This window comes from uncultured Pontibacter sp., assembly GCF_947499215.1.
In the GTDB taxonomy this organism is placed as follows: Bacteria; Bacteroidota; Bacteroidia; order Cytophagales; family Hymenobacteraceae; genus Pontibacter.
The window spans coordinates 1-57,671 of sequence record NZ_CANMNI010000005.1 but is presented as its reverse complement, the minus strand read 5'-3'; the positions used below and the strand labels follow the sequence as shown (position 1 = coordinate 57,671).

45 protein-coding genes and 1 tRNA gene (1 of these 46 running past the window's edge) are annotated in these 57,671 nt (G+C 48.4%); 33 read left to right on the top strand and 13 right to left on the bottom strand.

Translation table 11 applies throughout. The annotated features are described in order from the left end of the window. On the top strand, positions 1-2,110 hold the 3' end of the coding sequence (locus Q1A04_RS18980; RefSeq protein ID WP_299709412.1) for a T9SS type A sorting domain-containing protein. Its footprint begins 3,881 nt before the window's first position; only the last 2,110 of its 5,991 coding nucleotides appear in the window; its start codon lies beyond the left edge, outside the window; the stop codon is at positions 2,108-2,110. A gap of 90 nt (positions 2,111-2,200) precedes the next feature. On the opposite strand, the gene Q1A04_RS18975 is transcribed toward Q1A04_RS18980, so the two are convergent. Beyond that, positions 2,201-4,090 (bottom strand): CocE/NonD family hydrolase, encoded by a 1,890-nt coding sequence (locus Q1A04_RS18975; protein WP_299709409.1) that lies wholly within the window; start codon positions 4,088-4,090, stop codon positions 2,201-2,203. Positions 4,091-4,231: 141 nt separating this feature from the next. On the opposite strand from Q1A04_RS18975, the gene Q1A04_RS18970 reads away from it, so the two are divergent. After that, on the top strand, positions 4,232-4,849 hold the full coding sequence (locus Q1A04_RS18970; protein WP_299709406.1) for a hypothetical protein: 618 nt from the start codon (positions 4,232-4,234) through the stop codon (positions 4,847-4,849). 5 nt (positions 4,850-4,854) lie between these two features. On the opposite strand, the gene Q1A04_RS18965 is transcribed toward Q1A04_RS18970, so the two are convergent. Then, a complete protein-coding gene (locus Q1A04_RS18965) occupies positions 4,855-5,565 on the bottom strand; it encodes a TIGR02117 family protein (RefSeq protein ID WP_299709403.1) in 711 nt (236 codons plus the stop codon). Between the two features lie 203 nt (positions 5,566-5,768). Between Q1A04_RS18965 and Q1A04_RS18960 the strand changes: the two genes are divergently transcribed. The 4 genes from Q1A04_RS18960 (at position 5,769) to Q1A04_RS18945 (ending at position 10,751) form a co-directional block, all read left to right on the top strand. Further along, entirely contained in the window at positions 5,769-8,312 is a 2,544-nt protein-coding gene (locus Q1A04_RS18960) for a M14 family metallopeptidase (RefSeq protein WP_299709400.1), read from the top strand. Positions 8,313-8,464: 152 nt separating this feature from the next. Next, entirely contained in the window at positions 8,465-8,989 is a 525-nt protein-coding gene (locus tag Q1A04_RS18955) for a DinB family protein (protein WP_299709398.1), read from the top strand. 104 nt (positions 8,990-9,093) lie between these two features. Beyond that, entirely contained in the window at positions 9,094-10,533 is a 1,440-nt protein-coding gene (locus tag Q1A04_RS18950) for a DASS family sodium-coupled anion symporter (protein WP_299709396.1), read from the top strand. A 35-nt stretch (positions 10,534-10,568) separates the two neighbouring features. Then, on the top strand, positions 10,569-10,751 hold the full coding sequence (locus tag Q1A04_RS18945; protein ID WP_299709393.1) for a hypothetical protein: 183 nt from the start codon (positions 10,569-10,571) through the stop codon (positions 10,749-10,751). 557 nt (positions 10,752-11,308) lie between these two features. Here Q1A04_RS18945 and priA read toward each other — a convergent pair. From priA to rpsF, 6 genes are all read right to left on the bottom strand, one after another. Continuing rightward, positions 11,309-13,840 (bottom strand): primosomal protein N', encoded by a 2,532-nt coding sequence (gene priA / locus Q1A04_RS18940; protein WP_299709390.1) that lies wholly within the window; start codon positions 13,838-13,840, stop codon positions 11,309-11,311. A gap of 81 nt (positions 13,841-13,921) precedes the next feature. Next, positions 13,922-15,985, bottom strand: coding sequence for a thioredoxin domain-containing protein (locus Q1A04_RS18935; RefSeq protein WP_299709387.1), 2,064 nt, complete (start codon positions 15,983-15,985; stop codon positions 13,922-13,924). Positions 15,986-16,121: 136 nt separating this feature from the next. Beyond that, positions 16,122-17,102, bottom strand: a complete 981-nt coding sequence (locus Q1A04_RS18930) for a GSCFA domain-containing protein (RefSeq protein WP_299709384.1) — start codon at positions 17,100-17,102, stop codon at positions 16,122-16,124. Positions 17,103-17,338: 236 nt separating this feature from the next. Further along, the gene (gene rplI / locus Q1A04_RS18925) at positions 17,339-17,782 is read right to left on the bottom strand and encodes a 50S ribosomal protein L9 (protein WP_299709381.1); all 444 of its coding nucleotides are present in this window, start codon (positions 17,780-17,782) and stop codon (positions 17,339-17,341) included. Positions 17,783-17,795: 13 nt separating this feature from the next. Beyond that, a complete protein-coding gene (gene rpsR, locus Q1A04_RS18920; RefSeq protein WP_068838643.1) occupies positions 17,796-18,047 on the bottom strand; it encodes a 30S ribosomal protein S18 in 252 nt (83 codons plus the stop codon). Beyond that, positions 18,047-18,415: a 30S ribosomal protein S6 gene (gene rpsF, locus Q1A04_RS18915; protein WP_299709362.1), complete on the bottom strand. Its 369-nt coding sequence runs from the start codon at positions 18,413-18,415 to the stop codon at positions 18,047-18,049. The genes rpsR and rpsF overlap by 1 nt, the downstream gene beginning before the upstream one ends. Positions 18,416-19,019: 604 nt before the next feature. Between rpsF and Q1A04_RS18910 the strand changes: the two genes are divergently transcribed. The 19 genes from Q1A04_RS18910 (at position 19,020) to Q1A04_RS18820 (ending at position 43,578) form a co-directional block, all read left to right on the top strand. After that, positions 19,020-20,252 (top strand): c-type cytochrome, encoded by a 1,233-nt coding sequence (locus Q1A04_RS18910; RefSeq protein WP_299709359.1) that lies wholly within the window; start codon positions 19,020-19,022, stop codon positions 20,250-20,252. Positions 20,253-20,291: 39 nt separating this feature from the next. After that, a complete protein-coding gene (locus Q1A04_RS18905; protein WP_299709355.1) occupies positions 20,292-23,294 on the top strand; it encodes a TAT-variant-translocated molybdopterin oxidoreductase in 3,003 nt (1,000 codons plus the stop codon). A 21-nt stretch (positions 23,295-23,315) separates the two neighbouring features. Beyond that, positions 23,316-24,743, top strand: coding sequence for an NrfD/PsrC family molybdoenzyme membrane anchor subunit (gene nrfD / locus Q1A04_RS18900; RefSeq protein ID WP_299709352.1), 1,428 nt, complete (start codon positions 23,316-23,318; stop codon positions 24,741-24,743). Continuing rightward, entirely contained in the window at positions 24,736-25,260 is a 525-nt protein-coding gene (locus Q1A04_RS18895) for a DUF3341 domain-containing protein (RefSeq protein ID WP_299709349.1), read from the top strand. Before nrfD ends, Q1A04_RS18895 begins: the two co-directional genes overlap by 8 nt. Beyond that, positions 25,260-25,880 (top strand): cytochrome c, encoded by a 621-nt coding sequence (locus Q1A04_RS18890; RefSeq protein WP_299709346.1) that lies wholly within the window; start codon positions 25,260-25,262, stop codon positions 25,878-25,880. Before Q1A04_RS18895 ends, Q1A04_RS18890 begins: the two co-directional genes overlap by 1 nt. A 26-nt stretch (positions 25,881-25,906) precedes the next feature. Continuing rightward, positions 25,907-27,172, top strand: a complete 1,266-nt coding sequence (locus tag Q1A04_RS18885; protein WP_299709343.1) for a quinol:cytochrome C oxidoreductase — start codon at positions 25,907-25,909, stop codon at positions 27,170-27,172. Positions 27,173-27,196: 24 nt separating this feature from the next. Continuing rightward, entirely contained in the window at positions 27,197-28,255 is a 1,059-nt protein-coding gene (locus tag Q1A04_RS18880) for a cytochrome c oxidase subunit II (protein WP_299709340.1), read from the top strand. Between the two features lie 18 nt (positions 28,256-28,273). Beyond that, positions 28,274-30,100 (top strand): cbb3-type cytochrome c oxidase subunit I, encoded by a 1,827-nt coding sequence (locus tag Q1A04_RS18875; RefSeq protein WP_299709337.1) that lies wholly within the window; start codon positions 28,274-28,276, stop codon positions 30,098-30,100. A gap of 3 nt (positions 30,101-30,103) precedes the next feature. Continuing rightward, positions 30,104-31,180: a heme A synthase gene (locus Q1A04_RS18870; RefSeq protein WP_299709334.1), complete on the top strand. Its 1,077-nt coding sequence runs from the start codon at positions 30,104-30,106 to the stop codon at positions 31,178-31,180. Next, positions 31,180-32,076 (top strand): heme o synthase, encoded by an 897-nt coding sequence (gene cyoE, locus Q1A04_RS18865; RefSeq protein ID WP_299709331.1) that lies wholly within the window; start codon positions 31,180-31,182, stop codon positions 32,074-32,076. The genes Q1A04_RS18870 and cyoE overlap by 1 nt, the downstream gene beginning before the upstream one ends. 3 nt (positions 32,077-32,079) lie before the next feature. Then, complete coding sequence (locus Q1A04_RS18860; protein WP_299709329.1) at positions 32,080-32,670, top strand: cytochrome c oxidase subunit 3; 591 nt, start codon at positions 32,080-32,082, stop codon at positions 32,668-32,670. Between the two features lie 24 nt (positions 32,671-32,694). Further along, positions 32,695-33,441 (top strand): cytochrome c oxidase subunit 3, encoded by a 747-nt coding sequence (locus tag Q1A04_RS18855; protein ID WP_299709326.1) that lies wholly within the window; start codon positions 32,695-32,697, stop codon positions 33,439-33,441. A 70-nt stretch (positions 33,442-33,511) separates the two neighbouring features. Beyond that, complete coding sequence (locus Q1A04_RS18850; protein ID WP_299709323.1) at positions 33,512-33,859, top strand: cytochrome C oxidase subunit IV family protein; 348 nt, start codon at positions 33,512-33,514, stop codon at positions 33,857-33,859. A gap of 11 nt (positions 33,860-33,870) precedes the next feature. Then, entirely contained in the window at positions 33,871-34,539 is a 669-nt protein-coding gene (locus tag Q1A04_RS18845; RefSeq protein WP_299709320.1) for an SCO family protein, read from the top strand. Beyond that, entirely contained in the window at positions 34,517-35,071 is a 555-nt protein-coding gene (locus Q1A04_RS18840; protein ID WP_299709317.1) for a DUF420 domain-containing protein, read from the top strand. The genes Q1A04_RS18845 and Q1A04_RS18840 overlap by 23 nt, the downstream gene beginning before the upstream one ends. 32 nt (positions 35,072-35,103) lie before the next feature. Next, on the top strand, positions 35,104-35,376 hold the full coding sequence (locus Q1A04_RS18835; RefSeq protein WP_299709314.1) for a hypothetical protein: 273 nt from the start codon (positions 35,104-35,106) through the stop codon (positions 35,374-35,376). 281 nt (positions 35,377-35,657) lie between these two features. Next, positions 35,658-39,365, top strand: a complete 3,708-nt coding sequence (locus tag Q1A04_RS18830) for a HAMP domain-containing sensor histidine kinase (RefSeq protein ID WP_299709311.1) — start codon at positions 35,658-35,660, stop codon at positions 39,363-39,365. Further along, entirely contained in the window at positions 39,362-42,844 is a 3,483-nt protein-coding gene (locus Q1A04_RS18825; RefSeq protein WP_299709308.1) for a hypothetical protein, read from the top strand. Before Q1A04_RS18830 ends, Q1A04_RS18825 begins: the two co-directional genes overlap by 4 nt. Positions 42,845-43,098: 254 nt before the next feature. Beyond that, positions 43,099-43,578, top strand: coding sequence for a hypothetical protein (locus Q1A04_RS18820; protein WP_299709305.1), 480 nt, complete (start codon positions 43,099-43,101; stop codon positions 43,576-43,578). A 163-nt stretch (positions 43,579-43,741) separates the two neighbouring features. Here the strand turns inward: Q1A04_RS18820 and rfaD are convergent, their stop codons facing one another. Beyond that, positions 43,742-44,707 (bottom strand): ADP-glyceromanno-heptose 6-epimerase, encoded by a 966-nt coding sequence (gene rfaD / locus Q1A04_RS18815; protein WP_299709302.1) that lies wholly within the window; start codon positions 44,705-44,707, stop codon positions 43,742-43,744. Between the two features lie 158 nt (positions 44,708-44,865). Here rfaD and Q1A04_RS18810 point away from each other — a divergent pair, with 158 nt between their 5' ends. The 4 genes from Q1A04_RS18810 (at position 44,866) to lpxB (ending at position 48,328) form a co-directional block, all read left to right on the top strand. Next, complete coding sequence (locus tag Q1A04_RS18810; protein WP_299709298.1) at positions 44,866-45,711, top strand: ABC transporter substrate-binding protein; 846 nt, start codon at positions 44,866-44,868, stop codon at positions 45,709-45,711. Then, positions 45,708-46,715, top strand: a complete 1,008-nt coding sequence (locus Q1A04_RS18805) for an iron ABC transporter permease (RefSeq protein WP_299709295.1) — start codon at positions 45,708-45,710, stop codon at positions 46,713-46,715. Before Q1A04_RS18810 ends, Q1A04_RS18805 begins: the two co-directional genes overlap by 4 nt. Further along, complete coding sequence (locus Q1A04_RS18800; protein WP_299709292.1) at positions 46,716-47,132, top strand: 6-carboxytetrahydropterin synthase; 417 nt, start codon at positions 46,716-46,718, stop codon at positions 47,130-47,132. Between the two features lie 83 nt (positions 47,133-47,215). Further along, on the top strand, positions 47,216-48,328 hold the full coding sequence (lpxB, locus tag Q1A04_RS18795; protein ID WP_299709290.1) for a lipid-A-disaccharide synthase: 1,113 nt from the start codon (positions 47,216-47,218) through the stop codon (positions 48,326-48,328). Between the two features lie 130 nt (positions 48,329-48,458). Here the strand turns inward: lpxB and clpX are convergent, their stop codons facing one another. The 4 genes from clpX to Q1A04_RS18775 all read right to left on the bottom strand — a co-directional run bounded on the left by clpX (position 48,459) and on the right by Q1A04_RS18775 (position 52,300). Continuing rightward, entirely contained in the window at positions 48,459-49,682 is a 1,224-nt protein-coding gene (clpX, locus tag Q1A04_RS18790; protein WP_299709288.1) for an ATP-dependent Clp protease ATP-binding subunit ClpX, read from the bottom strand. A gap of 349 nt (positions 49,683-50,031) precedes the next feature. Next, positions 50,032-50,730 (bottom strand): ClpP family protease, encoded by a 699-nt coding sequence (locus tag Q1A04_RS18785; protein WP_299709418.1) that lies wholly within the window; start codon positions 50,728-50,730, stop codon positions 50,032-50,034. Positions 50,731-50,818: 88 nt separating this feature from the next. Next, entirely contained in the window at positions 50,819-52,141 is a 1,323-nt protein-coding gene (tig, locus tag Q1A04_RS18780) for a trigger factor (RefSeq protein ID WP_299709285.1), read from the bottom strand. 77 nt (positions 52,142-52,218) lie between these two features. Continuing rightward, positions 52,219-52,300 (bottom strand) — tRNA-Leu (locus tag Q1A04_RS18775). A gap of 300 nt (positions 52,301-52,600) precedes the next feature. Here Q1A04_RS18775 and Q1A04_RS18770 point away from each other — a divergent pair. Genes Q1A04_RS18770 through Q1A04_RS18755 form a run of 4 tightly spaced genes read left to right on the top strand, consistent with a single transcriptional unit; the run spans position 52,601 to position 56,947 of the window. Further along, complete coding sequence (locus Q1A04_RS18770; RefSeq protein ID WP_299709282.1) at positions 52,601-54,796, top strand: bifunctional (p)ppGpp synthetase/guanosine-3',5'-bis(diphosphate) 3'-pyrophosphohydrolase; 2,196 nt, start codon at positions 52,601-52,603, stop codon at positions 54,794-54,796. A 31-nt stretch (positions 54,797-54,827) separates the two neighbouring features. Next, on the top strand, positions 54,828-55,331 hold the full coding sequence (locus Q1A04_RS18765) for a Fur family transcriptional regulator (RefSeq protein ID WP_299709279.1): 504 nt from the start codon (positions 54,828-54,830) through the stop codon (positions 55,329-55,331). Further along, positions 55,303-55,653: an STAS domain-containing protein gene (locus Q1A04_RS18760; RefSeq protein WP_299709276.1), complete on the top strand. Its 351-nt coding sequence runs from the start codon at positions 55,303-55,305 to the stop codon at positions 55,651-55,653. The genes Q1A04_RS18765 and Q1A04_RS18760 overlap by 29 nt, the downstream gene beginning before the upstream one ends. Positions 55,654-55,660: 7 nt before the next feature. Then, the gene (locus Q1A04_RS18755; protein WP_299709273.1) at positions 55,661-56,947 is read left to right on the top strand and encodes an adenylosuccinate synthase; all 1,287 of its coding nucleotides are present in this window, start codon (positions 55,661-55,663) and stop codon (positions 56,945-56,947) included. The last annotated feature ends 724 nt before the right edge of the window (positions 56,948-57,671 follow it).

The window sequence follows — 57,671 nt, the reverse complement described above, 5'->3', positions numbered from 1 at the left end:
CGTAGGTAGCCCAGTTACAGGAACAGGAAATGCAATCAGCTTCGGCAACCAAACGGTAGGTGGCGCCTATACTGTTGAGGCCATCGCAAGAACGGGCACAGATGCCTGTCTGGAGTTCGGTCCTGTTAATGTTAATGTAACTGAACTGCCTGTAGTACAAAACCTTGCTATTACAGATAATGGTCAGTACTGCGCCGGAGGAGTCGGTGTGGCTATTACATTGGCCAACTCTCAAGACAATGTCAGCTATCAGTTGCAAAGGACTTATAATAACCAGACAACAAGTGTCGGTCTTGCCAGATTAGGCTCTGATGGGCAGCCAATACCATTTGGCAACCAGACTGAACCGGGAGTTTACTCAGTGCTTGCCACTACACTTCCAACTGCTGGAACTATAGCAGCATGTCCTCAGACAATGGGCAATGTCACCGTAACAGTCAATCCATTGCCTGTAGCGCAGACCATGACTGGAGGGGGCAGCTACTGCGCAGAGAGTGGAGGTATGCCTGTGGGCTTGCAGAATTCTGAGTCAGGGGTAACGTACCGGCTACTAAACAGCGTAGGTGAGGAAGTAAGTGAAGTAATAGGAACAGGTGGTGCTATATCATTTGGAGACCTCACAGCCGGAACTTATACGGTTGAAGCTCAGAACTCCACCACCAGCTGCTCACTCGATATGCCCGGTAGTATTACTGTAACTGAGATTGCGCTCCCAACTGCATTCAACATGACGGGTGGGGGAAGCTTCTGCGCAGATGAAGGAGGTGCTGCTATCGGCTTGGATGGTTCTCAAACAGGTATAAACTACCAGCTTCGCCGCACGGTAGGCACTAATACTGAAGATGTAGGCAACCCTGTCGCCGGTACTGGCAGTGCCATCAGTTTTGGCGATCAAACTGAATCAGGAACCTATAGCATTGTAGCCACTACTGCCACTACGCCAAGCTGTCCTCAGGAAATGGGAAGCATGGTTGTTACGATTAATCCAATGCCACTTGCTAATAGAATATTCAATAATCCATCATACTGCTCATTAACCAGTAATGGAGCAAGGGTGGTGATTGACAATCCTGAAGCAGGCGTGACATATGAACTAGTAGGAAGTGATCCTCTTAGAAGCTTTAGTACAGATGCAAATGGAGACCTCAGTATAGACGAAGTACCTACGGGCACTTACACCATCCAAGGCGTAAATAGCGCTACCGGTTGTACGACTCCATCAGTGGGTACAGTAACCGTAACGGATACAAGGATAACCGATGCTCTCGGGGATATGACCTATAAATGGGTTGGAACAGATAAATGGGAGCTTACAGTCGACCCTGCTACTGTCATTGACGACAACGGGAATAGCGTGTCAGTTCCTTCAAATGCCATTTACACATGGTATGTTACTGAACCAAATGCTACCCGCAGAGTGTACACACAGGGACCAGCTACCACAATTGTGGTGCAGGATCTCCCTCAAGGTACTGAGATAGTTACTGAGGTTTTACCTACAAATGGAATATGCCAACTGATAGTATTTGTGCCTAATGAGATCGTTCCACTCCCAGTAGAACTCCTCTACTTCAACGCCACCAAGCGCGGCAACGATGCGGTGTTGGATTGGGCTACCGCTTCGGAGCAGGACAACCTAGGCTTTGAGGTGCAGGTCTCTTCTGACGCGAAGAACTTCCGCAAGCTAGGATTTGTGAAGTCACGTGTCGGAACAACTAGCTTGAAGCAGGCTTACAGCTTTGTGGATGAGGAGAACGGCAAGCACGGTACACGCTACTACCGTCTGAAGCAGATTGACCTAGACGGTAAGTTTGAGTACTTCAGTATCAAAGCGGTACAGTTCGGCGAAGTAACCATGAACAAAGTGAAGGCCTATCCTAACCCGTTCCATTCAGAGGTGGAGCTGAGCATAGATGCCGAACTGGAAGGCGAACTGCAGATTACGGTTACTACCGCGACTGGCCAGCAACTGCTCCAGCGCACCGTGCAGGTAGCTCGCGGAACAAACACCGAGAAACTGGTGCTGGATCCGAATCTGCCGAGAGGAGTCTACATTATCTCGACCCGTATGGGCGACTTCAACAGTCATTTCAAATTACTCAAACAATAGACTATTAGGGTTTAAATTGAAAACCCCGGGTATCTTACCCGGGGTTTTTTGCTTTTATACCTGTCTGTAATACTAAGAAAGCTATACCTGTTAAAGTACTTTTATTTTCAGGCTGGTAGGGTGTTGCGGGGAGTGGTATACCTTGTGCATCGCCTTAATGAAGTCCTCCTCATCAGCCTCAAAGATATTGTCCACATACTTTTGTGGGTTGCGGTCAACGAGCGGGAACCAAGTACTCTGGATTTGCACCATGATGCGGTGGCCCTTTTTGAAGGTATAGAGTACATCTTGCAGCTCCACATTTACTTGAGCGACTTGGTTAGGCACGAATGGCTCCGGTTTTTCGAAGCTGTTGCGGAAGCGGCCACGGAACACCTCACTGCGCACCATCTGCTGGTAGCCACCCATCGCTTTGTTAGCTTGGTGTGGGTATTTTTGGTGATCATCCGGGTATACATCGATCAGTTTAACAACCCAATCAGCGTCGGTGCCGGTGGTGGCTACCAGCAGCTGGGCCAGTATCTCACCCGCCATGGTCACATCCTCTGTCAGCACATCGGTCTGGAAAGTCAGTACGTCGGGGCGGCGGCTGGCAAAGCGCTGGTCGTCGGTCATGTACTCGCGGGTCATGCCAGTAGCAACGGCTTCTGTGAAAGGCACCGGCTTGGCCGGATCGCTGATGTACTCGCTGGCTTCAGCAACTCCTCCTTTCGGGACCTCAAAACTCATTTTGCCATTGGCATGCAGGTATAGGGTTTTCTCCTGTACGGCTTTTGGAGGCCACGTCTCAAACTCACGCCACTGGTTGGTGCCGCCCTCAAACATGATGGCCTCCGGCAGTTTCACTGGGTTTTTCGTGTCATCTTTCAAGTAGTGCGCAAAGAACTTGGCCTCTACGTTTTGCTGATACCAAGGCGAGTGGGCCTGCCCGAAGTGCACGTTACCGATGCTGCTGCCTTCGCCGCGTGCCCAGCCGCCGTGCACCCAAGGCCCCATCACCAGCATGTTGGTGAGCTTCGGGTTATTCTTTTCAATGTGTTGGTAAATCTTAAGCGGACCATATAGGTCTTCGGCATCGTACCAACCCCCAACAGTCATCACGGCGGTACCTTTCAGGTTTTTTAGGTGCGGCAGTATGTTGCGATCCTGCCAGAACTTATCGTAGTTGGGGTGTGCAGCCATCTCATTCCAAAAGGGCACTTTGTCTTTGTAGTATACCTCATTGGCATTCTTCAACGGGCCCATGCGCATGAAAAACTCATAGCCATCGGGTGTGCCGTGGTCGAAACGTGGGTTGCGGTTAGGGGTTGGCTCTGGCCGTGGCAGACCGAAGCTGGCTAAGAAGTTGAAGGCGTGCGGCAGGAAGAAAGCCCCGTTGTGATGGAAATCATCCCAGAACCAGTCGGCAATGGGGGCCTGCGGCGAAACCGCTTTGAGGGCAGGGTGGTTGCTCATCAGGCCGGCAGCCGCATAGAAACCGGGATAGGAGATACCCCACTGGCCTACCCGCTTGTTGCTGTTTTTCAGGTTCTTCACCAGCCAGTCCACCGTGTCGTAGGTATCGGTGCTCTCGTCAATGTCTTTTTTGCCTTTCTTGTTCGCCACATGCGGCGTCATATTTACAAATGTGCCCTCCGACATATAGGTGCCGCGCACATCTTGGTATACAAATATGTAGCCTTCACGCAGCATGGTCGGGCTAGGCCCGAGAGAAGTTTTGTAGCCCTCTCCGTATGGACCAACCGAATAAGGCGTACGGTTCAGCATGATGGGGTACTTTTTGCTCTGGTCTTTTGGGGCGTAAACTACAGTGTGCAGCTTTTTCCCATCGCGCATAGGCACTTTGTACTCCTGCTTGGTATAGTTTTCACGAATAAAAAGGGAGTCTTGGTTGATTTTTTGTGCCAGTGCCTCGCCAGCATACAGCCAGACAGCGAGCAACACGACAAATGAACGGATAAGAGGGTGTATCTTATGCATTTGAAGATTTTGGGATTAATTACAAATTGACTGCCTAAATATAGGAATACCAGCGTATAATTAAATAACTCCCGTTGTTCTTTAGGCTAGGACCCGTATTTACAAGACTGGGGGAAAAATCATAATCAAATTCTTGTTGCTATGGAAAACAATTTACATCCTACCGATTACGAGGAGGGTAGACCTCCAAAAAATCCACACCGGGAAAACAGCCCGCTAGGTATGATCCGGAAGCCGGTGATCTATATCCCGCTACTGCTTGTTGCTGCTTTTCTGATCACGTTGATTATAATCAATAATTCAAAAAACTCCCAGATAAGAGACGCGCAGGAAAAGTCCGCACAGGACCGGGAAGCTTTGGTGACACGCGCCAATCAGCGAATAACCGACAATACTACTTATCTCCTGAGAACACTCATGATGCCCTTTGCTTGGTCAGTGCGCACCGCCCTGCTGTCGGGCAATGTGGAGCAGGTGGATCAGTACCTCTACCAATTCGTGCAGGAGCCAAGCTTTGAACTGCTGCTGGTAGCCGATGCTAAAGGGAAAATTATCAGCACCACCAATCAGAAGTATAAAGGAGAGGCATTTGAGAGCCATTTCGATCCGGCCCTGCTCAGATCGGAAGACATCACCATGGATACCTCCGATTCTGCCAGCATAAAAGTGGCCACACCCATTATGGGGCTCAACTCAAAACTAGGGACATTGTATGCCGTGTATAATCCAGAAGAGCCACTGACGGTTGATAGGAGGTAAAGGGCCTAATCCCGCACCTGCCGCATGACCGAAAACGAGAAAGGCGCCCAGAAAGCGGCTCGGTGCCCCATGGCTTTGAGTCCGCCGTTTACCCAGCTGTTGCAGGTTTTGAAGAGGTGGAACTTACCGTGCGCTTCATAAAAGTTATCGCGGCTATGGTAACCCATACCTTCGATCAGCATAAACTCTCCGTCCGGCTGTTGTTGGAAACTGTCTAGAATGTACTGCACCAAGTCTTTGTACTGGTCCTCGCTGATGATAACTGGCTGCTGGTATTTGTTCTGCCGCAGTGGCTTGGCTATGTACTCGACGTGCATAGCGGTGCGGGTTGGCCAGAAGAGTGAGGTGATGGCGGTGGTAAAGGTGAGGTCGGTCCACTCAGGCGTCTCCATGTAGAACTGCCGGTCGCCCCAGCCGAAGCCCAAGTGGGTGAAGGAGCTGTCGGCCCCGGCATAGTCCTGCACGTGCAACTTTTCACGCCAATCGATTATATCCGTCTTAACAGGCAGCACCAAGTCGGTGTGCACACCATTGTCGGTCACAAAGATCTCTACACCCTTTGCGGCCTGTGCATAACTGCTGTTGACAGGTATACTGCCCAGCACTAGACCGGCCAGCACGTAAAGCACGGTCATCAGGAGCAGACCCGAGAGAAATGCCAATAGGCCTTTGCCGGTTTTTCGCCAATAGAGGAACATAGCTATAGGTACGTGCATGGCAGGTATAGTTTCTATGTATAGAGTAGAAACCGCATATGCTATTCTTAAATTCCACTTCAATCTTATCTTCAAGCTCTGATATTCTTGTATAGACAGGCTTTGCAGGTATAAAATTGTCTATTTCAGCTTTTTTGCGCAGATTGTAACATTATTTGATTTCCCCTAACACCTTTTTTCTAAAATAAATCATGCAAAACGCAATGAAGCGATTTTTCGCTTTCGCCCTCGTGTTGCTGAGTTTGCAGACGGCCATCGCACAGCAGGCCCTGCAAACCCCAGCGCAGTTCTTGGGCTATACCTTGGGCGAGGAGTTTACAACCCACGCCCGTGTAATAGATTACGTGAATTACCTCGCCCAGCAGGCTCCTAACCGCATAAAAGTGGAGGAGTACGGCAGAACCTATGAGGGTAGACCCCTGCTGCTGGCCTATGTGGCCAACGAACAGAACCTGCCGCGCCTCGAACAAATCCGCGAAAACAACCTCCGTCAGGCAGGTATAGCCAGCGGGCAGGTACAGGGCAAGCAGCCAGCCATTCTCTGGATGAGCTACAACATTCACGGCAACGAATCGGTAAGCACGGAAGCGGTGTTGCAGGTGCTTTACGACCTTGTGGACCCGAACAACCAGCAAACCAAAAAGTGGCTAGAGAATACGGTCGTGATTCTGGACCCTTGTGTGAACCCGGATGGGCGCGAGCGTTACGTGCAGTGGTATAAGCAGACGCAGAACCGTGGTGGCAATGCCTCGCCTTATGCTTGGGAGCACTACGAGCCTTGGCCGGGCGGCAGACCTAACCATTACTACTTTGACCTGAACCGCGACTGGGCGTGGCAGACACAGATTGAATCGAAACAGCGTATGGCCAAGTACAACAACTGGCTGCCGCAGGTGCACGCCGACTTCCACGAAATGGGGCCGGAGTCGCCTTACTATTTCTCGCCGGCCGCCAAACCGCTCCACGAGAGTATTACGCCATGGCAGCGCGATTTTCAGTACACGATCGGCGACTACAACCGCCAGTATTTTGACCAGAACAACTGGCTATATTTCACACGCGAGAACTTTGACCTGTTCTACCCAAGCTACGGTGATACATGGCCAACCTTTAACGGTGCCATCGGCATGACCTACGAGCAGGGCGGTTCCGGCCGCGCCGGTCTGGCCTACAAGAAACAGGACGGTGATACACTCACGCTGACTGACAGGATTGCCCACCACCACATTGCCAGCTTGGCCACGTTGCAGGCAACAGCCGAGAAAGCTGACCAACTGACGCAGGAGTTCCGCAAGTACTACGACAACAACCTGAAGAAACCGGGCGGTGATTATAAGACATTTGTTTTTAAAGCGGATGATCGCAGCGCGGGCAATCTCAAAGCTTTGACCGATTATCTTGACCGCCAGCAGATTCAGTATGGCTACGCTGGAAAGAATAGCTCCGGCAGAGGTTTTAATTACGCTACCGGTAAGGAAGAAAGCGTGCGTGTAAACCAGAATGATTTGGTAGTGAGCATGTATCAGCCAAAGTCCACATTGGTGAAAGTGCTGTTTGAACCATCGTCAAACTTGGAAGACTCCCTGACATACGACATTACCTCTTGGGCCATGCCTTATGCATTCGGTTTGCAGGCCTACGCTCTTAAAAACCGATTGGAGCCGAGCAGCCAAAAGCCAGCCAAAGCAGCAACTGCCATTACAGTGGAGCGTCCTTTTGCCTATCTGGCCCGCTGGAATAGCTTACAGGACGTGAAGTTCCTGACCGAGCTGATGGCGCAGAAAGTAAAAGTGCGCATGTCCGAAAAGCCTTTTGAAATGGAAGGTAAGCAATATGACGCCGGCACGCTCATCATTACCCGCAGCGGTAACGAAGGTATGGGCAATAAACTTGACGCTACCGTGCGTGCCGTTGCGGAGAAACACGGCATAACGCTGCAGGCCGCTACCACTGGTTTTGTGAGCAGCGGTGCCGACTTCGGTTCTGGCAGCGTGCGTTTTCTCAAAATGCCGAAAGTGGCGGTGATGTCCGGTGAGGGCGTATCGCCTTATGCCTTTGGTGAGATCTGGCACTACTTTGAGCAGCAGATTGGCTACCCGGTCACGGTGTTAGGCACCAGTTACTTCGCTAACGTGCCATTACACGAGTTCGATGTGCTCATTCTGCCGGCCGGTTCTTATACCCGTGTGCTGAACGAGCAGACATTAGAGCAGGTGAAAAACTGGGTGCGCGGTGGCGGAAAGTTAATCGCCATGGAAAGCGCGGCTGGGTTCTTAGCTGGAAAAAAAGACTTCAACCTGCAAAAGAAAGGCACCGACGAAGCTGCTGAGAAAGAGAAAGCCAAAGACGAAAAAGCCGATCCATATCGTTTGTTGCGTGCCTATGGCGACCGTGAGCGTGACGCCATCTCCGAAGATGTGCAAGGCAGTGTGTTCCGCGTGAACCTCGACAAAACGCACCCGCTTGCCTTCGGCTACGGCGACACCTATTATGCCTTAGTGCGTACCTCTGACACCTTCAGCTTTATGAAAGATGGCTGGAACGTGGGCGTGCTCAAGAAAGACAACTACGCCACCGGTTTTGTGGGAGCTAAGGCGAAGGAAAAGTTGAAGGACGCCTTAATTCTGGGTGCTCAACCGCTTGGCCGTGGGCAAGTGGTATACCTAGCTGACAATCCGCTGTTCCGCGGTTTCTGGCACAACGGTAAACTGCTTTTCGGAAATGCTGTGTTCTTGGTAGGCCAGTAAAAGATTCGCTTTATCAGTATAAAAACAGCTTCGCCCTTGTTAAACCAAACAAGGGCGAAGCTGTTTTTATATCTACCACTATCCGCCATACACATATAATTTGTACCTTCACGTTATACCTAAAATACTATTACCAAAACCCACCAGAAACTATGGATAGAATCATTTCAGCCCCGCAGCCGTCTGAGTACGATGAGTTTTTCAACAGCTACATCGGCAATGCCAATACTGATGACTTACTTAGCGCGCTGGCAGCAAGCGAAGAATATATTGTCAACTTTATGCTCTCTCTGAAAGAGCAGCAACTCAAGTACCGCTACCAGCCCGAAAAGTGGTCTATTAAGGAAATGCTGGTGCACATGGCTGACACCGAGCGCATATTCGCCTACCGTGCCCTGCGCTTTGCCCGCAACGACAAGACCGATCTGCCCGGTTTTGATGAGAATACCTACGCTGAGGAAAGCAAAGCGGACACACGTCCCATCACCTCTATACTGGCTGAGTACGCCGCTGCCCGACAAGCTACCTTGGAGTTATACAAAGGCTTCGATGATGAAATGCTGGACCGTACAGGTACAGCGAGTGGCCGAAGCGTATCGGTAAGAGCGCTTGGTTTTGCCATTCTGGGTCATGAGATTCATCACCTCAATATCATCAAGCAACGCTACCTCGTTTAGAAACAAATTAGGTTCGGCTGATCTAGTTTATCCGCACCGATATTTTCTTTACTTATACTTTAAAACCAGCCAATTGTGCTGGTTTTATTGCTATATTTAAATCTATGAGTCTAACCAGAAGAAACATCGGTTTGATAGTGGCCCCCCTGCTAGCCATAGCGATGTGGTGGCTAACAGCAGGACTAGAGCCGCAAGCCCGAAAAGTGGCTATGATTATGGTTTTCTGCCTCGCCTTCTGGATGACCGAGGTAATTCCGCTTTCCATGACAGCTTTTTTGGGTGTACTCATGGCCGTGATGACAGGTATAGCCGATATCAGCACCGCTTTCCAAAACCTCGGTCACCCGATCATCCTGCTCTTTATTGGCAGCTTTCTGCTGGCCCGCTCCATGACCCGCCATGGCCTTGATAAGCGGTTGGCGCTGTTTATTCTTTCCCGAAAAATTTTCCAGAAAAGCCTCTTTAGTATGTTTCTAGGCTTCTCGCTGGTGTCCTATGTGCTGTCGATGTGGGTAAGCAATTCGGTGACGGTGGCCATGTTGCTGCCGCTCACAATAGGGGTGTTGCAACTGATACATGAACCTGAATCCCGCAAAAGCCCAGCAGCCTTTTTCCTCTTAGGTATAGCGTATAGCGCCTCGATTGGGGGCATTAGTACCATTATTGGCTCGCCACCCAATCTCATTGGGGTGAACTACTTGTCTAAAGAAGGTATAAGCATTGACTTTTTGCAGTGGATGATCATGGCCTTGCCTATCTCACTGAGCATGTATGCCTTTATGCTGCTCTATGTGCGTTGGTTTCTGAAGAAATTTAACTTTAGTCCGGAAGGTATAAAAGCTTACGTGGCAGAGCAGACCATAACCCAGCCACCGATCTCGAAGGGCGAACGAATCACCATGAGCGTTTTTACACTGGCCGTTATACTCTGGTTGAGTCCGGGCGTGTTTAACTTGTTGGGTATGGAAGCAGCCTATACCTTCATGAGCACTTACTTTGCCGAGAGCACCGTGGCCGTGCTGGCCGCCCTGCTGCTGTTCCTGATTCCGCCGGGGCAGGAGAACGGGGGAGAAGGCACTCTCACAGCCAGCGATCTGGTAAAAATCGACTGGGACACGATTCTGCTGTTCGGGGGAGGTATGGCGCTGGGCCAATTGGTGGTGACATCGGGTTTGGCTGACGTGATCGGAGCCAGCATAACTTCTGTCGTTGACCCGGATCAGCTGATTATTCTGGTGTTTGTATTGGTAGGAGGGGTGCTTATGCTGACAGAGGTTAGCTCGAACACAGCCATTGCCATCACCTTCGTGCCGATCATCATAGGTATACTTAACCAGCTCGAGTTGCCAGAGTTATACCCGGTACTAGGTGTTGTGGTAGCTTGTAGCATGGCCTTTATGCTGCCTGTAGCCACGCCGCCCAATGCGATTGTGTACGGCAGCAAACAAGTGCCCATCAGTACGATGGTGCGCACAGGTCTGCTACTTAATGTAGTGGGGACTGTGGTAATTACCTTATGGGTGATTTTCTATATGTCACTCTGATTTTATACCTTGTTGTTCACATTGACACAACGCTTATGCCTAACCAGAGAATGTTCAGAATACTGCTTGCCATCGCCTGCTTTGTTTTCGCGGGCGTAAAAGGCTGGCAGATTATACAGGGAAACTATGAGTGGATGGATATCTTCTTTTTGATTGCTTTCCTCGGCTTCGGAATTATGTACGTGGTGTTGCTGAACAGGAGTAAGAACCAGCAATAGGAGGGGGTATAAAGGAGAAAAACCTGAAAGTTAAAGATTATCTTGGTAGATATTCCCAACTTTCAGGCTTTCAACTTTTAGCCAAAGGTACTCTTTATACGCCGCCATTTTTGGCAGGGTTGCAGGTGATTAAGAAAAATAAAATATTTTTTCAAGGGATTCGTTAGTGGGGATTTCATTGACTGAATCAGGATTGGGAGGATTTGCAGGATTTTCGCAGATACCGGATCCAACCACCCCTAACCCCTCCTTTTCTAAGGCGGGGAATTTACAGCCGCTACCCACACACAAGTATAAGCCTTGTCACTCGCTATACCGGCACGCATTGAGAGACTAACTTGCACGCTGGCAATGAAATAAATAGCTAAAGTCAAGTGCACGAAAACGACGCTCCACTGTTTGAGCGTTCAGCAAGTGGGGGTAGGGGCCCTCGATTTTTTCATCAAGGAAAAAAGTGAGTGCCCGCCGCACAGGCGAAGCAATGAAAAAGATAATGTTGAGGAAGCAATAACTACTACTACGCTAGCAAAGGTCGGATCAAGCGATAGTTAAATACGTTACGCCGGATCCACATCCGCAACAATCCTGATGCCCTTAAAATCTGGCAGCTGATATAATTGCTGAATCACCTTCGAAATTGCCTGTTTCGCAGCCCGCAAGTTTACATTCTCACGCGGCAGTTTCACATGAATCTCATTCAAAAACAGATTCCGGATTTTGAAAATGTACGGTACTTCCGGCCCCAGCACCAGCTGATTCCCTAACTGATCCGTCAGGTCCTTGGCCAGTACGATGGCGGCATTCTCCGAGATTTTCTCATCTGCGTGCTTCACCGTAATGCGGATCATGCGGGCGAAAGGGGGATAGCCGAAGCGCATGCGCTCCTCGATCTCGTGCTCGTACAGCGAAGCATAGTCGTTGCTGTGCACTTTGCGGAAGATGGGTTGCAGCGGGTCGCGGGTCTGGATGAGCACGGTGCCCGGCTTGCCTTTGCGGCCAGCGCGTCCGCTTACCTGCACGAACAACTGATAGGCCCGCTCGTGCGCCCGGAAATCGGGGAAATGGATGATACTGTCGGCATTGAGTATACCTACCAGACTCACATTCTCGAAGTCAAGGCCTTTGGTCACCATTTGCGTACCGATCAGCACATTGGTTTTGCCGGTTTCGAAGTCGGCGATGATCTGCTGGTAACTGTTTTTCTTTTTGGTCGTGTCGAGGTCCATGCGCTGCACCTCAGCGTTGGGCAGCATAAGTTTCAGGTCGTCTTCTACCTTCTCGGTGCCAAAACCCATGCTCTTAAGCGTGGTAGCACCACAAGCCGGACAATCGTGCGGCATGCGCTCGTGGTAACCGCAATAGTGGCAGCGGAGCTCGCTGTTATACTTGTGATAGGAGAGGCTGACCGCACAGTGCTTGCACTTCGGAATCCAAGAGCATTCATCGCAGCTGATGAACGGGGCATAACCGCGGCGATTCTGAAACAAGATCACCTGTTCGTGTCGCGCCAGCCGCTCCTCGATGGCTGTGACCAACTTGCCCGAGAAGTGATTGTGCATGTTCTTACGCTGCTGTTCTTCGCGTACGTTGATCAGCTCGATCTCTGGAAGCTGCGCCTCCCCGAAGCGCTTGCTCATGGTCACGAGTCCCCAGCGGCCGGTTTTGCAGTTGTAGTAAGTTTCAATGGAAGGCGTAGCCGATCCCAAGAGCGTTTTAGCGCCCTGCAAGTGCGCCATCATGAGAGCCGTTTCGCGGGCGTTGTAACGTGGCGCTGGGTCATATTGCTTGTAGCTGGGCTCGTGCTCCTCGTCCACAATGATCAGGGACAGGTTATGGAAAGGCAGGAAAACCGCTGAACGCACGCCCACCACCAGTTGGAAACGGCCTGAAAGCACACCCTGCCATACCTCCGCCCGCTCGTTATCCGAGAACTTAGAATGGTAAATGCCCAGCTTATCGCCGAACACTTTCATGAGGCGGGTCACGATCTGGGCCGTCAGGGCGATCTCCGGTAACAGGTATAGTACCTGTCCGCCACCCTCGAGCGCATGCTTGATCAGGTCAATGTATACCTCGGTCTTGCCACTGCCTGTCACGCCATGCAACAGCACCGTGTCTTTCTCTTTGAAAAGCCCGAGTATATCATCCTTAGCCTGTTCCTGGTGCTCGGACAGCGTCATGGGCTTGAGCGGCACGGAATTGTCCACCGGAAAACGGGAGATGATCTGGTCGAACTGCTCGAGCACGCCTTTCTTGATGAGCGAGTCTATGGAAGACTTGGAAAGGTGCGGGTTGTTGGCCAGCTTGCTCTTCTCTATACCTGCGTAGTTCAGGTTAATGTCTTGGTGAACCGGCACCTGCTGGAGGTAATTCAGTAAGATGTCAAGCTGCTTGGGCTTGGGCGTGAGTTGGTTAAAAAGCTCCTCCAACATACCTTCCTCCTGCACAAAATGCTCGGTCAGGCGGATCTTCTTCACCACTTTTGGGGAGAACCGGTCGCTTACCTGCTCAAATATGATGATCGCCTCCTTTTGGATGAGCGATTTGATGAATTTGTGATAACTCTTGATCTGCAACAGATTGCCCACATCCGAAAAGGTGAGCGCCTGATTCTGCTGCAAAGCATAGATGATCTTGGTCTCCTGCGTTGCAAAAGGAATATCGTCCTCCTCCGGATTGAAGTGCGGGTGCAGCTGTATGCGCGACTCGCTGCTGAGCTTGAGCGCCGATGGCAGGGCCGCATTGATCACCTCGCCGATGGTGCACATGTAGTAGTCAGCGATCCAACGAAAAAGCTTGAGTTGCGGAGCCGTCACGATAGGTTTGTCGTCGAGCACATCCAGAATGTACTTGGCCTGATAGTCGGCAGGGGCGTTTTCGTGGATGTCGGCGACAATGCAGCTGAGCACCCGTTTGGCCCCGAACTGCACAATAACCCGGGCGCCCACCAGCACATCGTCGTTCATTTCGAACGGAATGCGGTAGGTATAGAGCTTGGGCAGCGGCAGGGGCAGAATCACGTCGGCAAAGAGCGTGACACGGTCCACGGCCGGCTCGGGCGGGTAATTGAAATTGAGAAGTTCGGACAAGGCGCAAGTATAGGGTATACCTTGCAAAGGTCGTAAAAAAGCCGGTAAATCCCGAAGGCTTTCATGAAGGTATGGCTATACCTACAGCGCCGGAAATTTCGGATTCACGCCGTTCCCCTTCTGCAGCTGCTCCAAAGCCTCACCGGCTGTCTGCACCGGCAACTGGCAGGTTTTGTTATAGCACACGTACACGGTGGTCTTTCCATTGATGGCACTGCGGTCTTGCAGCAATGGCAGATTGCTCTGCTTTTCAGTCCCGACCAGCAACATATTGGGAATATAGAATGAGCTGAGTTCAGAACGCATTTCCGGAGCCAAATGCCCTACAATCGCTACCTCGGCGGTAGGCTCCAGCTTGTGGAAGTACAGACAGGCCCAGTTGCTCATGTGGCTCGGCTCTTTCACGACCAGCAGTTTGACCTGTGCCAACATGGCATCGGATATCTGCTGGTAGCGCTCTTCGTCGAAGTACAGCCCCAACAGGTATAGGTTGGTGGCCATCACAGAGTTGGAAGAAGGGATCACATTGTCGAGCAACTCCTTTTTGCGGGCCACCAGTTTCTCGGCGTTCTGGTCGGTGAAGAAGAAGAGCTGCTCCTGCTCATCAAAGAAGTTGGCCAAGGTATAGTCGGTGAGTTGCCTAGCCTCCTGCAGGTATTTCTCGTCAAACGTGATCTCATATACCCGGATGAGCGCCCGGATGAAGAGGGCATAGTCCTCCAAGAAGCCATCAATGGTGGCGGTACCTTTCTTGTAGTTATGATATAGCTTGTCGCCCTGTTTGAAGTGCTGCAGCATGAACTCCGCGTTGCGTTTTGCCAAATGCAGGAAGTGTTTGTTGCCGAAGGTATAGTAGGCGTCCGCGAGCCCCTTGAGCATGAGCGCATTCCACGAACAAAGGATCTTGTCGTCCAGCCCCGGCCGGATGCGTTGGGCACGGGCTTCCATCAGCTTCTCCTTCCACGTCTTCACCATTTCCTCCAGCACTTCCAACTCCAGTTCGTTCTCCTTGGCAAAATGCTCGTCGCTGATGCGTCGGTGCAAGATGTTCTGGCCGTGCTCGAAGTTGCCGGTCGTGGTGGCATGATAGTATTTCGATAGGATGGGTTCCTCATTGCCGACCAAGTCATGCAGTTCATCTTTGGTAAAGACATAGAACTTGCCCTCTACGCCCTCACTATCCGCGTCCAGCGATGAGTAAAAGCCGCCTTCCTCGCTCATGAGCTCACGTTCTGCAAAAGTGATTGTTTCGTACACCACATCCTTGTACAGCGGGTCTTTGGTCAGCAAATAGGCCTCCGCGTATAGGCTCACCAGTTGACCGTTGTCGTAGAGCATCTTCTCGAAGTGAGGCACCAGCCATTTCTCATCGACGGAGTAGCGGGCAAAGCCGCCGCCGATCTGGTCGTAAATTCCGCCATAGGCCATTTCGTGCAAGGTCAGGTTCAGGTGTTTTAGAGCAGTTTCGTCGCCGGTGTGGTGGTAATAGCGGAGTAGGAACAGGTAATTGGTTGGCATAGGGAATTTAGGCGCTCTGCCCAATCCGCCATGTTTCTTGTCGAACTGCTTGGCGAGGTTCCGGTGAAGCACTTCAAATTCTTCCTCGCTCACGCCGGCTTCACTTTGCTGCAGGCCATACCTTGTCAGCTCACTAAGGTTCAGGTGCTGCACAAACTGCTCCGCTGACTTATCCAGTTCCTGCCGTTTTTTCTGGTAGGCTTCCGAAATGTTAAGTAAGAGGTTCACCCACTGCTGCGGCGTGAAATAGGTGCCGCCATAGAAAGGCTTTGCGTCAGAGTTCAGAAAAACATTCAAAGGCCAACCGCCCTGCACACCCATGGCTTGTAGCGCGTCCATGTGCACGGCGTCCACGTCAGGGCGTTCTTCGCGGTCCACCTTAATGCACACGAAGTGCTCGTTCATTACCTTGGCGATCTTCTCATTTTCGAAGGATTGGTGCTCCATGACGTGGCACCAGTGGCAGGCGGCATACCCAATGCTCACCAAGATAGGTTTGTCTTCCTGTTTTGCTTTCTGCAGGGCTTCTTCGCCCCACGGATACCAGTTCACCGGGTTATGGGCGTGCTGGAGTAAGTAAGGGCTACTCTCTTGGATCAGTCTGTTTGGTTTCTTGTCTTTGGCCATCGTCGTCAGGGTTTTACAGGCTGTAGGCAATCTATACCTACGGGCAAGGCCTATAAAAGTATGCTTAGGGATCCATTCTTCCTGAAAACCAATTGGCTATACCTGTCTCAGTAAACAGACTGGCCAGACGATGCTATTATGAGGTGATTTGATGCTGAAGCACACGCGCTTCTTCGGAGACATCTAGGCTATACCTTTGCGATAGGGTCAGCAGTTGTTGCAACGTGGTTTTTAGAAAAGCCTGATGGGCCTCTGATTCAGGGTGGAAAGGGCGATGGCTTACAGCGCGCCGCATCTTTTCCCATTCTTTAAGAAAGGTGATGAAACTCTTATCAAGATAAGCACTTGTGAATTTATCCCAAATGTAATCTTCAGCCACTTCAGTCGGGTGCACCATGTCGCGGCCATAGAAACGGTAGTCGCGCAGGTCGTCCATCATGATCTCGAAGGCTGGGAAATAGCCAACGTGCTGGTGAGTTTGGGAAAGGTGGTGACACAGCACGCGTAGTAGGGACTTGCTCACACTGTTAGTTTCGATGGTCTCTTTGATATGCCGCACCGGACTAACAGTTAGCAATACCTGCATGCTCGGATTAAACTGTTTTTGCAAATCCAGCGTGTTCTCAAACTCAGCCTGCATGGTGTCAAGCGAAAGTAACTCTCGACTGAACTGGCTGGCCGGCAACTTATGGCAATTTGCCACCACCTCTCCTGTACTTTGCAGACGATAGCCTACAGCTGTGCCGAGCGTGATGATCAGTAACTTGGCTTGTTTTATTGCTAGCCGTGTCTGATCTAGTCGCTGGGAAATTAACTGCACTAGTTCATCCCGGCTAGGGGAGGAGAGTGAGGAGTGTAGATCATAGGCGTACCAGATGCCGTTGTGCTGTACCAAATGCTGCTCAAACTCATGCCGCTGGTCGATGGCAGCTTGTAACAGACGACAGACAGAAAGCGGATTAAAGATGGTCCCAAACGGGTTGACCAGTACATTCGCCTTGTTTTCCTGTAGTTTGCTTCCGATCACCTCGGCGAAGCACGACCCCATGGTGACAATACCATCCTGCAAGGTCAGGTCTAAGTTGCTAACGGGGATGTGTACTTCGGTTCTGAACATAAATTAAGAGTTCTGAGTCTAGAGTCTCGAGTTCTGAGTTTTTATCGAATACCTCGTTGTTATGATTTTTAGGAATAACATTAATACAACTTTTAGATAAAGCTATATCTGAATGTGAATTTCTGATTTCAAAGAGGTGCAACTATAGGTATAGCGCAAAATAACCGGAAGGAGTCAATAAAAAAAGCGCCCTGCTTTTAGGGCAGGGCGCTTTTTATGCTTTGGAGCGGCTAAGATTACTCAGCTACTACGTTGAAGCGGATCTGGTGCTTCACTTCTTTGTGCAGGTTCAGCGTGGCAGTGTACTCACCAGCTGTTTTCACGTCCTGATCAAAAGAAATGCGCTTGCGGTCTACATCGTGACCTTTCGCCTTAAGGGCCTCAGAAAGCTGGTTAGTTGTAACAGAACCGAAGATCTTACCAGTCTCACCTACTTTTGCAGGGATTTCCAGTGTGATATCACCGATCTTATTAGCCAATTCCTGCGCATCGTTCTGGATTTTTTCCAGTTTGTGAGCAGCCTGACGTACGTTCTCAGCTACGATTTTCTTGTTGGTTTTGTCAGCCAAAACAGCCAGTCCTTGTGGGATCAGGTAGTTACGGCCATATCCTGGCTTTACAGTAACGATATCGTTCTTGTAACCAAGGTTCTTAACGTCATCTTTAAGTATTACTTCCATGTTCGTTACCTCCTTATTTTAAAGAATCAGTTACATAAGGTAAGATAGCCAGGTGACGTGCACGGGCAACAGCCTGAGCAACTTTACGCTGGAACTTAAGGCTAGTGCCTGTCAATCTTCTTGGAAGGATCTTGCCCTGCTCGTTTACAAACTTAAGCAGGAAGTTGCCATCCTTATAGTCGATATACTTGATACCGCTCTTCTTGAAGCGGCAGTATTTCTGACGATTTTCTTGCTTGTGTACTCTTTCGTTAACTAGGCTCATTATGCTTTAACCTCCTCTTTTTTAGCCTGTGACTTAAATTCACCTTTTCTTCTGCGCTCGTTGTAAGCAACTGCGTGCTTATCAAGTGCTGTTGTCAGGAAGCGAACAACTTTTTCGTCGCGGCGATAAGCCAGCTCAAGCACATCAATTACATTAGATGGAGCCTTAAACTCGATGAGGTGGTAGAAACCAGTTGATTTCTTCTGGATTGGGTAAGCAAGCTTACGCAGACCCCAGTTCTCTTCGTGGATAATGTCGGCGCTATTTTCCTTAAGCACCTGTCTGAACTTCTCGACCGTTTCCTGCATCTGCGTCTCGTTCAACAGAGGCGTCAGAATGAAGACCGTTTCGTAATTTTTTAATTCCATTTGGTTATGAGAATTTTTTTGTTTTAGGGTGCAAATATACGGCAATGATTCTGTATTGCAAAAACTTACCAAAAATAAATGCCAGTTATGATAGCGCTATCGAAAACTCATAACATAAATCAGAATGACTGTGTTTTACCTTTAGTGATAACATTAGACAACCGGACAAATAATTTCTACACCTATATATTATAAGGAGTATGGAGGTGATAAATTCCAAAAACACCTTTTAAATATAGGATTCCTGTGTGAAAAATGTAAAGGCAACAAAATCAGGTAATTATAGGTTCAAGGCAGCGTGAGAATAGAATATGGTGAAAACGAGGAATTTGTAGAATATTTTGTGCTGAAATACATAACAAAGACTTGTGTTATTTAGAATGTTTTTAAATAAAAAATGCCTTAGGAACAAAATAATGCATAAAATGCGCTAAGGGTGATTGTACTTAAGGGGATATTGTCTATAGGGTCAAAAATAAACATATAATATTTGATTAATGGGTTTCAGGTAGTAGATTTGTGCCCGTAAAGTAAATTCACCATTATACTAAACACAAGCGTCCTGGCTATGATTAGCTGTATAAAAAGAGCAAAAACCAAATTCTTGATTGCCTTCTTGTTTGCCTTGGCGGCCTCTTTTGGAGTGTCGACCACTGGTTACGCACAAGGCGCAAGTCTGCCTGTAGATGATGCAGGTATTGTAAGTGCAGGCGAGTCCCTGTATAAGAACAACTGTGTGGTTTGCCACTCTGTGGGAAGCGATGTAGTGGTTGGTCCTGGTTTGAAAGGCATCAATGAGCGCAGAGCGCAGCCATGGCTGATCAGTTGGATCAAAAATTCGCAGGCTCTTATCGCTTCTGGCGACAAGGATGCGATCGCCATTTACAACCAGTTCAACAAGCAGGCGATGCCATCATTTAATTTCTCTGATGATGAAATCGTATCGATGCTTGCCTACATCAAATCTGCAGAGTCTGCAGGTGCTGAAACTCCTGCTGCTGGCGATGCTACAGCCGCTGCCCCTGGTGAAAACGTAGGAACAGACGCGGTTGGCGCGATCGGAGGTTACCTAGACATTATTCTCGTAGTGCTGATTGTAGTGCTGATTGTGCTGGTGGTGACACTCCTGTTGATCACGTCAGTGCTGAAGAACTACCTGAACAAGAATAAGCAGCTTGATGAGTATGATGCTGAAATTGTAAACCAGCGTTTTGACTTCTCTAAGATATACAAGTCTAAGGCCGTTCGTACACTGGTGGTACTGATCTTTGTGATTGTACTGCTGGATCTTACGCTTGATAAGGCGATGGGTATAGGTATACAGCAGGGGTATGCTCCTTCTCAGCCGATTGCCTTCTCGCACAAACTGCACGCTGGCGAGCACCAGATTGACTGTAACTACTGCCACACGACAGTGTATGAAAGCAAGAGTGCCAGTATTCCTTCAGCAAATATCTGTATGAACTGCCATAGCCAGATCAAAGCAGAATCTCCTGAAATACAGAAGATTTATAAAGCCATTGAGCGTAATAAGCCAATTGAGTGGGTGCGTATTCACAACCTGCCAGACCTCGCTTACTTTAACCACTCACAGCACACACAGGTGGGCGGTGTAGAGTGCCAGACCTGTCACGGACCTATTCAGGAGATGGAAGTTGTGTACCAGTACTCTCCACTAACGATGGGCTGGTGTATTGACTGTCACCGCGAAACGCCTCTTAACACAGAAGGGAATGCATATTATGACAACCTAGTGAAGTTGCACGAAGAATCTACGAAGAGTGCCTTCACAGTGTCATCCAATGGTGGTAACGAGTGTTCAAAGTGCCACTACTAATCAGTTAAAAATTAAGGATTCGAGTTTTCTAGATATAATATGCAAGACAGAATAAAATACTGGAAAGGAATAGAGGAGCTTGAAAATACTCCTGAATTCGCGAAAAACGCTCATAACGAGTTTCCAGAATTCCTGCCGATCAATGAAGCCAAAGGGGAGAGTGAGTCTGCGGGCATGACTGCTCCGCGTAGAGACTTCCTGAAACTGTTGGGCTTCGGTCTGGCTGCCGCTACACTCGCCTCTTGCGAGGCGCCTGTAAGAAAGGCGATCCCATACCTTAACAAGCCTGTTGATGTAGAGCCGGGAGTTGCTAACTGGTATGCCTCTACTTACTTCAACAACGGTGATTTCAACAGCGTGTTGGTAAAGACACGTGAAGGCCGTCCGATAAAGATAGAGCCAAACCCAAGCTCATCGCTCACGCCAATGGGTACAAGCCCTAAAGCACAGGCTTCTGTGTTGAGCTTGTATGACAACAACAGACTGCGTACGCCACTTATCAAAGGCAAAGAAGCTAAGTGGGAGCAGGTTGACAGCGAAATTCGCTCTGCGCTTTCCAGTGTGAACGGCAAAGTGGCTTTCGTATCTTCTACTGTAATCAGCCCATCTACAAAGCAGCTGATCAACGAGTTTGGCGCTAGAGTGGGTAATTTTGAGCACGTAACGTACGACGCCAACTCTGCTTCCGCCCTAATCGGTGCAAACGGTGGCGTAGTACCAGGATACGACTTCAGCAAAGCCAACATTATTGTAAGTATTGGTGCTGACTTCCTTGGTACTTGGGTTGCCCCAATCCCATTTGCGAAACAATACATCCAAAATAGAAAAGTAACGGCTGACAATCCGGTGATGTCACGTCACTACCAGTTCGAGACAATCATGTCGTTAACTGGTGCGAATGCTGACGTACGCGTTCCGATCAAGCCTTCAGAAGAGCTTGCTGTTGTTACAGCGATTTACAATGGTTTGTCAGGTCAGGGTGCTAGCGCTCCAGCCAATGTTGACAAGAAAGCAATTGACAGCGCGATCAAAGACCTGCGTGCCAACAACGGACGTGCCTTGGTTGTGTCTGGTTCAAACGACCCAGCTGTTCAGACACTTGTAACAGCCATAAACAGATCAATTGGTGCAGAAGGTGCGACAATCGATACGGCTTCTCCTTACTTGGTGAAGCAGGGTAACGATGCGCAAATGCTGCGTCTGATCGAGGAAATGAACAACGGTAGCGTAGGTGCTGTGTTCTTCTACAATGCTAACCCAGCATATGACCACCCGCTTGCTGAGCGTGTGATCAGTGGCTTGAAGCGCGTTGCATTGAAAGTTTCTTTCGCCGACAGAGTGGAGGAGACGGCAGCATTGGCTGACTATGTAGCACCAGACAACCACTATTTGGAGTCATGGAACGACTACGAGCCAAAGAGAGGTTTCCTGAGCCTTGCTCAGCCTGTGATCAGCCCGATCTTTATGACGCGCCAAATGCAAGACAGCTTGCTGGCTTGGAGCGGCAACAATACCAACTTCTACGAGTATATCCGCAGCAACTGGAGAAAAACAGCTTCAGGAACGGATGCACAGTGGGAGAAAGCAGTACACGACGGTGTGCTGGAGAACGGTACTAGCATGCTGGCACTTAGCCCGGCCGCTGCCGGTACAATGACAGCAGCTGACGCTGCCGGTCGTGCCCCAAGAACTGTAGCTAGTGGAAGAGTTGAAGCCGTAGTGTATGAAAAAGTAGCTATTGGTACAGGTTCTGAAGCGAACAACCCTTGGCTACAGGAAATGGCTGACCCAATCACGAAAGCAACTTGGGACAACTACATCACAATGCCACGCAGAATGGCTGAGGAGATGGAAGTTGTTCAGGGCAATGTGATCAAAGTGACTTATGCTAATGGCAAGACACTTGAGTTGCCAGCACTTATCCAGCCAGGTCAGGCACAGGGTACTGTAGGTATAGCAATGGGTTATGGCCGTGAGTTAGACTCTATGCCAACTGCAAAAGGCCGCGGCGCTAATGCCTTCCCGGTTGCTACGGTAGCTGACAATGGTATCCTGTTCACAGGTGCTGTACAATTAGAAAAGACAAGCTCAACTGTAGAGATTGCACAAATGCAAACGCACCACACAATCATGGATCGTTTGGTAGTACAGGAGAATACGCTTGCTAAATATCAGCAGAATCCTAAGGACGTAACGGAGTATATCCGTATTGCAACGCATGAAGGACCTGCTAAACCGGCTGCCATCTCACTTTGGGATGACTACGAGTACAAAAACCACCACTGGGGTATGGTCGTTGACCTTAACTCTTGTATCGGTTGCGGTGCCTGTACCATTAGCTGCCAAGCTGAGAACAATATTCCGGTAGTAGGAAAGCAGGAAGTGCTAAACCGTCGTGAAATGCACTGGATGCGTATCGACCGTTACTACAGCGCGGTAGAGCACGAGCCGAAGGATTACCAGACAATGGAAGATCCTGCGGAGAATCCAAGTGTAATTTTCCAGCCAATGATGTGCCAGCACTGTAACCACGCTCCATGTGAGACGGTTTGCCCAGTTGCCGCTACAATGCACAGCTCAGAAGGTATCAACCAGATGGCTTATAACCGTTGCGTTGGTACACGTTACTGCGCTAACAACTGCCCTTACAAAGTTCGTCGTTTCAACTGGTTCGCTTATTCTAACAACGATAAGTTCGACTTCAACATGAACAACGACCTCGGTAAGATGGTGTTGAACCCAGATGTAACAGTTCGTTCTAGAGGTGTGATGGAGAAATGCTCTTTCTGCGTACAGCGTATCCAGTTAGGCAAACTTGAAGCGAAGCGTGAAAGCAGAAGACCAGTAGATGGTGAGATCGTGACTGCATGTGCACAGTCATGCCCAACTGATGCGATCATCTTCGGTGACATGCTGGATCCGGAAAGCCGTATTGCTAAGACGCTAGCCCGTGAAAAAGGCGAGCGTGCCTTCCACGTACTGGAAGAGCTTAACGTACAGCCGAACGTGACATACCTGACAAAAATTAGAAACTTAGCTTAATTTTATAAATTAGATAGCGCTATGCAGCACGTATCTCCGATAAGAGAGCCTCTGGTAACGGGGGGTAAAACATACCACGATATCACCGAAGATGTCTGCAGACAGGTGGAGGCCAAACCCAACGCACGTTGGGCGGCTGCCCTTGCTGTGGCTCTGGTAGGTCTGGCTATTTTTCTTTGGTCCGTATACCGCACCCTTTGGTTCGGTATAGGCGAGTGGGGCCTTAACAAAACAGTAGGTTGGGCATGGGACATCACCAACTTCGTGTGGTGGGTAGGTATCGGTCACGCCGGTACGCTTATCTCAGCCATCCTTCTCCTGTTCCGTCAGAAGTGGAGAACTTCCATTAACCGCGCAGCCGAGGCGATGACAATCTTCGCCGTAATCTGTGCCGCGATGTTCCCGGTTCTACACATGGGCCGTCCATGGTTGGCTTACTGGGTTCTCCCGCTGCCAAACACATTCGGTTCGCTTTGGGTGAACTTTAACTCACCACTCCTTTGGGACGTATTCGCGATCTCTACTTACTTCTCTGTTTCGCTTGTTTTCTGGTACATCGGTCTAATTCCTGACTTTGCTACCATCCGCGACAGAGCAACAGGCCCAATCGCCCGTAGAGCTTACGCTTTCCTTTCATTCGGCTGGACTGGTTCCGCCAAAGCTTGGTCTCGTTATGAGACTGTATCTCTGATCCTTGCCGGTCTTGCAACACCACTGGTACTTTCTGTACACACGATCGTATCGATGGACTTTGCAACTTCTGTGATCCCTGGCTGGCACACGACTATCTTCCCTCCATACTTCGTGGCAGGTGCGATCTTCTCTGGTTTTGCGATGGTACTTACGCTGATGATTATCACTCGCAAGGTATTCAAGCTGGAAGATTACATCACCCTAGAGCACGTGGAGTCGATGAACAAGGTAATCATCCTGACTGGTTCTATCGTGGGTGTGGCTTATATCACAGAGTTCTTCATCGCTTGGTACTCAGGTGTGGAGTATGAGCAGTATGCTTTCATCAACCGCGCTACGGGTCCTTACTGGTGGGCTTACTGGGCTATGATGACTTGTAACGTGATTACGCCGCAGCTATTCTGGTTCAGAAGCATCAGAAGAAGCCTTACCGCTACTTTCATCATCTCTATTTTCGTGAACATCGGTATGTGGTTCGAGCGATTTGTAATTATCGTGACCTCCCTGCACAGAGACTACCTACCATCTTCATGGGCGATGTTCTCTCCGACTATTATCGACATCGGGGTATATGTAGGAACGATCGGTCTATTCTTCACGCTGTTCCTATTGTTTGCCAAGTATTTCCCTGTAGTTAACATGGCGGAGGTAAAAGCTATTTTGAAGTCATCTTCAGAAGTGAAGCACCATCCGCACAGAACAATGCACGGAACTGATAAGGATTCGCACACTAATACACATCACAGCAATGACTAAAAAATTCGTTCTAGGTATCTACGATGATGAGGATGTCCTGCTACAGGCCATCGAGAACGTCCGGGCTGCCGGTACTAATATCTATGAGGTTTTCTCGCCGTATCCTGTACACGGTATCGATGATGTATTGGGTATCAAGCGTTCAAGGCTTCCGATTGTAGCATTCTTCTGCGGTCTGTTCGGTACATCATTCGCCCTCTGGATGCAAATCTGGATGCTGGGTTTTGACTGGCCAATGATCATCGGTGGTAAGCCGCATATCGCGCTACCAGCTTTCATCCCGGTTACATTCGAGTTAACCGTGCTTTGCGCGGCCTTCGGTATGGTGATCACATTTTTCATTGTAACAAAGCTGAAGCCATCCTTTAAGGTAAATGTTTTCGATAAGCGCTCAACAGACGATAAATTCGTAATGGCGATCGAAGTAAAAGAAGGGAAGACTGATATGACTGCCCTTAATGATCTGCTTCGTTCTAATGGTGCTATCGAAGTTAATGAGAAGGAGGTAATCAAATAATGAAAGGTCTATTAAATCTAGGCATTAAAGCCTCTGCCGTATTATTCTCAGGCGCCATGCTGGTGGCCTGTAGCAATGAGCAGGATCCGGGTCTTGAATTCGCTCCTGATATGTACCACTCTATTCCTTTGGATCCATATTCTCAAATTAAGGAGAACTTGTATAACCCGGGCGGTATGAACATGCGTGAGCCGGCAGCTGGTTCAGTAGCACGCGGCAAAATGGGTTATAACATGTACTTGTCCAAAGATGAGGCGGAAGTAGCCGGTGTGGAGTTGAAAAACCCACTGGAGTACAACGACGAAAACTTGGCTGAGGGCCAATTGCTCTATACCCGTTTCTGTGCTTCATGCCACGGAGACCAAGGAGATGGTCAGGGACTAGTAGGAGTGAAGTTCAAAGGTGTTCCTTCTTACTCCGCCGGTCGTGTAGCTGAACTTCCAGCAGGTCACATTTACCATGTGATCACGAATGGCAGGGGCCGTATGATGCCACATGGTTCACAGGTTAACCCAACTGAACGTTGGAAGATCGTGATGTATGTGCAGCAACTGCAAGGTGGTGAGGCACCAGCTGCTCCAGCAGATACTACAGCAACAGGTACTACACCTACTAACTAAGTCTAAGGCATAATATCAAAAGGATAATGACAGAAGAAAGACTCATCATTTCCAGAAAAACGAATAACAAGTTTTTCTTAATGATAGCTATAGGTGTTGTATTGCTTATAGCCGGTATAATAATAGCTGCCTTGGGTGGCGGTAATCATGCCGAAGGGCATGGTGAAGTAGCCGCAGCAGGCCACGAGGCAGCTCATTGGTCTAAAAGGCTCTACATGAACCTTTGGTTAAATAACGTTTACTTCACTGGTATTGCGCTGGTAGGCGTGTTCTTTGTGGCGGTACAGTACGTGGCGTATGCAGGCTGGTCAGTTTTGATCAAGCGTATACCTGAAGCAATGGGCTATTACTTGCCAATTGGCGGTGCCGTAATGCTGATCACGTTCCTGTTAGGTGGTCATGACATCTTCCATTGGACGCACGAGTATCTATATGATATAAATGATGAACGCTACGATCCGATCATCGCTGGTAAGGCGCCATTCCTGAACTTCTGGTTCTTCGTAATCAGAATGGTTGTATACTTCGTGCTTTGGATCTTGTTTTTCAATTGGTTAAGAAGAAACTCTATCAGCGAGGACCTGCACGGAGGCACTGACTTCTATCACAAGAGCATTAGAATCTCAGCTATGTTCTTAGTAGTGTTCGGTGTGACGTCATCACTTTCTGCATGGGACTGGGTGCTTTCAATTGATACACACTGGTTCTCTACTATGTTCGGTTGGTACGTATTCGCTAGCTGGTGGGTATCTGGCTTGGCTGTAATCACACTTACTGTGATCATCCTAAAGCAGAATGGCTACTTGAAACTGGTAAATGCAAACCACATCCACGATCTGGGTAAATTTGTATTCGCTTTCTCCATCTTCTGGACTTACATCTGGTTCTCTCAGTTCATGCTGATCTGGTACGCCAACATTCCAGAGGAATCTATCTACTTCATCGAGCGTCTAGGCGGCAACGGCGGACACTTCAAATGGATATTTTTTACTAACCTTATTATAAACTTTGCATTCCCTTTCCTTGTTTTGATGACAAGAGATGCGAAGCGTCAAATGATTATGCTAAAGATCGTTACCATTGCGATATTGGCAGGTCACTGGTTAGACTTCTACCTCATGATGATGCCAGGTACAATGCGTACTGATGCAGGTATTGGATTTATTGAAATTGGTACTACGCTAATCTTCTTAGGTGTGTTCTTAATTACCTTCACAAAGGGCTTAACAAAAGCATCACTTGTGCCAGTAAACCACCCGTTCCTAGAAGAGAGTGTTCACCACCATGTTTAGAGATCATACTAAAAGCGTTATATAATGATTACGTTCGCCATAGGTTTATCCATAGTCCTGTTATTAGTTATCCTGTTCCTTTTATTCAGGATCGGGACACTGGCCTCTATCTTCAGAGGCTCGACACAGCGTGCTGTCGGAACTACCAAAACAAGTAATAAAGTAAACGGAGCCCTGCTTCTTCTCTTCCTAATTGGAGGAGGTGCAGCTTTCGCATGGTCTTTCGCTGATGCGTGGGACGACATGAACCAGCCCCTTGCCTCTGTGCATGGTGCTTGGACCGATAGTCTTTTCTGGACTACCATGATCGTGATAGGTATCGTGTTTGTAATTACACAAATCCTTTTGTTCGTGTACTCTTACAAGTACCAGCATAAGGACGAAAAGCGTGCCTACTACTACCCACACAACAACAAACTAGAGATCGTTTGGACGATGATCCCGGCTGTGGTAATGGCACTGTTGGTATTTGCTGGTTGGAAAACATGGGCAAACATCACGAGTGCAGCTCCTGCAGATGCTGTAGTGGTAGAGGTAATGGGTAAGCAGTTCAGCTGGTTGGTTCGCTACCCTGGCTCAGACGGTAAATTGGGTGAGGCTAATGTGCACCTGATCGATGCTACAAATGAAATGGGTGTTGATTTCAGTGACCCGAATGCAATGGATGACTTTATGCCGCGTGAGATACACGTTCCTAAAGGAAAACCAGTGTTGCTGAAAATTAGATCAAGAGACGTTATCCACAGTGTTTTCCTTCCTCATTTCCGTGTTAAAATGGACGCCGTGCCAGGAATGCCGACTAAGTTCTGGTTCGTGCCTTCAAAATCTACGGCAGAGATGCGTACAGAGACAGGAAACGCTGAGTTTAATTATGAAGTCGCCTGTACTGAAATTTGCGGACGTGGCCACTTTGCCATGCGCTTCATATTAGTTGTAGATGAGCCGGAGGAGTATGAGGAGTGGTTAGCTTCACAAACACCTTTCATTGAGCAGAACCCACAGCTTCTAACAAAGTTCACCAATGATACGAAAGATCAAGTGGTGCTTGAGAAGAGTACAGAAGAAGTAAAAACAGAGTTGTAGCATTAAATAAAATCAACAATGTCTAGTACAGATATCTCTATCAATAAAGATGTGCACCATGCTCACGAAGAGCATGATCATCATCACGATCAGAACTTTTTCGAGAAGTACATCTTCAGCCAAGACCACAAAGTAATTGCCAAGCAGTTTTTGTTTGGAGGTATTTTCTGGGGCTTTGTTGGAGGGTTTCTCTCAGTTATCTTCCGTTTACAGTTAGGATGGCCTGAGGCTACATTTGCTTTTCTTGAGCCGATTTTTGGCGGTTGGATTGTAAATGGTAAACTGGATCCGGAGTTCTACTTGGCGCTTGTTACAATGCACGGTACCATTATGGTGTTCTTCGTGTTGACAGCCGGTCTGAGCGGTACTTTCAGTAACTTCCTTATCCCATTGCAGATTGGTGCCCGTGACATGGCCTCTGGTTTCATGAACATGCTTTCTTTCTGGATTTTCTTCCTAGCAAGCATTATCATGTTTTGGTCACTGTTCCTTTCAACTGGTCCTGCAGGTGGTGGTTGGACAGTGTATCCTCCGCTAAGTGCATTGCCACAGGCGATTTCAGGATCAGGTATGGGTATGACCATGTGGTTGGTTAGTATGGCCTTGTTCATCGTATCGCAGCTGCTTGGTGGTGTAAACTACATTACTACTGTGATCAACCTGAGAACGAAAGGTATGTCCATGACGAAACTGCCTTTAACTATCTGGGCGTTTTTCCTGACCGCGATCTTGGGTCTACTTTCATTCCCAGTTCTGTTCTCTGCTGCCTTGCTTCTTATCTTTGACCGTAGCTTTGGCACTAGCTTCTATCTGTCTGACATCTACATCGCTGGGGAGGCTTTGGCCAACACAGGTGGTAGCGCGATTCTGTTCCAGCACTTGTTCTGGTTCCTTGGTCACCCTGAGGTATATATTGTTATCCTTCCAACTTTCGGTATTGTTTCGGAGGTTATCGCTACAAACTCTCGTAAGCCAATCTTTGGTTACAGAGCGATGATCGGTTCCATGTTGGGAATCTCCCTACTTTCGTTCGTCGTGTGGGCTCACCACATGTTCGTGACAGGTATGAACCCGTTCCTCGGTTCCGTGTTTATGTTCCTGACACTGATTATTGCGGTTCCTTCTGCGGTAAAAGTGTTCAACTGGTTAGCTACGCTTTGGAGAGGTAATATCCGTTTCACAGCAGCTATGATGTTTGCGATCGCATTCGTATCGCTCTTCATCTCCGGTGGTTTGACAGGTATCATTCTTGGTAACTCAGCACTGGATATTCAGCTGCACGATACATACTTTGTAATTGCTCACTTCCACCTTGTGATGGGTGCTGCGGCGTTCTTTGGTATGTTCTGCGGTATCTACCACTGGTTCCCTAAGATGTTCGGCCGCATGATGGATGAGAAGCTTGGCTTCGTTCACTTCTGGTTGACTTTCCTTTCTGCTTACCTAGTGTTTATGCCAATGCACTACATCGGTATTGCAGGTTTCCCTAGAAGATACTACTCTTGGACTGGCTTTGATGCGTTCAACACCTTTACTGACTTGAACAGCTTTATCAGTATTGCCGCCATCCTTGGCTTTACCGCACAGTTGATCTTCTTGTTCAACTTTATCTACAGCATCTTCAAAGGTCGTCGTGCTACGGCTAACCCATGGCATTCAAACACGCTGGAGTGGACTACACCAGTTAATCCGGGTCACGGTAACTGGCCAGGTGAGATTCCAACGGTTTACAGATGGCCTTACGATTATAGTAAACCAGGTGCTCCTGAGGATTACATTCCACAGAACGTACCATTCTCTCAGACGCAGTCTTCAAACCTGCCGTACGAGAGAGATTTAGAATAAAGAATGACTAATAAATCTTTTCCTTACAAAAGGTTTAGAACTATTGGAGTACTTACAGTTCTTGCTGTATACTTTCTAATATTAGTTGGAGGAATCGTGCGAAGCACGGGCTCAGGCATGGGTTGCCCGGACTGGCCTAAGTGTTTTGGCAGTTGGGTTCCTCCAACTGATGTTAGTGAATTGCCAGATGACTATCTGGATATCTACAAGGAGAAACGAGTAGAGAAAAACAGGAAACTAGCCGGGTACCTGGATAAAATGGGGTTTGAGCAAGCTTCGAAAGAGCTTTTTGACCATCCTTCCCAATACATCGAGACAGAGTTCAATGTCACAAAAACGTGGATTGAGTATCTAAACCGATTAGTGGGAGTGATGATTGGGATACTGATCTTTTTGACTGTGCTCTATGCCATTCCATTTTTGAAAAGAGATAAGACTGTATTTTACCTCTCATTGCTCAGTTTTGTGCTGGTTGGTTTTCAAGGGTGGCTAGGATCTATTGTAGTTTCTACCAACTTGCTGCCAGTTACCATAACCGTGCACATGGCGCTTGCTCTGGTCATTGTGGCAATGCTGCAATACGCCGTTATCAGGTCGCAGTCCGCATCTATTGATTCCCGCTTCCAGTTCTCACCAAAGCTTTTCACGGTGATTAGTTTAGTTGCGCTGGCCACGTTCGTTCAAATTCTGATCGGAACGCAGGTGCGGGAGGAAGTGGATATGGTAGCATCTGAAATGAACGGATCCAATCGTGACCTTTGGGTGGATCAACTTGGGTTGAGTTTTTATATTCACCGCTCTTTCTCTATTCTGTTACTGGCGATGCATCTTTATATGGCTTATTTAATTTATAAGCTAAAAGACCGTCGGTTGAGTGTGATGACGAATTGGATGATGGTGCTGCTTGTGTTGGAGATTGCGTTTGGGGTTATTATGGCCTATTTTGCCATACCTGCGTTTCTGCAACCTTTGCACCTGACGATAGCTACGCTGCTATTCGGAGTCCAGTTTCTTATATTGATTATTTATTATTACGCCACCAAAAAGGCGATTGAAAAACCGGTAGTGGTTCTTAACTAATGATTACAGATAGATCAGAATCGGTACTGTCCTTAGCTTTCATGGCACAAAAGGCTGCAGCATATTTCAAACTTCTCAAATTTAGGTTAAGTTTTACGGTAGCTTTTTCCAGTGCCATAGGTTATGTTTTAGGACATCCGGGCGGGAGTTGGATACAGATAGCATTAGTAATGCTTGGTGGTTTAATGGTAACGGGAGCAGCCAATATCGTTAACCAGATTATTGAAAAAGACCTCGACAAGCTAATGAAGCGGACAGCTAACCGTCCGCTACCGACAGGCACCCTGAATGTAGCAGAAGCTTCAGTTTATGGGGTGATCCTAGGAGTGGGAGGTCTGTTCATATTAGGCTATTTCTTTAACACACTGACAGCTGCTATTGCGCTCTTGTCACTCGTTCTTTACGGTTTTATTTATACGCCGCTGAAGCGTATTAGCCCGATTAACGTGTTTGTCGGCGCTATACCTGGTGCCCTGCCTCCACTAATTGGATGGGTTGCTGCTACCGGAGCTTTGAGCGTAGAGGCTTGGATTTTATTCGGCATTCAGTTTATCTGGCAGTTCCCTCACTTCTGGGCCATTGCTTGGGTGCTGGATGAGGATTACAAGAAAGCTGGGTTTAAGATGCTTCCAATGGAAGGCGGTAAGACGCTGCAGACAGCATTTCAGATTATGATTTATACCTTAGTGCTGATACCGCTTAGTTTACTTCCATTGCAGTTTGGTATGACTGGCACGACTTCAGCGCTCATTGCCGTGGTTTGTGGTGTGCTGTTTCTGGCTCAGACGTTTCATCTAATGCGTACCTGTACCAACAAGGCTGCAATGAACATCATGTTTGGGTCATTTTTATATTTGCCTATTGTGCAGATAGCGTTCGTTTTAGATAAAATTTAGGATATGGATATGGTTGCCAAATCATTGGGAGAGGAGAACAACACAGGCGGAATACATCCATTAAAGTTCACGCTGTGGTTGATTATTATTAGTATTATTATGATGTTTGCAGCCTTTACGAGCGCCTATTTGGTGCGTCGCGCTGAAGGCAACTGGCTTGAATTCGACCTGCCAAACATCATGCTCATTAGCACGGTCATCATCGCGCTAAGCAGTGTGACCATGCAGTTGGCGCATAATGCAGCGGCAAATGATAACATCGCCAAACTCCGTTTGATGCTATACCTGACCTTTGGTTTGGGTATTATGTTCTTGATAGCACAGTGGAATGGTTGGTCCGAGTTGGTAGGCAACAACGTATACTTCGGAGGTGTTACAAGTAACCCTTCAGGATCATTCCTGTATGTATTAACGGGTGTACACGGTTTTCACCTAGTTACTGGCCTGATATATCTGGCAATTGTCATTGTATCAAGCCTTCGATACAAAGTTCATTCTAAGAACATGCTGCGCATACAGTTGTGCACCATATACTGGCACTTCTTAGGTGGGCTTTGGCTTTACTTATATTTATTTTTGAGATTAAATCACTAAACACGTTTTTTTCAATATTAAACTATGTCTACATCAACTACGCTGGAAGCACCTAAAACAGGTACATGGGATGGTGGTAACGAACCATTAAAAGCTAGCTATGGAAAACTCATGATGTGGTTTTTCCTGCTGTCTGACGCCTTTACTTTCGGTGCTCTCCTGATCGTTTACGGCTTATCTCGCCACAGTCATCTGCCTTATACCGGAAGCCCTGATGACTTCACCTTCTCTACGGAGTGGTGGCCAATACCAGAGAAAGTATTCAACGCATTCCCTGGTTTCCATGGCGTGGATCTGCCACTTGCTTTCGTGGCCTTAATGACCATGATCCTCATTCTTAGCTCTGTTACCATGGTATTAGCTGTGGAAGCCGGTCACCGTATGGATAAGAATGACGTGCAGAAGTGGCTCATGTGGACCATCCTGTTTGGCTCCATCTTCTTGGGTTGCCAGGCATGGGAGTGGGCTCACTTTATAACTGGTACTGACGAAGGTATGTTGTTGGCAGACGGAACGCGCATTTTCGGGGCGAACCTGACCATGAACCAGTATGGACCGCCGTTGTTCGCTGACCTGTTCTTCTTTATTACAGGTTTCCACGGTACGCACGTATTATCAGGAGTTGTGCTACTGGTAATGATATTCATCAACACTGTGAATGGTGTTTATCATAAGCGCGGTCACTACGAAATGGTGGAGAAAGTAGGTCTTTACTGGCACTTTGTAGACCTTGTATGGGTATTCGTGTTTACTTTCTTCTATCTGATCTAATTTTAAGGTATAATTAAAACAGCTGCAGCTCCCGCTTACGGCGGGACTGCCTCTAAAACATAAAGCAATTATGGCAGCTCATTCGGATCACTCTAACGATTATCAGCAGACAGGTGACATACCTAAGGCGCAAACCAAGGTTATTTGGAAAACATTTTTCATTCTTGTAGCGCTTACTGCAGTCGAGTTCCTTTTCGCCTTTACTATGGATGCAGGAACGCTTCGTAATGCGATCTTTATTATCCTGACAATCTTTAAGGCATTTTACATTGTAGCCGAGTTCATGCACTTAAAGCATGAGGCAAAAGCCCTGATCTGGTCTATCCTGATTCCTATGGCACTTGTAATCTGGCTGATGGTAGCACTTATTTCCGAAGGAAGCTACTACTTTGATTCAATCAGAAACTACTTCAACTAAGTACACTTACTATGAGTAATTCAAAGGCACTAATATTAGGTATCCTACTATTAGTGCCTATTCTTATTTTTATATTCATCGGTAGCTTCGGTGAGCATCATTATACCTTAAAGCGGTATTTCCCGCAGGTTGATGCCAAAGGAGAAGTTGTTCGCGATGAAAAAGGTGATACACTTTTTAATCAGGTTCCAGAGTTCAGACTGACTTCTCAATTAGGGCAACCTGTTTCACAGGCCGATTTGGATGACAACATCTATGTAGCCGACTTCTTTTTTGCTACTTGCCCTGATATCTGTAAAGCTATGTCTTCGCAGCTAGTGCGCGTGCAAGAGGCTTTTCGTGACGAACCAATGGTTAAGATTGCCTCGTTCACCGTCAATCCAGAATACGACACACCTGAAGTATTAAAGGAGTATGGAGAACGATATGGCGCTGATACAAATAAGTGGTATTTCTTGACTGGTGATAGGGAAGAGATCTATACATTGGCGCAAAAAGGGTTTTACCTGCCGGTTATGCAGGTAGAAGGCCAGCAGGACTTCATTCACAGCGAGAAGTTCATGCTAGTAGATCGTGACAGGTATGTGCGTGGTATATATGATGGGACGGATGCGGAAGATGTAGATCGCCTCATACTGGAGATTAAAGTACTTTTAGATGAATACAGCAAATCAAAATAGTCCTGCAGCAGGCAGCGACAAGAAGTTCTTAATTCTTATTGCCATTCTCTCCATCACCATTCCGGTGGTGGTAGCGATGCTATTCTTTATGCCCAAAGAGGGTTCGAACACGGTAGATGTTTCCTTTCTACCAACCCTGCATGCTATTCTTAACTCCATGACGGCCGTGGCCTTGGTTATTGGCTATTACAACATCCGCAAAGGCAACATCAAGGTACATAGAGGCGCTATGGCAACCGCTTTTGGCTTGTCGGCCATTTTCCTTGTCTCGTATGTAACGTACCATTTCTTGGGTGAGCGCACCATTTACGGTGGAGACGGAATGCTAAAGCTTTTCTATTATTTTATTCTGCTGACTCATATTGTGCTGGCCGTAGTGATCGTGCCACTTGTGCTTCTGTCCATGTACTTTGCCCTTACAGAGCAGTTTATCCGTCATAGACGCGTTTCAAAATGGACTTTCCCGATCTGGCTGTATGTTGCAGTAACGGGGGTGCTAGTCTATATTTTGATATCACCGTATTATAGTTAGAACTAGGTGCAGATTAGACTTGTTGTATTATCATGAAACGTCAACTTTTTAAAGTATTTTTTGCTGGTTTGATGATGCTTACTTTAAGCCTCGTCTCCACAAAGGCTTATAGTCAATGTGCGATGTGCCGTGCTACTGTTGAATCCAATGTTGGAACAGGTAGCTCAGAAGACTCCGACTCACAGGTAGGAGCGGGGTTGAACACAGGCATACTATATCTGATGTTGATTCCTTATGTGCTTGTTGGCACTGTTGGATTCCTATGGTATAAAAGTAGCCAAAAGAAGAAGGCCAAAGCAGCTTAAGCTTGATTCTGAACCACTTGCTTTAACTTTTAGCTGCAGACATAAAAGCTCTTACTTTCAGGTCGCGATTCTCGTGACTAACCCTTTCTTGCCTACCTGCCTCAGGTATGCACCTATACTTCTGCCGCATTTTTCTGGTGCGAAATTTGAGCGACCATCACATTGGAATTGATAAATCCCGGAATCAATCGTGTCTTTAGGCTGTTCAAACACTTTAACTCCTAGAAAGACATGTTCTTATGCCGCGTTTTGTTTAAATTCGTGGATAATCCGATGCAGTTTTGAACCGAAGATTCGCGCCTATAGTCCTGTTTGCCTTTGCTGTGCTGTGCTTTATGGCGACAGCTTTTTTGCATTATAGGGTCCCGACCAGTTGGCTAGAGGCAGATCGGGAACAAACACAGCAGCGCATAACACAGCGGGTTCAGGATTTATTGGCTGATGCCCAGCAGGAATCACAGCGGCTTGGTGAAGAGCTCAGCAAGGATCAGGTGACCTTCTCTAAACTTCTCAACCAAACGCATTATCCTACTTTTGTTTACCGAGCAGGACAACTTGTGTTCTGGTCAGATCATACGGTTATACCTGATCTGGACCTGCCCCCAACCGCTAAGCATACCAGCACGATCAAAAATAGCTACGGTACGTTTATCGTCCTTCCGCACAGAACCGAACAGTACCATATTTTCACCTACATTCCCCTGCAGGTAGATTACGGTATAAGCAACGACTACCTTACGTCCGGACTTCAGAAGAATATTTTCGGGAACGCTAATGTGCGTCTGGTGCTTGATAGCCCGGGAAAGTTGCCAAAGGTAAATTCTCAGGAGGGCGATTTTCTTTTTGCCGTGGATTTCGGGGTTGACCGCATCGATTCGGGCTACGATGATTTGCAGCTGATTTTACTAATTCTCGGCGCTGTATTATTCGTGTGGTTCAGTGTAACGCTTAGCAGGCTGTTGCTCGATCGCGGACGTCATACCCAAGGTATAGTACTTTTGCTCGTGCTGCTGGTAGGTTTCCGGTTAGCACTGCTGCTGCTCAACCTCCCCTTCATGATTGTGGAAACAGAATTGTTCGATCCACGTCTTTATGCCGCATCTTTCTGGTCACCTTCCGTTGGTGATTTAGGGCTGAATGTGCTGTTGCTTGTTACGGTGGCGTGGGCTGCATTCTATCTCTTTCATAACAATCAAGTATTGGCGAAGCTCAAAGCACTGTCTCCTGAAAAGAGCAGGCTGGCACTTGGGCTCACCTTGTTGTGTTTTTTTATACTGCTAGCCATTCTGTTCCGTTTTTATTACGGCATCTACCATAACTCTCCGCTCGCACTCGACATCAACCAGTCACTTCAACTGGGTAGGTATAAGCTGGTAATGTATGGGTTGATGTTTGTACATACCATTGCGCTGGGCCTGTTTGGCTACATACTGGCATCGATGGTCAATGTGTTGCTGCGAAAAGTGGACAGGCTGTGGCCCTACAAGCTGCTGCTTCTGGTTGTCGGACTACTGTCAGCATTCGCTCTGTTGTTCGATCTGCAATGGTTGCCCATTATTCTCATAGGCACTATTTTCTGGTTGATCATTATGGTGGCGGCTCAAAACCGGCACGCCATCAGTTTGCCATACCGAACGTACCTGTTCTTCTTCCTGATCATGGCAGTAAGTGGTTTTACGGGAGCGGCATCTCTGTATACCCACTTTCAGAATGAACTGCTCGCCTATAAGCAGAAGTTTGCCTTCGACCTGATGCAAGGCAATGATGTGTTGGCTGAGTACCTGCTGGAGGAAGATGTTGCGGTCAGGGTATCGGAGGATATGCTGATTCAGTCTAAAATGAAAGGGCCTTACGTGGATGCCTTCTTCATCAAGCGCAAGATATCCAGACAGTTTCTGCCTGACTATTTTGATAAATATGAGGCCAATATCCTGCTGTTTGACAGTCAGGGGCGTACCTTGGAAAGTGCTGATACGACAGCTGCCACCTTGCAGGAGCTGCGGCAGAAATACGCCACACCAAATAACCGGACAGAGTACGAAAACTTATACCTGATCAATGATCCGGCGCGGCCGCATACCCGTTTCTACCTGAAGCTAATCGAGGTGCCGCTCAGTCCTAACCAGTACGGCACAATTGTGCTGCAACTCAGTTTAAAAGAGTTGCTCCCGAACAGCTTGGTGCCAGAATTACTGGCAGGGCAACAGCACCAGCAGCCTTTTAGAGCCGACATACTGAGCTACGGAATATATGAGCACAATAGACTTTCGTATAGCGAGGGGGAGTTTGACTATGCCACCAACTTTGACCGTGGGCAGCTGAACCGCAGTGAGCTATATAGGCAGGGTGCTACTGAGGCAAGCTTCCACCACCTAGGTGTACGGACGGATGCAGGACCTACTGTGGTTATTACAACAAGCAAGTATGGCGCCCGGGAAGTATTGTCTAATTTCTCCTTCTTATTCCTTTATTTCACCGCCTGCCTACTTGTGGTGGCTTTGCTGTATATTCTAACACAGCGCAGGCGTATCCGGGAGTTCAAGCCGAACTTCAGTACGAAGATTCAATTGTTCTTGAATTTTGGCATTTTGCTGCCGCTTATGCTGGTTAGTATCGCTACGGCGGGTTTGGTAACAGCTTCTTATAAAAAGGACCTTCTCTCGACCTATGAGAAGAAAGGTGAGGCGATACAAGACCACTTAAGCCGGCCGACTACTCTCGAAATTCTGGATGACAGGAACAGGTTGCTGCGCCGTGTGGTCTCTATTGCGGCGCTCTCCGAAACAGATGTGAGCCTTTATGACCGACATGGGCGTCTGCTGGTGACTAGCCAGCCGCTCATTTTTGAGGCGGGACTGCTTTCGAAGCTGGTAAACCCGAGGGCCTACGCGGCCATTTCGGAACGGCAGGCGCTCCGGGCTTTACTTGATGAGCAGGCCGGCAATCTGAGTTTCAATGCGCTATACCTGCCGCTCAGACAGGACAACGATCCGGACAAATTGATCGGTTTCATCGGTATACCTTTCTTCGACTCGGAGCGGCAACTGGACCTGAAGCTGATCGAACTGATCACGACAACCATGAATATCTTCACGGTAATGTTCATCATGTTCATCATTCTGACCTTTTTCGCCTCGCGTGCGCTTACCGTGCCGCTGCGTATGCTGGCTGACAAGCTGAAGCACACCTCCCTCGCCGGCAAAAATGAAATGCTGGCTTACGAAGGAGCCGACGAGATCGGGATGCTCGTGAATGAATACAACCGCATGCTGCTGACCTTGGAGCAGAACAAGGTGGAGCTGGCCATGCGTGAGAAAGAGGCGGCTTGGCGGGAGATGGCACGACAGGTAGCGCACGAGATCAAAAATCCGCTTACCCCGATGAAGCTCTCGTTGCAGTACCTGCAGAAGGCCATTGCCGAGAAGAACCCGAATACCGAGCAGATGATCAACAAGATCTCGCATACGCTCATCACGCAGATCAACATCCTCAGCGATATCGCCACGTCCTTTTCCAATTTTACCTCCATGCCTGAACCGAAGGCAGAGCTGATGGATGTGGGTATGGCGCTGCGCAAAGCGGCTGATCTGCATACTAACCCGGCTTCGGTGACTACCAAAATGCGTATACCTGCCGAGCCGGTGATGGTGATGGCCGACGAGGCACTGATGGTGCGCACTTTCAATAATTTACTCTTGAATGCGATACAGGCCGTTCCTGCCAGCCGTAAGCCTGAGATAAAGGTGGAGCTGAAGGTGGATGCGGAGAGTAAGGCGCTGATCTCTATTAAAGATAATGGCAGCGGTATACCTGTTGAGATTCAGCAGAAAGTCTTCATCCCGAACTTCAGCACGAAGTATACTGGCTCAGGTATAGGGCTGGCCGTGGCCAAGAAAGGAATTGAAAACGCAGGAGGTCGCATCTGGTTTGTGACAGAAGAGGGAGAGGGGACGACGTTTTACATTTCTTTACCGCTGGCCAAACCATGAGCCGGGGGCTGATTATAGGTATAGCGCTGCTCCTGCTGAGCATTCCCGTACTGGCCCAGTTGCCAGTAAACAACCGCTTTTGCCGTTGGATCTATATAACTGAATATCCACAGGTGCTGGACACGTTGACCATCGATGTGAGTTCGGTTACTTTTATGGGACCGCGCAAAGACCAGTTTAAATTTGACTACAATTACTCGAACCAAGAGTTCAAACTGACGGAATTCCCAAAACCAGTCTATCAGATAATGGATACCTTGGGAACGATGCAGCAATTACCCGACTCGGTACTGGTATGCTACCGGGTACTGCCACTCAGCCTGACCAAGCCTGCCTTTCGGCGAGATATACGCCAGCTGGACATGAGTTCTTTCCAGAAGGACTTTTACAAAGAGGACTTCGCACAGCGAGAGGAGATTTTTAAAACGCCGGGACTAAACAAAACGGGTAGCATCTCGCGGGGTATTTCGTTTGGTAACACCCAAAACGTGTTCGTAAACTCCGCCCTCAATTTGCAACTGGACGGCAAACTGACCGATGATATCAGCATCACGGCGGCCATTACAGACCAGAATATCCCTTTTCAGCCGGAGGGGAATACGCAGCAACTGAATGAGTTCGACCGGGTTTACATTACGCTCAAACACAAGCAATGGCAGCTTTCGGCAGGCGATGTGGTGCTGCGAAGCAAGCCTTCCTATTTCATGCAGTTCTACAAAAACGTGCAGGGGGGGGCTTTTGAGACCACCTTTGGCAAGTCGCCTGACAAACTGGGGACTACCGCTGTGGCGGCATCAGTATCAAAAGGTAAATTTGCCTCACAGAATGTGGAGGCACTGGAAGGGGTGCAGGGGCCATACCGCCTCAGGGGACCGAATAACGAGCGCTTCATCATTGTGCTGGCCAATTCTGAGCGGGTTTTCTTGGACGGCCGGCTACTTGTCCGTGGCTTCGACTTCGACTATGTGATCGACTACAACCAAGCTGAGATTACTTTTACCACTCGCCATGTCATCACCAAAAATTCCCGCATCCGGGTAGATTTTGAGTACTCAGACCTGAACTACAGCCGCAGTATTTACCACGCCAGCCACTACCAGCAACTGGGCAAGGTGCAGGTACATGCCAACTACTACAACGAGTCCGACAACCCAAACAACTTGCTGCACCTCGACCTGCGCGACGAGGAAAAGCGCTTACTGTCAGGTATAGGCGACAGCTTGGATATGGCCGTTACCTCGGGGGCCGTGCAGGTGCCTTTCGACCCGGCGCAGGTGCTGTACGCCCAGCGCGACACCATGGTCAACGGTATGCCGCAGCAGATTTATGTGTTTTCCAGCAATCCGGACTCAGCGGTATACAGTGTGCGTTTTTCGGAGGTGGGAATGAACCGGGGGGATTACGTGACGGGCAGCAATGCGGTGAATGGGCGGGTATACCGTTGGGTAGCACCGATCAATGGCATACCGCAGGGTAATTATGCGCCAGTACGTATACTGCCCACGCCCCGCAAAAAACAGCTGATCACGCTGGGCGGTAACTATGAGTTGCAGAAAGGCGTGAACTTCTTTGTAGAGGGAGCCGCATCGCAGAACGACCTCAACCGCTTTTCCCGACTCGATGCGCAGGATGACAACGGAGCCGCCATGCGGGTTGGCTATGCCATACAGGACCGCGAGCTGCCGCTGCTGGGCAGGTATAAGCTCAATAGTACACTCAACTACGAGTACACCGATGTGAATTTTGAGCCCATTGACCGTTACCGCCCGATAGAGTTTGACCGGGACTGGAGTTTGGACAACTTGAACCAGAAAGCTGAAGACCATATTTTTAACTTTTCGGTGGGTGCGGTGCGCGATCCTCAGAACTTAGTGAACTACCGTATCAGCCGACGCGCTCGTGAGCAGCAGGTAAACGGGGTGCAACATGCATTGGACGTGCACAGGCAGCTGGGCAAACTGGAATTGCGCAATAGTTTCTTCATGCTGCACAGCGACCAGCGAGATCGTGAGTCGGAGTGGTATAGGGGCGATGTAGGGGCCAAGTATAAGTTGGGCAAGATAGAGCCGGGCTATGTATACCGCTTCGATAAAAATAGGATTACGGCTATGGGCAGCGACTCGGTCACAGGCTCGGCCATGTATTTTGATGAGCATATGCTTTTTGTTGAGAGCCGCGATACCGCCAAGACCCGTTTCCGGGTAGATTACAGTTACCGCACCGATCTGCGGCCAACGGCAGTGGGGGAGATGGGCGCACCCGAAGTGGGTCAGACGTATAACGCCATGCTACAGCGCAGGTACGGCCGCGACAGCGACATCGCCCTGCAGGGCACCTACCGCAACCTGAAACTCGAGCAGGGGCAGGATGAAGAGACTGTGCAGTCGCGTGTGGACTGGAACACCTCTTTTCTGGAGGGCAGTTTCCGCTCCGAGATGAGTTATGCCGTGGGTACGGGTCGTGAGCTCAAGCGCATTTTTATATTTAGGGAAACACTGCCGGGGCAGGGCACGCACTACCTCCGCGACGAGGGCAACCCCAACGACCTGAACGATTACCTCGAAGCCCAGACGGTGGACCAGCGCCGTTTCATCAAGGTGTTCCTACCGACGGACGAGTACATCAACGCCTATACCAACCGCTTTACCTACCGCCTCAACAGCAACGTGCCCCGCAGCTGGCGCAGCGCTGACGGCGTGAAAGGTTTTATGGCCAAGTTTTCAGCACTTAGCTTTGTGAGCATCGATAAGAAAACGACGGATGATGATGTGATGAACCGCTTCAACCCCTTCAGCGAGGATTTTGAGGATGAGTTTCTAATCTCGCTGATCAAATCGCTGCGCAACACGCTCTACTTTAACCGCAGCAACCCCAAGTATGGTTTGGAGTATACGGTGCAGCAGAACCAGCAGAAGTCGCTGCTGGCGAATGGCACTGAGACGCGCAGTGTGGGCAACCACCAACTGATCGCCCGCCTGAACCTGAACGAAGTGCTGAGCTCCAAGGTAAGCCTGGCCCAGAACGTGCGCGACAACCGATCTAATTTCCTAAGCTCCAAAAACTTCAGTATTGTGTCACAGGAGCTGACTCCGGAGCTGGCCTATCAACCCAATGCCAAGCTGCGCTTTACAGGTACTTACCAACTAGCCATGCGTGAAGACAAACTCTCCCCCTCCGATGCCGAGCAGCAAGCCACGTTCCATGAACTTGGGTTGGAGACGAAGCTGAGCCAAGTAAGCAAACGCACCGTGTCGGGTCTCGTCCGCTGGGTGAACATCGAGTTCGACGGCGACCAGAATTCCTATGTGGGCTACGAAATCCTAAACGCCCTTCGCCCCGGCAATAACCTGACGTGGTCTTTCAATGTGCAACAGCGCCTGAGCAATGGTCTTAATATCTCGCTTAACTACGACGGCCGTAAGGCGAATAGTGTAGGGGCGGTGCATACGGGCAGAACGCAGGTTTCGGTGTTGTTTTAAAGATTTGCTACACCTTGTATTCAGGTAGATTATCTAATCTAGAGTATATATTATTTTGTATATTGTATTGGTGTGGGAGGGAGATGCCTAACAGATAATCTTAATTTTACATATAGCGCAGATAGTGGGAGTAGGTACTCCTGCTAGCAGATAGTTAGAGAAAATTGAAGTCATAAAGCCTGAGAAGGATCTCTTTTTTTAGTTTAAATCCAGAATCATAGAAAAACCTTCTATACAAATAAAAACCCGCTCCCATGAACAAAAAGCTCTTCCTGTTAATAAGCCTCCTTTGTCTTACTGCTGTTTTCTTCATCACATGCTCTGCTGAATCTGGCACCTCACCACACTCGCCCGAAGAACAAGTAGAGCAATTCTTTAAAACATACAGGGAAGACACTGATAGAGCAGTTACACAACTGTTCAGGTCAAACAAGAACGTTGATGTTAATACCAGCGACTTAGCAGCTAAACTCAAAGATGTTGTTGGAAAGATTGGTTATTTCAATGGTTACGATTTAATTGTGAAGCGCAAGGCTGGTGACAGCATGATACTGTACAGCTATTTAGCCAAGCATGACGCTCAACCTCTAAGGTTTACTTTCGTTTTCTACAAGCCAAAGGATACTTGGCAGATATACAACTTCGAGTTTGGAACCGAAGTGGATAAGGAGCTTAAGAGAGCAGCGGAGATTTACTTGCTTGATGAAACCTATGTTGAAGAACTAAACAATTAGTCCTTAAAAACAAAATTCTCTAACCACATCTAAACTTTAACTACGCCACAGTTTAGCAAAGTCCGTTAGCACAATAAAGCACCAACGCCCCACCTATGAAACCATAAGCGGGGCGTTGCTATACCTGCTGAACAATTACTCATTCAGCACTATTCATTACTCATTAATAATACTTCCCCTCCATCAGGTAGTTCTGCACATAGTCCTTCACACCTTCCTCTAAGGTATAGAACTCCCGGCTGTAGCCGATAGAGCGAAGCTTATCCATGTTGGCCTCTGTGAAGTACTGGTAGTTGTCACGCAGGTTTTCCGGGGTGTCCATAAAATCGATGTTTGCTTCTACGCCCATCGCCTCAAAAGTATTCAAAGCCAGCGCCATAAACGTGCGGGCTTTACCGGAGCCGAGGTTGTAAATACCGGAGTTCTTGCGGTGCTGCATCAGGAACATACATACCTCCACCACGTCCTTCACATATACAAAGTCGCGCATCTGCTCGCCGTCAGCAAAGTCGGGGTGGTGGGAGCGGAATAGTTTCATGCTGCCGTGATCTTTTATCTGGTTGTAGGCATGGAAAATAACGGAGGCCATTTTACCCTTATGGTATTCGTTCGGGCCATACACATTAAAGAACTTCAGGCCTGCCCAAAAAAAAGGCTTCGCCGTCTGCTCTAGTGCCCACTTGTCGAAGTCGTTTTTAGAGTCGCCGTATGGGTTGAGCGGCTTCAGCAAAGGGATAGTCGCTTCTTCGTCGTCGTAGCCGAGGGTGCCGGAGCCGTAGGTGGCAGCCGAGGAGGCGTATACCAGCGGGATCTGGTATTCGCAGCAGGCGTTCCATACCTGCTTGGAGTAGTTCAGGTTGAGCAGGTCAAACACATCCTTGTTAAACTCGGTGGTGTCGGTGCGGGCGCCGAGGTGGAAGATAAACTCCACTTCTTCGTAGTTCTCGTCCAGCCACTCCGTAAAGCCGTCACGATCCACATACTCTTTTATGTTTTTCCCTTTGAGATTCCCTTCTTTTTTGGCGACAGAAAAATTGTCCACCACCACGATATCATTGAAATTAGCTGCATTGAGCCTGCTTACGAGGCAGCTCGCAATAAAGCCGGCAGCACCAGTTACGACGATCATAATTCAGATTTATAGGCTGTAATGTAAATTGCGTTAAATTTACGAAAATAAATGGAGTGGGCTGCGCCAATAGCCGCACGGCTCCTCATTCAGAAACAACCTATACCTTGTACCCATACCTGAATCGCCTTATTGGTATCCTGCTTTTGCTGTTCACTATGGCCTGCAGCCTGGAGAAAGAACAGAGGACAGGGGAGGAGCTTGTGCTGCAAGACGGGCTCGGGCGGGAAGTGCGCCTGCCAAAACAGCCTGAGCGGGTGATGGCTTTTGCCTCCTCCATGACCGAAATGTTCTTCGCCGTTTGCGACACGGCTAGTATTGTGGGACGTACCCAGCAATGTGACTATCCGGCGGCAGTTTATACCAAACCAGTCGTGAACAGTTACCCCGTAGACTACGAGCAGGTGCTGGCGCTTAAACCGGACCTTGTCTTCACGGTAGAAGGTATAACCCCACTTGACGTAGCAGCCCGACTGGAAGAACTCGGTATACCTGTCTACTACCAGAAATACCGCAGCGTGGAAGATATCCTGCTAGGTATAGAAGATATTGGCCGCATCATGGGGCGCGAGGAGCAGGCCAACTACTTGGCCGATTCGCTGCGCCAGCAGGTGAGGGAGATTGAGAACAGGTATAGCCAGCAGACCAACAAGCAACGGGTACTGGCGATTACGTGGAGCGACCCCATTTATGTATATGGGCAAAACACCATCCTGACAGATCAACTTCGCATTTTAGGCGCTGAGAATGCTGTGCAGGAAGTATTCGATCAGCCCTATCCGGCACTTACTAGAGAGTACATCCTAAAGCTCAACCCTGATGTACTGTTGGGCGGAAGTATAGAACGTCTCGAGAAAGAGTTTTTCAGTCTTTACCCGGAGCTTCGCAAAATAGCCGCCTATCAGAATAAGCGCATCTATGCCCCAACCGGTAACCTGATCGAGCGTCCGAGTCCACGTGTGGTGGAGTCCATTGTTGAACTCGAAAGCTTTCTATACCCATGAGCAGGGCGCTATACTTTCTGGTAGCCCTGTTCCTCATACTGGCGGCTTTGGTACTGGGCCTGCAGGTGGGTAGTTTCGAAGCCGATCTGGCAACTATCGCACAAGCTTTCCTGCATTACGACCCTGACAATACCACGCATTACGCCATTGTTCACCTGCGTTTGCCGCGGCTTTTGCTGGCCTTGGTGGTCGGGGCTTCGCTGGCTTCCTGCGGTTATTTGATGCAGGCCATGGTGAACAATGGACTAGCAGACCCATACCTATTGGGGACAGCCTCAGGTGCTTCGTTGGGAGCTGTGATCGTTTTCTTTGGTTTTGTTGAGGTCTCCATAGCCGGTATTTACATGCCACCGGTGTTTGCACTGGTAGGCGCTTTCATCGTTACCTTAGTTGTTGTCATACTAGGCTACCGGAAGCGAAAGCTTATACCTGCGCAGCTGCTGCTGGCAGGTATAGCCATCAGCTCGCTGGTTACGGCCATTGTTGGACTGCTCACTTTTTTGTCTGACTCAGAGGGTAAGCTTAAATCAGTTATTTTCTGGTCGATGGGCAGTTTTGAGAGAGCCAGTTGGGCTTTGCTGCCATACCCGAGTACTGCGCTGCTTCTGGCGCTTTTGCTGTTCGCCTTTCTGCAGAAGCAGCTCAATATACTTTTATTGGGGGCAGATCGGGCACAGGCGCTCGGAGTACAGGTGGCACAGACGCGTTGGGCTATCTTGGCAACTGTTTCCATCGTAACAGGCTTCGCCGTGGCCACTTCTGGACCTATTGGTTTTGTGGGGTTGATCATTCCGCATGTCACCCGTGGGCTGATGGGAGCCACCGGAAAGAGTAATCTGCTTTTCTGCGCCTTTGTCGGTGGTTTTTTCATGCTGCTCTGCGATCTGCTGTCCCGCATTTTATATCCGCCGGCAGGGCTGCCAATTGGAATCATTACTTCGTTCTTTGGTGTTCCTTTCTTCGTATATTTGCTGTCTCGAAAGAATTATAAGTTTAGTAGTTAGATGATTTACGTAAGCAGATTAGAGCATTTTAACGCAGCCCACAAGCTGCACAACCCAAACTGGTCGTTGGCGAAGAATAAGGAGGTGTTTGGGCCATGTGCAAACACTAACTGGCATGGGCACAATTATGAGCTGATCGTGACCGTAAAAGGAAAGCCGGACCCCGATACCGGTTTTGTGATTGACCTCAAAAAGCTGAGCACCCTCATCCGCGAGAACATCATCCAGAAGGTAGACCACAAAAACCTCAACCTCGATGTGGCCTTTATGGAAGACAAACTGGCCAGTACGGAGAATCTGGTTGTAGAATTCTGGAAAATTCTGGAGCCTAAAATCACTGAAATTTCAGGTGCCAAGCTACATTCTCTCAAATTATATGAAACGCCACGTAACTACGTGGAGTATTTTGGCGAATAAGCAATCATAGCTTTCCGGCTATACTTTCCGATTGCTTTCATCGTTCCCCGTCTACATGGGGAGTCCAAACGCATACGCATTACATGAAATATTATATTATAGCTGGTGAGCGCTCTGGCGATCTGCATGCTTCTAACCTCATTAAACAGATCCGCAAACAAGACCCGGATGCTGACATAAGAGGCTGGGGAGGCGACATGATGCAGGAGGCCGGCATGCACTTGGTAAAGCACTACCAAGAGATGGCCTTTATGGGCTTTGCTGAAGCCGCCGCTAACTTTTTCAAAATTATGGGCTTTCTGCGCGAGTGCAAAGCCGACATTACCGCTTTTAAGCCGGATGTCCTTATTCTGGTAGATTATGCCGGTTTCAACATGCGTGTTGCCAAATTCGCAAAGAATAACGGCCTGAAGGTCTTTTATTACATCTCTCCCAAGATCTGGGCATGGAACCAAGGCCGAGTGCATCGTATCAAAAAGCTCGTGGATCGCATGTTCGTGATCATGCCTTTCGAAGAGGAATTCTATGCACGCTTCGATTATAAAGTAGACTACATTGGCAATCCGGTTTCCGACTCTGTCAATGACCATGTCGCTTCCCCGGATTTCAGAAGCCGCAACATGATCCATAACAACAAGCCTATTATCGCGCTGTTACCCGGCAGCCGGAAACAGGAGATCGAGAATATGTTGGATGTCATGCTGAGTGTGCTGCCCTCTTTCCGCGATTTTCAGTTTGTGGTGGCTGGAGTCTCTAACTTCCCCAAGGAGTACTACGAGCAGTATAAGAAAGACCCGAATATCAAGATCATCTACGACCAGACTTACGATCTGCTAGCAAACGCGAAGGCGGCGCTGGTAACGTCTGGTACGGCCACGCTCGAAACGGCGCTGTTTGATGTGCCGCAGGTGGTGTGCTACAAAACCAGTGCGATCTCTTATGCCATTGGCAAGCGTGTGATTAAAGTGCCTTATATTTCCTTAGTTAACCTGATCGCCGACAGACCTGTGGTCACCGAACTGATTCAAGATGACTTTACAGCCAAGAAGATTGTGGCAGAGCTTAAGAGTATCTTGTTCGACAAGTATGCGATCCAGAAGCAGAAGGAGGGATATGCGCTTGTGAAACAGAAGATAGGGGAGCATCGCACAGCTGAACGTGCCGCAGAATTAATGGTAGGGTACTTGCAGCAATAGCCAATATTCCTCTAGGGACAATTCGTAACCTCTCCGAATTATGCACAGGTATATCTTGTAAAAAGTTTAAAGCAAAAACGCCTCAGTTGATCATTCAACTGAGGCGTTTTTGTTAACTAGTATCTATACCCTATGCAACGCGCAATTGCTTCAAGGGTGACTTGTCAAATTTATCACGGGCATATTCACCGGTAATCACCAGCTCTTTAGCACCTTCCTCTGACGGAAGCTCGAACATGGCATCCGTCATGATGCCCTCGCAGATAGAGCGCAAACCACGTGCTCCGAGCTTGTACTCAGCGGCTTTTTCCACGATGTAGTCCAGCGCATCGTCATCGAAGCTAAGGCTGATGTTCTCCATCTCAAAGAGGCGCTTGTACTGCTTCACGATCGAGTTTTTCGGCTCGAGCAGGATCAGGCGCAGGGTTTCTTTGTCCAACGGCTCTAAGTGGGTAAGTACTGGCAGACGACCGATCAATTCCGGGATCAGACCAAAATTCTTCAAGTCTTGGGCAGTTAGGTACCTCAGGAAGCTTTCTTTTTCCTCAGACTCATCCTGCTTCGACTTCGAGAAGCCGATCGGACGGGTGTTCAAGCGGTTTTTGATCAAACGGTCTATACCGACAAAAGCGCCACCACAGATGAACAGAATGTTTTCTGTATTCACGGTGATCATCTTCTGCTCTGGGTGCTTGCGTCCGCCTTGCGGTGGCACATTTACCACAGTACCCTCTAGCAGTTTCAAAAGCGCCTGCTGCACACCTTCGCCACTCACGTCGCGGGTTATGGATGGGTTGTCGCTCTTGCGGGCGATCTTGTCAATCTCGTCAATGTATACAATGCCGCGCTCAGCAGACTCTACATTGTAGTCGGCTGCCTGTAGCAGACGGGTCAGAATGCTCTCTACGTCTTCGCCTACATAGCCAGCCTCAGTCAGTACAGTCGCGTCGGCTATACAGAAAGGAACCTGCAGGATGCCGGCCATCATACGGGCCAAGTATGTTTTACCTGTGCCTGTCTCGCCTACCATGATGATGTTTGACTTTTCGATCACGACATCATCTTCATTGGTACGCTGCATCAGTCGCTTGTAGTGGTTGTACACCGCTACCGACATCACCTTCTTCGCCTCATCCTGCCCCACTACAAACTGATCAAGGTAATCCTTCATCTGCTTCGGCTTCATTAGGTTAAATTTCGGCGTACGGCTGTTAGCCCGTATCTTGTTTTCCTCGTTCAGGATTTGTTGAGCTTGCCCGATGCAACGGTCACAGATGTGCGCGTTTATACCGGATATCATCACAGATACGTCTTTCTTATTCTTGCCGCAAAAGGAGCAGGTAATTTCAGCCATAAAGTTTTGTTCAGAAGATCTTAGAGGTCCTCGCAGACCTAACACAAAAGCAAAGGTACAAAATTGAAACCTTACTAAGGTAGTAATTTAAAAGCTAAAATGTTGATATGGTTATAAAAAGTAGCTTTAAATTCAAAAATTGCTATTCCTGTATTTTGTGGTAAAACCCTTATTTTAAGCTTTTTACGTAAAAACACTATCCACAAATGCTTGTTGATAAATTTTTAACTGAAATTTAATTTGAAAAGCTCTGTATCATAATGGTGCAATTTTTTCTTGCTTTAAATAATAGCAAAGCCCATACCAAATTGATGGTATGGGCTTTGCTACTTTGTTGATTATAAAGTGCTTAGTCCTTCTTGCGGTGAAGCACCTCATCAATCAGACCGTACTCTTTGGCTTCTTCAGCTTTCATCCAGTAGTCACGATCCGAGTTGTCGTATACCTCTTGGTAGGATTTGCCAGAGTGCTCGGCCAAGATCTCATACAGCTCCTTCTTCAGTTTCAGGATCTCACGCGCTGTGATCTCGATGTCAGAAGCCTGACCTTGCGCACCACCCATCGGCTGGTGAATCATGACACGGGCGTGTGGGAGGGCAGAGCGCTTGTTTTTAGCACCACCTGCCAGCAGCACGGCACCCATTGAAGCAGCCAGACCTGTACAGATCGTTGCCACATCCGGGTTTACATACTGCATGGTGTCATAGATGCCAAGACCGGCGTATACTGAGCCACCCGGGCTGTTAATGTAAAGCAGGATGTCTTTCTTAGCATCGGCTGACTCTAGGAACAGCAACTGGGCCGTTATAATATTGGCAATGAAGTCATCCACCTGTGTGCCTAGGAAGATGATGCGGTCCATGATCAGGCGGGAGAACACGTCGATCTCACGGAAGTTCGTGGGACGTTCCTCAATTACAGAGCGGGTCATACTCTCGATGGTATGCATGGCTCTGCCTTCTACATGATTAATATATTGGTCTACGCCTAGGCCGCTCATGCCTTGGCCCTTTACGGCAAATTTCCGGAACTCGTCTTTGTTAAACATCATCTTGTTTAGATTTACGGTTTGGTCAAAAATAAAAAAGTCCTTTAAATAATAAAGGACTTTTTAAGTTAAATATTATAATTCGTTCTTAGAACGACATGTTCTTGAAGTCCTCCGTAGAGATTGTCTTCTCTACAACAGTCATCTTTTCTTTAAGTTTAGCGAGCACCTTCTCAGCTAGCAGTTGCTCGTACTCATTGATGTAGTTGCGGCCATTCTCCTGCTGCAGGTATTGGTTAGCGTAGTTGTTCATGCTCTCTACCAGTTCCTCTGGTATTTCAGGCATGTTGAACTGAGCCAACATCTTCTCCTTCGTGCTGTTCACCACCTCTTCGTTGGTAACTTTCAGCTCGTTCTCCTCCACAACCTTGTTCTTGATCATAGACCACTTCAGTTCCTTCAGGTACTTGTCGAAGTTCTCTTCGATCTGCTCTGTCGTAAGGCGGCCTTCGTTCGTCACTTGCAACCAACGCTTGAAGAACTCTTTAGGAAGCTCTACCTCTACATTGTCAACCAATGTGTCGATGATGTTGCGGCTCAGCAGGTTATCTGCCTCACGGTCATAGTTCTCCTTGATCGTCTCACGGATCTTGGCGTCAAACTCCTCTTCCGTTTTCACTTCGTCCTTACCGAACAGCTTGTCAAACAGCTCTTGGTTCAGCTCAGCGGCTTCTGTGCGGTTGATCTTCTCTACTGTGAATTCGAACTCACCGTTCAGGTCAGCTACCACTTCTTTGCTCAGGCCAGTAACATGGGCCAGTGCGCTGTTGTCATCACCGAAAGCCTTACGGATATCGAAACGGATCGTGTCACCGGCTTTAACACACATGAACTGATCTTTGCCTTCTACCACACGGTTTGTAGGGATAAGGGTCTTAGACTCGAACTCACCTTCTACTTGCTTCAGGTCACCGTAGATAAAGTCACCTTCTTCAGAAGTTTCCGGGTTTGTTGTTTGACCGAACTGGCGCTTCAGGTTCTCATAAGCCTCGTCCACTGTCGTCTGGTCCAACTCCACAGTGTAACCCTCTACGCTTTTATCAAGCGGAAGGTTGAAGTCTGGCAGCAGGCCAACAGCGTAATTGAATTCAAACTCTTTCTGGTTGTCCCAGTCAATGTTGTCTTGGCTTGGCTCCGGAAGCGGCTCGCCCAGCAGTTTTACATCGTTATCCTTGATATACTTAGTGATCTCCTCCTGAAGAAGCTTGTTGATAGACTCAACCAGTATGCTCTTGCCATACATCTTCTTGATAAGTCCGGCAGGCACTTTACCAGGTCTGAAACCTTTGATCTGGGCTTTCTTGCTGAATTCTTTTACTTGCTGATCAACCTTAGGAGCATAGTCTGACTCTGCCAGAACTACCTTGAGTTGCGCGTTAGTGCCGTCGGTTTGATTTAATGTAATATTCAAGGCTTACAAAAATTTTAATGATGATACATCTAGTAAAAACAAACCCCCAACATGGGCTGTTGAGGGTTTCGTTTGTGTGCGGATGGAGGGACTCGAACCCCCATGCCTCGCAGCGCTAGATCCTAAGTCTAGTGCGTCTACCAATTTCGCCACATCCGCATGTGTGCTTGTTTGTAATGATGGTGCAAATTTACACACGCTAATTTTAAATGCAATAGGGCGGCCCAAAAAAAAGTGATTATTTTTCAGATAGAACTTAGAAAAGCCTGTCTCGATGTGCTTACTGTTTCAGCATCAACTATTTGCGGTAATCGCAGCGCAATGTGTGTATACAAGCGTATATTCATGTATATTTGAAACTTAAACAGCCACCACCATATTTATACTAATGTCAGCTATTAGCTTAAGTATGGCTGCAGGCTCGCAAAGCCTAAGCACCCTATACTTTCTATTTTCAGAATGAACATGATCGATCCGGAAGCAGAACGCAAAGAGATCCTAAGATACTACCGCAGATTACTTCGGCATGCTAAGCCTTTCTTAAAGGATAACGATGCCAAGATCATAAAAAAGGCTTTCAATACATCGGTAGAGGCGCACAAGGATATGCGCCGTAAGTCGGGAGAGCCTTACATACTGCATCCGCTGGCCGTAGCGCAGATCGCTGTAGAAGAGATCGGCTTAGGTACAACTTCTATCGTGGCGGCCTTGTTGCACGATGTGGTAGAGGATACCGATATGGATGTGGAGGAGATCGAGCGTGAGTTTGGTCCCAGTGTAGCCCGCATCATCGAAGGACTTACCAAGATCTCCGGTGTATTCGACTACGGTACGTCGCAGCAGGCTGAGAACTTCCGCAAAATGCTGCTCACCCTGTCCGACGACGTACGGGTGATTCTCGTTAAGCTGGCCGACCGCCTGCACAATATGCGTACGCTTGATAGCATGCCACGCCACAAGCAGCTCAAGATCGCTTCGGAGACCATGTACCTGTATGCGCCACTCGCGCATCGCTTGGGCTTGTACGCCATCAAGTCGGAGTTGGAAGACCTCTACTTGAAGTATACTGATACAGATACCTATAAGGACATCTCGACTAAGATTCGGCAGACCCGTAGCGCACGAGGGAAGTTTATAAAGGACTTTATCTCACCTATTGAGGAGGAACTGCGCCGGCATGGTTTTAAGTTTAATATCAAAGGCAGACCTAAGTCGATCTACTCTATATTAAAGAAGATCAAGAAGCAGAACATTACCTTCGAAGAGATTTATGACCTCTTTGCCATACGCATTACGCTGGATGTGCCGCTTGAGCATGAGAAGGCGGCTTGCTGGCAGGTATACTCTATTATTACAGACTTTTACCAGCCCAACCCGGACCGCCTGCGCGACTGGGTGAACACCCCGAAAGCCAATGGCTATGAATCTTTGCATACCACTGTGATGAGTAAGTCTGGCCAGTGGGTGGAGGTGCAGATCCGGACCAAGCGTATGGATGAGATTGCAGAGCGCGGTTATGCAGCCCACTGGAAGTATAAGAGCGACGGAAGCGGGGGAGAGTCTGGTCTGGAACTGTGGATTAACAAGGTGCGCGATATGCTGGAGAACAACACGGCCAACGCACTGGAGTTCATGGACGAATTCCGCAAGAACCTATTCGTAGAGGAGGTGTTCGTCTTTACGCCAAAGGGAGAGCTGCTTATTCTGCCCGATCGTGCCACCGCCTTAGACTTCGCCTTTGAGATTCACTCGCAGATTGGTTTGCAGTGCCTCGGTGCGAAAGTAAACCAGAAGCTGGTGCCTTTGAGTTTTAGGCTGCGAAACGGTGATCAGGTGGAGATACTCACTTCCCAGAAGCAAAAGCCAAACGAAGAGTGGCTGGACTACGTGGTGACATCCAAGGCGCGCTCCCGCATTAAAGAGTACCTACGCGAAGAGCGCAAAAACAAATCAGAGCAGGGCAAGGTTATGTTAGAGCGTCGCCTTTCCTACCTAAAGGTGCCCGAAACGCAGGGTAATCTGAACAAAATCATGGCTTTTTTTAATGTGCCGTCCGTGCAAGACCTGCATTACCGTATTGCCACGGGGCACATCGATATCAAGAATATCAAAGAGGTGATCTTCACGGCACAGGCCGAGCGGGGAGCCTCTATGTTGGAACCGAAGACCTTTGACCGGGAGGTGCAGAAGATTAGAGGTGTTAACTCCGACATGCTCGTGATAGGTGAGAACACGTCGAATATGGCGTATAAGGTGGCATCCTGCTGCAATCCTATACCTGGTGATGAAGTGTTTGGCTTTGAGACGGGAGGGGATGGTATTGAAATACACCGTACCAATTGCAAGAAAGGTATAGAGTTGATGTCGAACTACGGCAACCGTATCATCAAAGCCAAGTGGACGGACCAGAAGGAGCTGGCTTTCTTGGCAGGTATACGCATCAAGGGAACAGACCGTGTAGGATTGGTGAATGACCTGACCCGAATCATTTCGAATAGCTTGCGTGTAAACATGCGTTCTATCACGATCGATTCACACGATGGAATCTTTGAGGGCAACATCATGGTTTTTGTAAATGACACCGGCCACTTGGATAAACTGATCCAGCGGATGGGCAAAGTAACGGGCGTGCTCACCGTCGAGCGATTCGACTAACGAGTAATACCTATTATATAAAGGAGAAGACATGGCAGTAGACCAAAAAGTTAGAATAGAGGAAGTAAAGAAAATATTCACAGCCTACCTTGAGAGCAAAGGCCTTCGCAAAACACCGGAGCGCTACGCCATCTTGGAGGAGATATATTCCCGTTCGGGTCATTTTGATGTGGAGTCGCTCTACATCAGCATGAAGAACAAGAACTACCGCGTGAGCCGGGCCACGGTGTACAATACCCTAGACCTGCTCGTAGAAAACGACTTGGTGAGCAAGCACCAGTTCGGACGCAACCTGGCGCAGTACGAGAAATCCTATGGCTACCGCCAGCACGATCACGTGATCTGTACCGAGTGTCATAAAGTAGTGGAGTTCTGCGATCCGCGCATCCATAATATACAGACAATGGTGGGCGACCTTTTAAATTTTCATATCTTGCACCATTCCCTAAATCTGTACGGGGTATGCGGCGATTGCCGCGCCAAAAAAGCAAATGAACAGCAACAGCATGAAGTATCAGACAGAGCTAAAGGATGATGTCCTGTTCATCAGGCTAGAGGGAGACCTGATCGCAGGACCTGACACACAAAAACTGATGACAACCGCCGAGGAACAGGTAGAGGAAAAAAAGCTTCTCTGTGCCGTGGACTTGTCTAATGTCCGCTTTATGGACAGCAGTGGTATGGGGGTGCTTGTCTCTCTGTTGACCAAGTTCCGCAATAGGGGAGGGGAGTTGGTGTTGATTAAGCCATCCGATCATATCCGCAAACTTTTAATCGTTACGAAGCTCAATGCCATTTTTACCATCGCAGAAAATGATAACTTCGCAGCGCAATTCTTAAAGGAATCAATTTACTAACGTATAAATGGCAGTTGACATATTAATAGGTCTGCAGTGGGGCGACGAAGGCAAAGGCAAAATCGTCGACGTACTGGCACCTACCTATGACATTGTTGCCCGTTTTCAGGGCGGCCCTAATGCGGGCCACACACTAGAGTTCGAAGGTACAAAACACGTACTGCACCAGATCCCTTCTGGTATCTTCCATGAACACATCCAGAATATCATTGGCAATGGCGTTGTGTTAGACCCAATCGTGTTCCGCGTTGAAATGCAGAAACTGCAGGACCGTGGTGTCGATGCAACCAAAAATCTGTTCGTTTCCAAAAAAGCATCCCTTATCCTGCCTTCCCATAAAGTACTGGACAGGGTTTCGGAAGAAGCACTCGGTTCAGGCAAAATTGGCTCTACGCTGAAAGGTATAGGGCCGACTTATCAAGACAAAATTGGCAGAGTGGGATTGCGCATCGGCGATATACTGGCAGATGATTTTCAGGACCGCTATAATAAACTGGTAGACCGCCATCGCAAAACGGTGGAGTTTTATGGGCAGACACTAGACTTAGGAGAGCAGGAGCAGGCATTCTTTGATGCGGTTGACTACCTGCGCACACTCCAGTTGGTGGACAGCGAGTACATGATCAACGAAGCCCTGAAAAATGGCAAGCGTGTATTGGCAGAGGGAGCGCAAGGCTCGTTACTCGATGTAGACTTTGGTACTTATCCGTTCGTGACTTCTTCTACTACCCTAGTAGCAGGTGCTTGCACTGGTTTAGGAGTAGCTCCACGTCACATCGGCGAAGTATACGGTATCTTTAAAGCATACTGCACGCGCGTAGGAAGCGGACCATTCCCGACAGAATTGTTGGATGATGTAGGAGAACAGATCAGAAAAGCAGGGAATGAGTTTGGCTCAACCACCGGACGTCCACGTCGCTGCGGCTGGGTAGATCTGCCAAGCCTGAAGTACTCCATCATGCTAAATGGCGTAACGCAACTTAATATGATGAAGGCAGATGTATTGACAGAGTTTGACACGATCAAGGTATGCACGCACTACAAGCTGGCCTCAGGAGAAATTACGGATCAGTTGCCTCACTCATTAGATACAGAGAACATCGAACCCATCTATGAAGAATTGCCGGGTTGGAAAGTAGAACTGAACCAGATTGACACAGTAGAAGCTTTACCTGAAGCATTCAATAACTATATGACATTCCTAGAAGAGCATTTACAAGTGCCGATCACCATCGCGTCGGTGGGTCCGGATAGGAAGAGTACATTGAGAAGAGAGCAGGCGAAAGTAAGCTAGCATAAGAATAGAAAAATAGAAAGGCTTCATCCAGTAAGGGTGAAGCCTTTTTTGTTTTAGATAAAATAAAGAAGACAAGGAACTAGATAAGTAGGAAAGGAGTATGTCACCTACATCCAGCAAAAGAATATTGAGTTTGTAAAGATTTAAAAAATCTGATAAGAGTTGGAACTTCTGGAATAAGCCAAGATGTTAACCCAAAGCCGCTGGTAATAAACAAGCTGGAAGATGTGGAGAATCCCACGGGTAAATACAAACGCAACCCCTTCACACAATAGGCAAAATTGAGCATTCAAAAGATGGATGCAAAAACCCGCAAGAAAGTTTAAAAGTATTCGCCGTGCCGGTCAGGCACTTAGGCGGAACCGCCCGGGGGAGAGGGCCAAAGTTGACAGCGCCCCCTTGCAGGTCCGGGATTTTTTCTGACCTTTGCACTCCCAACACGGTAGAACGGGTCGGGGAAAGCGAGTGAGAGGGCGGCCGGCGGGGCGGCCACCGGTGCCAACCTTGAGGGCCAGACACCGGGGAATAAGAGACTGAAAAAACTTTGCCTCGGGCATTGCAAGCTTAGAAAAGCTTGCTACCTTTGCAGCCCGCTTCAACAGGGGGCGGCTTTTAAGGCGTCGGTAACAGGGGCTGAAAAAAGAGAAAAAAAACTTTGCCTTGGTTGTTGAAGATGTCAAAACTCTTCCTACCTTTGCAGCCCGCTTCAGCAGGAGGCGTT

Bases quoted from the DNA above. Each gene is read 5' to 3' on its own strand.
- Q1A04_RS18850 (WP_299709323.1), top strand. From the start codon at position 33,512: ATGGCAGCTCATTCGGATCACTCTAACGATTATCAGCAGACAGGTGAC.
- Q1A04_RS18875 (WP_299709337.1), top strand. From the start codon at position 28,274: ATGTCTAGTACAGATATCTCTATCAATAAAGATGTGCACCATGCTCAC.
- Q1A04_RS18930 (WP_299709384.1), bottom strand. From the start codon at position 17,102: ATGTTCAGAACCGAAGTACACATCCCCGTTAGCAACTTAGACCTGACC.
- Q1A04_RS18885 (WP_299709343.1), top strand. From the start codon at position 25,907: ATGACAGAAGAAAGACTCATCATTTCCAGAAAAACGAATAACAAGTTT.
- Q1A04_RS18905 (WP_299709355.1), top strand. From the start codon at position 20,292: ATGCAAGACAGAATAAAATACTGGAAAGGAATAGAGGAGCTTGAAAAT.
- lpxB (WP_299709290.1), top strand. From the start codon at position 47,216: ATGAAATATTATATTATAGCTGGTGAGCGCTCTGGCGATCTGCATGCT.
- Q1A04_RS18770 (WP_299709282.1), top strand. From the start codon at position 52,601: ATGAACATGATCGATCCGGAAGCAGAACGCAAAGAGATCCTAAGATAC.
- Q1A04_RS18970 (WP_299709406.1), top strand. From the start codon at position 4,232: ATGGAAAACAATTTACATCCTACCGATTACGAGGAGGGTAGACCTCCA.
- Q1A04_RS18840 (WP_299709317.1), top strand. From the start codon at position 34,517: ATGAATACAGCAAATCAAAATAGTCCTGCAGCAGGCAGCGACAAGAAG.
- clpX (WP_299709288.1), bottom strand. From the start codon at position 49,682: ATGGCTGAAATTACCTGCTCCTTTTGCGGCAAGAATAAGAAAGACGTA.
- rpsR (WP_068838643.1), bottom strand. From the start codon at position 18,047: ATGAGCCTAGTTAACGAAAGAGTACACAAGCAAGAAAATCGTCAGAAA.
- Q1A04_RS18855 (WP_299709326.1), top strand. From the start codon at position 32,695: ATGTCTACATCAACTACGCTGGAAGCACCTAAAACAGGTACATGGGAT.
- Q1A04_RS18820 (WP_299709305.1), top strand. From the start codon at position 43,099: ATGAACAAAAAGCTCTTCCTGTTAATAAGCCTCCTTTGTCTTACTGCT.
- Q1A04_RS18895 (WP_299709349.1), top strand. From the start codon at position 24,736: ATGACTAAAAAATTCGTTCTAGGTATCTACGATGATGAGGATGTCCTG.
- Q1A04_RS18765 (WP_299709279.1), top strand. From the start codon at position 54,828: ATGGCAGTAGACCAAAAAGTTAGAATAGAGGAAGTAAAGAAAATATTC.
- rplI (WP_299709381.1), bottom strand. From the start codon at position 17,782: ATGGAAGTAATACTTAAAGATGACGTTAAGAACCTTGGTTACAAGAAC.
- Q1A04_RS18950 (WP_299709396.1), top strand. From the start codon at position 9,094: ATGAGTCTAACCAGAAGAAACATCGGTTTGATAGTGGCCCCCCTGCTA.
- Q1A04_RS18975 (WP_299709409.1), bottom strand. From the start codon at position 4,090: ATGCATAAGATACACCCTCTTATCCGTTCATTTGTCGTGTTGCTCGCT.
- Q1A04_RS18800 (WP_299709292.1), top strand. From the start codon at position 46,716: ATGATTTACGTAAGCAGATTAGAGCATTTTAACGCAGCCCACAAGCTG.
- Q1A04_RS18785 (WP_299709418.1), bottom strand. From the start codon at position 50,730: ATGTTTAACAAAGACGAGTTCCGGAAATTTGCCGTAAAGGGCCAAGGC.
- Q1A04_RS18825 (WP_299709308.1), top strand. From the start codon at position 39,362: ATGAGCCGGGGGCTGATTATAGGTATAGCGCTGCTCCTGCTGAGCATT.
- Q1A04_RS18810 (WP_299709298.1), top strand. From the start codon at position 44,866: ATGGCCTGCAGCCTGGAGAAAGAACAGAGGACAGGGGAGGAGCTTGTG.
- Q1A04_RS18890 (WP_299709346.1), top strand. From the start codon at position 25,260: ATGAAAGGTCTATTAAATCTAGGCATTAAAGCCTCTGCCGTATTATTC.
- Q1A04_RS18960 (WP_299709400.1), top strand. From the start codon at position 5,769: ATGAAGCGATTTTTCGCTTTCGCCCTCGTGTTGCTGAGTTTGCAGACG.
- Q1A04_RS18760 (WP_299709276.1), top strand. From the start codon at position 55,303: ATGAAGTATCAGACAGAGCTAAAGGATGATGTCCTGTTCATCAGGCTA.
- Q1A04_RS18805 (WP_299709295.1), top strand. From the start codon at position 45,708: ATGAGCAGGGCGCTATACTTTCTGGTAGCCCTGTTCCTCATACTGGCG.
- Q1A04_RS18880 (WP_299709340.1), top strand. From the start codon at position 27,197: ATGATTACGTTCGCCATAGGTTTATCCATAGTCCTGTTATTAGTTATC.
- rfaD (WP_299709302.1), bottom strand. From the start codon at position 44,707: ATGATCGTCGTAACTGGTGCTGCCGGCTTTATTGCGAGCTGCCTCGTA.
- Q1A04_RS18835 (WP_299709314.1), top strand. From the start codon at position 35,104: ATGAAACGTCAACTTTTTAAAGTATTTTTTGCTGGTTTGATGATGCTT.
- Q1A04_RS18860 (WP_299709329.1), top strand. From the start codon at position 32,080: ATGGATATGGTTGCCAAATCATTGGGAGAGGAGAACAACACAGGCGGA.
- Q1A04_RS18935 (WP_299709387.1), bottom strand. From the start codon at position 15,985: ATGGCCAAAGACAAGAAACCAAACAGACTGATCCAAGAGAGTAGCCCT.
- Q1A04_RS18955 (WP_299709398.1), top strand. From the start codon at position 8,465: ATGGATAGAATCATTTCAGCCCCGCAGCCGTCTGAGTACGATGAGTTT.
- cyoE (WP_299709331.1), top strand. From the start codon at position 31,180: ATGATTACAGATAGATCAGAATCGGTACTGTCCTTAGCTTTCATGGCA.
- rpsF (WP_299709362.1), bottom strand. From the start codon at position 18,415: ATGGAATTAAAAAATTACGAAACGGTCTTCATTCTGACGCCTCTGTTG.
- Q1A04_RS18965 (WP_299709403.1), bottom strand. From the start codon at position 5,565: ATGCACGTACCTATAGCTATGTTCCTCTATTGGCGAAAAACCGGCAAA.
- Q1A04_RS18845 (WP_299709320.1), top strand. From the start codon at position 33,871: ATGAGTAATTCAAAGGCACTAATATTAGGTATCCTACTATTAGTGCCT.
- Q1A04_RS18755 (WP_299709273.1), top strand. From the start codon at position 55,661: ATGGCAGTTGACATATTAATAGGTCTGCAGTGGGGCGACGAAGGCAAA.
- Q1A04_RS18945 (WP_299709393.1), top strand. From the start codon at position 10,569: ATGCCTAACCAGAGAATGTTCAGAATACTGCTTGCCATCGCCTGCTTT.
- Q1A04_RS18870 (WP_299709334.1), top strand. From the start codon at position 30,104: ATGACTAATAAATCTTTTCCTTACAAAAGGTTTAGAACTATTGGAGTA.
- nrfD (WP_299709352.1), top strand. From the start codon at position 23,316: ATGCAGCACGTATCTCCGATAAGAGAGCCTCTGGTAACGGGGGGTAAA.